Source organism: Phycisphaeraceae bacterium, from assembly GCA_019454185.1.
Classification (GTDB): domain Bacteria; phylum Planctomycetota; class Phycisphaerae; order Phycisphaerales; family UBA1924; genus JAHBWV01.
Genome location: CP075368.1, coordinates 3,684,976 through 3,742,646, shown reverse-complemented (window position 1 = coordinate 3,742,646; position 57,671 = coordinate 3,684,976). Strand labels below are relative to the sequence as shown.

Here is a 57,671-nt window from a genome sequence, read left to right as displayed (position 1 = left end):
GAACGCCGCTCCTCCGCCAGCCGCTGACCCTCCGTCGCACGCACCGCCTGCCACACCGTTCCCGCCACGCCCGCGAGCAACGCCGCCGCCGCCACACACCCGAGCCCGACCAGCGGCTTATTCCTCGCGACAAACTTCCTCGTCAGATACGCACGCGTCGGCCTCCGCGCCAGAATCGGCTCGTGCCGCAGATACCGCTCGATGTCCGCGCCCAACTCCGCCGCAGAGTCGTACCGTCGCTCACGGTCCTTCTCGAGCGCCTTCCCGACGATCGTCTCAATGTCAGCGTCGATCGTGCTCCCCGCCGTCGAGAGCGGCGTGATCCGCGACTCCGTGATCGTCTTCAACGCATCCGCCAGCGACGGCGATGAGAACTCGTGGGGCAAACGCCCGCTCAGCATCTCATACAGAATCACGCCCAGCGCGTACACATCGCTCCGCGTGTCAAGATCGTTCGGATCCCCCCCCACCTGCTCCGGCGACATGTAAGGCAGCGTCCCCACCAGCTGCCCCGCGGCCGTGTGATACGTCATCTCGCTCTGCTCGGCATCCGCCAGGCGCGCCACGCCGAAGTCCAGCACCTTCGGCCGCCCCTCGCGCGTCACGAGGATGTTCGACGGCTTCAGATCGCGATGGATCACGCCCTTCTGGTGCGCGTGCTGCACCGCATCGCACACCCGCACGAACAACCCCAGCTTCTCCCTCTGCGTCGCGCTCCTCGCCCACACATCCAGCCCCGTCCCCTCCACCAGCTCCATCGCATAGAACGGCACGCGCCCGCTCTCCGCCCCCTGCTCGCCGATCGATTCCTGAAACGTCCCCGCCTGATAGATCTGCGCGATCCCGGGATGCTGCAACCGCCCAAGGATCTCCGCCTCGTGCTCGAAACGGCGCAGCATCGCCGCCGACATCCGCCCCGCCTTCACCACCTTGAGCGCCACAATCCGCCGCGGCCGCTCCTGCTCCGCCAGATACACCGTCCCCATCCCGCCCTCGCCCAGCACCCGCTCGATCACAAACCCCGGAATCCGACGACGCCCCGGCGACTCCGCACCTCCCGGAGCCGCGATCGTCCTGTGCATCAGCATCGAGTCCAGCACGCTCGGACGCCCATCCCCCCGATCCTCCGGCGCGATCGTCGCAGACTCCGTCATCGCCAGCGCACGCTGCACCGCGCTCAACAACGCCGCATCACCCCCGCACGATTCGCGCACAAACGCCTCGCGCCGCTCCGGGGACATCCCCGCCGCCTCCTGCGCGATCCGTGCCGCCAGATTCGTCCGATCGCTCTCCATCGCCACTCACCACGCTCTACGCGGAACCGCTTCCGACGGATCGATCAACCTCCAACAGAGGCCGTTGGAAAGCGCTGATCGCTGTGCGACACCACCTTGCGCACGATGAATCGGCCCTTATCGGCCATTCCGGTGCCCGCATCAACGCCAGCCGCTCGGAATGCCCAAATACAACGGTTACAACGCGGCGGACGTGATGCATCCTGCAAGGCACCCGGAACCGGCGTCTGGTAGCATCGAATCCTCTTCCGGAGATTCTCGCATGCGACCGACCGGCCCAATCCGATGCTCCGCGTTCAGAACGCCTCGCCCCTCGGGCGTGCGCTCGATCCACATCGCCGTCGCATTCGCCCCGTGCTGCCTCATTGCGGCTCTCGCGCAAGCCAACGCAGGCACGCCCCTCATGTGGCTCGGCCTCCTCCACCTCACCGCGATCAATCTCATCATCGCCGGCGTCGAAGCCTACATCCTCAAGCTCATCGCCCGAGTCCCGTTCGGCCGCGCCCTCGCCGCCTCCCTCATCGCCAACTACGCCTCCGCGCTTGTTGGGCTCCTCCTCTTGGTTCCGTATGCAAGCCAATCGCTCGAACGAGTTTCGGGCATTCCCATCGATGCCGCGAATGCCCACATGCTCCGCTTCATCCTCCTCGCCTTCCTCGCAACCCTCGTCGTCGAAGGCCCCATCTTCTTCCTGATCGCGCGCAAGCGTGCCCGCCCCCGCCGACTCGTCGCCGCGTTCCTTCTCGCCCAGCTCGCCACTTACGCCGCGCTGCTGTGGATTTACAACGGCGCATCCAACGCATCCGCCACCCGCGTGACACGCGATCACACCATGGCCTTCGTGCCGCGCGACCATGCCGCGGCCGTCTACTACATAAACCACAGCGATGGCGACCTCTGGCGCGTCGGTCTCAACGGAGCCGGCCGCGAACGCATCGGACCGATCCCCCTCTTCTCAACGCCCGTTCCCGACGACTACACCTCGTACGGCAAGTTCGACCCCTATTACCACGAGATCCTCACCGTCGCGGCGAACCCCGACGGAGGCGAAGATCTCGTCGCAGTGCGAGATCTCGGCCGCGAACAACAGTCGCAGACGCTCATCGAAGATCTGCGCGACTCTCTCGGCCCGCGCTCGTTACAGATTCCCCATCGGGACATCTTCGATACACGCCCTCCGGATCGTGCGCTTCCGAAAGTCACCAACGGATTCTGGGCGTTTGATGGACTCAGCATCTACCCACGCGGCACAGAGCAAGACCTGTGGAAAGACTCATGGTCCGTCGCCTACGAAACCCCACTCGCGGCGTGGCGCGTCTCGCGCGTCAGCATTCTGCCCGACAACCTCATCGTATTCGACCTCGGTGATCGACAGATCTGCGTTCTCGACCCGCACACCCGCACGCTCGGTGTACTCGCCGAAGGCCGATCCAACCTCATCACCATGCCGGGCGCACGCTATCGCGAAGAAGTCCCAATCGCGCCCGTAGTACCGGATACATCCCCCGCACCACTCGCCGAACCCGGCACTCCTCCACCCTAAGCACTCTCGGCCTCGCCGGGTGCCACTAGTTCCCGTTGAGCACGCCCAGCGTGCGAAACGGAACCAGTGCCTCTTCGCCTGACTTGATGCCGTGTCCCATGCCTGCTCTTCGTGCAGGCATGCCACCCGGACTCCCCCTCCGCGTCCTCCGCGTTCAAACGCTTCTCTTCTTCGCGCTCTTCGCGACCTTCGCGTTCAACCCTCCCCCGGCTCCCGCGGCAGCACAACCTCCTCAATCGTCGTCCTTCGCAGCACCACCTGCCCCTGCGCCGTCTCTTTCACCTCTTCGGTGGTCTCACGACGCACCTCATGCGCCTGCGAGCCCTTCGTCGGGTCCGCCTTCACCCCGTGCGCAACATGACCCACAAACTCCCCGAGCAACCGCATCAGGGGTTTCTTCTTCTGCCCGCTCATTGGTTCGGCCGCTCCGATCAGTGATGCCCGTGCCCATGCCCGTGCCCGTTGGACTGGGCCCGCGCCTTGGCAAGCAGTTCCGGAATCTGTCCCGGCGTCACACTCTCGTGCAGCACCTCATCAATCAGAATCGCCGGTGCCCCGCCGCACGATCCCAGACACTCCAACTCGATGAGCGTGAACACCCCATCGTCCGTGGTCTCGCCGACATCGATCCCGAGTGCGGCCTTCACCGCCTCCGTGATCTCCGTCTGGCCGCAGAACTCGCACGCGATCGAGCGGCAGACCGACACCAGGTGCTGCCCCTTGGGCTTCAGCCAGTATTCCTCATAGAACGACGCGGTGTCGTACACCTCCGCCGCCGAGATCTCCAGCATCGCCGCGATCTCCTCCATCGCCTGGAACGGCACCCACCCATACTCATGCTGCACCATGTGCAGCGCAGGCAGGAGTGCGCCCATCTTCCGCTCATACCGGGGCAGATACCGCTCGCTCAGGTCGCGACGCATCTCCGCCGTCAGATACGGCTCCGCGCGCCGCTCGATCTTCATGGTCCCCGACGGTTTCGTGATCCAGGCCATGTGGTCCTCTCTGATACTGAAATGGCTGGGAGTTTATGCCTCCCTTCCCGAAATCTCGCAGAGACAGCCCAACAGCTTCATTCGGCGAGTTTTCCACACGAATACCCTCAAACTTGACATCCTAACGAAACCGGTACAATATGACCACGGAGTCCTGAAAATGAAGTCGATTGAGCTATTCGCCGGAGCCGGTGGCCTAGCGATCGCTACTGCAAACGCCGGTTTCCAGCACGAGGCGGTACTCGAATGGAACGCCAATGCGTGTGCGACGATCCGACGAAACAAATCCGCTGGCTTACCACATGTGTGTCACTGGAATGTCATCGAAGGCGATGTCGCAACGTACAACTTCAAGCAACACGCTGGATCTGTCGAGTTTGTGTCTGGAGGCCCACCTTGCCAGCCCTTCAGCATCGGCGGCAAACATCGAGGCATGGACGATACCCGCAACATGTTCCCCCATGCTGTGCGTGCTGTTCGCGAGATACGACCCAAGGCGTTCCTCTTCGAGAATGTGAAGGGATTAACTCGAAAATCTTTCGCCAACTATTTCGCGTACATCATTCACCAGTTGGAGTACCCAGAGATTGTCCGACGGGGCGATGAAGAGTGGACGGACCACCTCTCCCGGTTGGAAAAAGCAGTCACAAGTGGGCAGCCAAAGAGTGCATTACGATACAACGTCGTGAGCCAGCTCCTGAATGCAGCCGATTACGGGGTTCCCCAACGACGCGAGCGTGTACTCATCGTGGGAATCCGAGCCGACTTGGGTGTGCATTTTGCGTTCCCACACGCCACGCACGAAGCTGACGCCCTCGTATTCGATCAATGGGTCACGGGCGAGTACTGGGAGCGGCACAGAGTATCGAAAAAGGATCGGCCACAGATGCCGTCGCGTCTTCGTGCGAAAGTAGAGCAGCTTTCAACGCTCTGGTCGTCCGCGATGCTCTTGCCCTGGCGAACGGTTAGAGACGCGATCGCTGACTTGCCCCGCATTGCACCTGGCCAGACGTGTGAGAAGTTCCCAAATCACTTCCTCAATCCCGGTGCTCGTGCGTACGCAGGGCACAATGGAAGCCCTATGGACGAGCCCGCTAAGACACTCAAAGCCGGGGACCACGGCGTGCCCGGCGGAGAGAATATGGTCCGGCTTGCCAACGGAAGTGTCAGGTACTTCTCCGTGCGCGAGTGTGCTCGGCTTCAGACGTTCCCGGATCAGTGGGTGCTTGAAGGATCTTGGACCGAATCTATGCGTCAACTTGGGAATGCAGTACCTGTAAAAATGGCAGAATCGGTTGCCGCTACGCTCAGAAAGACTATTGAAGTCAACAGCGGCGTAGCCCGCGTTATTCAGATGCGCGCCCGAACTCGTGCTTCCGGTTGCAGCCGGTCAAAGGTTCACAGGTGATTCACCGTTTGGGGTATTGCCTATCCCATTCGCTCACAATGTCGGTACCCGGACGTCCCTTTCCGGGGGTTTTGCTTCCAAAACCCGTTGCGTTCCATTTGGGATTGTGATGAGAAATCAGAGCGAACTCTGCGGCGAACACCCACCACTCGCTCTCGAATACCAAGTACTTGCAAGCGACGTCTTCGATCGCGATGTTCTGTCTGGACTTGATCTTTGCAACGTGCTCGTTCAGCCGGGCACGAAGCGTTCGCTTACTCTTGGTTGTACCTTTTGATGCCTTTCCAATGTAGACAAGTTCGCCCTTGTGATACAGAGCGTACACACCACTCTCTGTTGGCCCGACACCCGAGTGCAGCTGTAGTGAGGGGCTCTCTTCCAGGTGACGGACAACCTGATCTCGAATTCCAAGATCAAGATCGAACTCAAAGCGATGCGGGGTGGAATCGTGATCATCCATGCGGCAGTTTAGCCGCAACGACACCCAGTCGCCCCCCCGGGCCCTCCCCGCCGCGCCCGCAGGCCTGACCCCCACCTCATCCCCGCAATAACCGCCCATCAACGCTTATCGCGCATTCGGACCTTCAACCTTGACGGTTGTGACGGCTGAGCCCGTCCCTCGTCCACACATTCGGCAACCCTACGCTGACCCGCGCCCCCCTTGCACCCGATCCAATCCCCACAGCGAAGGCCGCAACACACAAGGCCGACGAACGCCGCCCGGGGAGAGATCGCATGACCACGCTGCAATACAACGACATCGGACACCCGCCCGCGACCGGACCGGTCGCCCTCTGGTGGGTCGACCACCACGGTAACGTCCACGAAGAGCAGCGCGACACCAAGCCCCTCCCCCAGGCACTCTTCGAAACACATCTCGAACACCACGCTCCCGACCCCGCGCCCGTCGCATTCGGTCGCGTCGAACTCGCCTCCTCACGCGGCACCATCCGCCTCGTCTCTCGCGAGGGCGCAAACATCGTCGGCAGAGTCTTGGACGCCCTCGAAGACCGCTACCCCGGAAGCGTCTGGTACGTCTTCCAGCACGCCGCGTGACTCACCCCGCTCCCGGCTCGACCACCAGCTCAACTTTTTCCCGCTCTCCCCATACCATGGGAACGTGACCACCGTTCCGCGTATCCCCGTCGAACCACCCGACCAGACCAATCTGGTCGAGCGTCTGCGTTCCGGTGATGCCGGCGCGTACGAGCAGATCGTCCGCGACCTCACCCCCCGCATGCTCGCCACCGCCAAACGCTTCCTCGGCAGCGAGGCCGACGCCGAAGACGCCGTCCAAGAGGCCTTCCTCTCCGCCTTCAAGAACCTCGACAAGTTCCAGGAAGGAAGCCAGGTCGGAACCTGGATCCACCGCATCCTCATCAACGCCGCCCTGATGAAACTCAGGTCCCGAAACCGGCGTCACGAGGTCGCGATCGAGGACCTGCTGCCCAAGTTCGACTCCACCGGCCACGCGGAGAATCCCGCCCAGCCCTGGAACCTTCCGGGCCCGGACCCCATCCAAGCCGATGAGACCAGGCGCCTCGTCCGAGAGGCGATCGAGTCTCTTCCTGACGCTTACCGAACCGTCCTCATCCTGCGCGATGTGGAGCAACTCGACACCGAATCAACCGCCGCCGCCCTCGGCATCACGCCCAACGCCGTCAAAACCCGCCTCCATCGCGCACGCCAGGCCCTCCGCACCCTCCTCGACCCGCACTTCCGCCCCGAACAATCCGAATCATCCGACTCCCACCCTTCCTGACCTCGCACAGTTGACCACACACACCCGATGAGTTGCTCCCGCTCCAACAAGCCCAGCGACGATGCCGAGCACAACGGCTCCATCGCCGTCAACACGTGCCAGGAGTGCATCGACTTCCTCATCGACTACCTCGACGGCACACTCCCCGCCGCCAAAAGAACCGAATTCGAGCTCCATCTCGAACTCTGCCCCCCCTGCCATCGCTACCTCCAGCAATACCAGGCGACCATCCGCCTCGGTCAGCGCGCGATGGAAGAACAGGCCGCAAAGAACCCGCCCCCCGAGGCGCTCATCAAGGCCATCATGGCCGCCATGAAAGCCGGCCATCCCGCCAAAGACCCCGGCGAACCCGACGCCCCGGGCGGCTGTGGCTGCGACTGCACTTCATAACATCCGCCTCTCACCCTCCCGTGACCCGATGAGCCCTGTCAATTGCGCTCGACCATCCGAGAGCCGGGCCTTTCGCTGAGCGCACCCTCGCGCCCTGCCGATGCTCCCCTCATACCCCGGTCAGGAATGACCGGACCCGGCTGCGGATCGGAACCGGGAACGCCGCGTTCCGAATCTGTTGTCACCTTCAGGTGAGTGGGTGTTGACGTGGTGCGCCAAGTCGATACGCTCTTCACCATTCTTGATCCGCGCTGGGTTGGTCGCGCCGCGGATCCGTCGGACGCATGGAACTACGGGGCGTCCGACTCACACGTAACGACCTCCACTCTCGAGTGGAACACATGGACATCGTGGACCCGCTCCCGGGTGCTCGCCTCGCGTCCTCTCCCTCAAACCTCACCGCCAAGCACGTCAAGCTCCTCGTCCTTGAAGAGACGATGAGCGATGCCGCCTCCTGCGACAACTCGCGAGAGACCGGCTCAGACGACGACGAGCCCCCAAGTATCCCGCGGCTCACTCCGCCGCCCCCCGTTCCCAATCAGGCCGCTCCACGAATCTTCAGCGAGCAGATGACTGCCCGCGAAGCCGCGGAGGCCTCACGCGCAGACGGCTTTGTGCAATCCGAACGCACGCGCCGTTTCCGCGCCCGCGTCTTCCCCGACGCCACCGACGCCCAGTGGAACGACTGGAAGTGGCAGCTCCGCATGCGCATCCGTGATCTGGACACCCTCCAGCGCGCCTTCACCCTCTCCAAGGATGAACGCGACACCGTCACCCACCTCGGCGGGCAGCTCCCCGTCGGCATCACCCCCTACTACGCCTCACTCATCGATCCCGAGGATGCCGACGACCCCATCCGCCGCACCATGGTCCCCACCGGCGGCGAGCTCATCCACTCCGAGCAGGAAGCCGAAGACCCCCTCAACGAAGACGGCGACATGCCCGTCGAAGGCCTCGTTCACCGCTACCCCGATCGCGTGCTCTTCCTCGTCACCTCGTTCTGCGCCACCTACTGCCGCTACTGCACCCGCTCTCGCCTCGTCGGCAAGACCGGCGAGTACCACTTCAACACCAAGCAGTTCGAGCGGGCCCTCGCCTACATCGAGGCCACCCCCGAGATCCGCGACGTCCTCATCTCCGGCGGCGACCCGCTCACGATGAACGATGACAAGATCGACTGGCTCCTGACGCGCCTCCGCGCCATCCCCCACGTCGAGTTCATCCGCATCGGCAGCAAGATCCCCGCCGTCCTTCCCCAGCGCATCACCCCCAACCTCGTCTCCATCCTCCAGAAGTGCCACCCCTTCTGGATGTCCGTCCACTTCATGCACCCGCGCGAGGTCACGCCCGAAGTCGCCCAGTCCTGCGGCCGCCTCGTCAACGCCGGCATCCCGCTCGGCAGCCAGACCGTCCTCTTGAAGGGCACCAACGACAACCCGGAGACCATGAAGTCGCTGATGCACAACCTTCTGAAGATCCGCGTCCGCCCCTACTACATCTACCAGTGCGACCCCATCCCCGGCTCCTCGCACTTCAGAACACCCGTCGAGGCAGGACTCAAGATCATCGAGGCCCTCCGAGGCCACACCACCGGATACGCCGTGCCGCAATACGTCATCGACGGCCCCGGCGGCGGCGGCAAAATCCCCCTCGCCCCCGAGTACGTCGTCGGACGCGAAGGCGATGAGCTCCTCCTCCGCAACTACGAGGGCAAGATCTTCCGCTATCCAGATCCCATCTCGCTCCAGCATCCGGTACGCGAGAAGATCCGGGTGTAAACATCGTTACCGACACACATCCCATGTGCTGCGTGGCATGCCTGCTCGTAGAGCAGGCATGTCTTCTTGCGTGAGAGAAAGAAAGTTCGGGTGGCATGCTTGCTCGTAGAGCAAGCATGCGCATTTCTACGGTCTATCAGGCCTCGCGGGACGCATGGAAACATCCAGAGTTAACACGCCCTGCGACTTGTCCCTATACCACCCCGCGCTGGACCATCGCCATTCACTGGTTCTCTCGCACAATCCGTCAGAAACCGGATTCCTGTGGATGTAGTCGATCATGGACCAGATCGCCCTCGCCTTGAAGAGATTCCGGTCGTAGCCGCCACCTCGCTCCCAGAACCGATGCACGATCCTTCCGTCCGGGCGAACGTCCGCCATCGCCGCGAGCCGATGCGGTGCGTGCGTCTGCGTCCAGTGCTTCGCTCGTAGCGCGACCGACTTCTTCACCGATTCGAGAAACCAACCCACGCGCGGCGGATCGGCCTGCGGATACACCAGCAAGTGGACGTGTGTGGGCATGAAGCAGTATGCCCACAGATGGCAAACGTGCCTGTCGAGATTCACCCTGATCGCCTCAGCCAGCCACAGACACGCGCGTTCCGATTGGAGAAAAGGGCGTGAGTTGAAGCACGAGAAGTTCAGCGCTCGGGCCTGACCTGTCACCTCCCGACGCTTCAGACGCTTGTATTCAATGGGATCAACCACACCAAGCAGTGTAACGTACCCGGGTGGCATGCTTGCCCGGCCCGAAGGGCAGGCATGCCTTTCAAACCCCAGAACATGCCTGCTCTGCGAGCAGGCATGCCACCCTAACTCTGCCTGACCTACCCCCGGTCCAACCCCTCAAGGGTTGGCCCGACTCAATGCGGGTGACAGGAATCGAACCTGCACGACCTTTCGGCCACGGGAACCTAAATCCCGCGCGTCTGCCAGTTCCGCCACACCCGCTCGGTGTCCACAATCCTACTCGCCCCCAACGCCAACCCACCAACCGCCTCCACATACTCACGCGCCCCCGCAACCGCAGCCCCCCATTCCCGATCAACAGCGAAACCCGATCAGTCCGGGGAACATCGACCGATCATCTATGATCCCCCGCGGCTCGCGCGCCCCCGCGCCCGCCCGCCGCTCGACCACACCGGAGCCCGACATGCGCACCCGCGACACCATCGCCCTCGCACTCGCACCCCTCTCACTCCGACTCATGCTCGCCGCGATCTTCCTCTTCGCAGGGCTCAACAAAGTCATCCACACCATCGACGCCTCGCCCGAACAAGCCGCCCAACTCGCCAACCTCGGCGCAATCTCCCCACCCCCCTCTCCCTCCAGCCCCTCGCCCGACTCGCGCGTCCCCCCACTCCCCGATCCCACCGCCCCCACACCCATCGTGCCGCCAACCGACGCGCCCACGCCACCCCCCACAGGCACCCCCACCGGCACCCCCGAATCCGCGCCGCCCGATTCCACCCGCGCCGACGCCGGCTCTCCCCTTCACATCCCACACCTCACTCGCCTCCAACCCACAGAGCCAGCACCTCAAACACCCGCCCCAACCACCACACCCACAAAGCCCGAGCCCACCTACACCGCCGCCGACTTCCCCGACGGTGCAAAGGTCAAGCCAGGGCTCATGATCGCACTCAGCATCCACGCCGCGGCACACCCCGCGCCCGGCCCCGATGGCTCCACACCCATGCCCCTCGCCCCCGAGCGCCTCGCACAAAGACCCTGGCCCGCCCTCCTCGCATGGGCCGCGATACTCACAGAGATCATCGCCGCAGCACTCCTCGTCATCGGCCTCTTCACACGCCTCTCCGCCCTCGGACTCGCCTCCATCATGGCCGTCGCCATGTGGCTCACCGAGATCGGCCCCGCCATCCAAGGCGGCACCGCCCAGTTCGGCTTCCTACCCAACTACGCCATGATGGACCCCGCATGGCAGCACCTCATGCTCCAGTTCTCCCTCTTCGCATCCGCAGTCTCCCTCTTCTTCCTCGGTGCGGGGCCCGCGAGTCTCGATGCCGCCATCTTCGGCGGCCCCACCTCCGCTCCCAAACCCGCTCCCGCCCCGAAGCCGCGCAAGCCCCTCATGGACGACTGAAACCGAAGGGCTCGCACACCCGGCAATCTACTTCTCCCCGCGGCGTTGAACTGGGCACACGCATCACGGGGGTACTCGCATGCCTCTCTCATTCATCCTGCCGCTCGTCGCGTCGCTCGGGTTGTTCCTTCAACCCGCACCGGCCAAGCCCGCATTCACGCTGCAACCTGAGCACGCGTACGCCACCAACGCGCCAGCCCTCGAAGTCGTCACACTCGACCTCACGCTCCACGATGAGCCCCGAGCCAAAGACCTCGATCTCCGCATCCGTGCGCCCAAACTGCCGGCATCCGCGCCCGGCGCGACCCACGCGCCCCTCCCCCTCATCATCTTCTCCCACGGCGCGGGCGGCGCGAAGGATGCGTTCCCAGAACTCTCCACCCACTGGGCCTCACGCGGCTACATCGTCGTTCACCCCACGCACTCAGACTCCATCGCCCTCCGCCGCCGAAACGGCCAGGATCTCTCCGGGCTGCGCGAGAACCCACAACGACTCCTTCTCGATGTCGATGGCCCCGACCGGCTTGCCGACTGCTCCTTCATCATCGACGCCATCCCCGCGATCACCGATGCGCTGAACAACAACCTCCCCGAAGCGTCGCGCCTCACCATCGACGCCACCCGCATCGGCATGGCCGGCCACTCCGCCGGCGCGTACACCACGCAGATCGCCTTCGGCGCGAAAGTCCGAGGCCCGCGCTGGGGCTCCCTTCGGTTGAAGTCCCACGCGGACCCGCGCATCACCGCCGCGATCCTCATCAGCGGCCAGGGCACCACCAACCGCTCCCTCGCCAAAGACTCCTGGTCCGACATCGCCGGACCCCTGATGGTCATCGCCGGATCCCTCGACACCTCGCCGATCTCAAACGAGACCCCCGAGTCCCGCCGCGAGCCCTTCGAATACGCCAAGCCCGGCGACAAGTATCTCATCTACATCGACGGCGCAACCCACGGCTCATACCAAGGCAAGTCGCTCACCACCATGCTCCGCGAGAACCCGACCACCGACATCGAAGTGATCACAGCCGCCGTCTCCAGCGGCACAACCGCCTTCTTCGATTGCTACCTCAGAGCCGATGACGAGGCCGTCTCCCACGTGGCCAAGACCTACCTCGAATCCGACGCCCTCATCACACTCACCTCCGGCGCGGCGGAGTACAAGCGGAAGTGACGGACCGCACGGGAAGCACGCACGCTCAGTCCAAGTAATCCTTCACGTGCTCCTTGATGGACTTCTCTTCGAACGACGCGAACTGGCTAAAGGTGCCCCCGTCGTGCATCGTCGTGCCGCGCAGCGTGCGCTGGTAGCCGCCAGCCATGCCGACCATCCAGCCCTTCTCCTTTGCCCAGAACTCTTCTGTCACACGGTACTTGTAGAAGTAGTAGTCGACGTGTGGCCCGCGTTTGAAGAGCTTCCCCTCGCGCCGTGTTTCGACGTGAATCAGTTCAATCTCGTCCGGCTCGCGATTCAACTCGGTGCCGAATGTGAGCCAGTCGACCATGTGGCCACGCGCGAGTTGCTTTTGATCAAAGCACGCCGGAGGCAGGAATCGCTCCCACTCCGTTCCTTCCGTGAACATGCGCAGCGTGTAGCACTCGCGTGGCGACTCCGCGATACGCACCAGTTCCGCCGGATCGACCGGAATCCCAAGACTCAGCCGTGAGAACGCATGGAACATCTGAAGGCGTGGATCCGTGAAAGCCGGCACGCGCTTCATCGCTTCGATCACACCAGCCGAGTTCCAATGGCCCGCCAGATCGAGCAGAATGCCCGTCAGATCGCGCACCTCGGCGTACGGCCCGTCATACTTCCAGTTGAAGTGGCCCGGCTTGTTCTCCTCCTGCAGCGAGAGTGCTTTCTGGTTTGACTCATGGAGCGCCGCAACAAACTCGCGCTCGCACGGCGCGATTGACTCCGGACCGATCAACTTGTACTTCAGAAACTCCAGCAGCATCAGATAGATCGGGTTGCGCAGCGGCTCCCACTTCGTCGCCTCGAGGACCGCAGGAAAGAGCGCCGCAGTAACCTCCAGCGTAGCGGCAGGCGGCGCGCCGGGATGCAACTGCTTCGCACCAAAGCCCATGATCGACACATACCCCTCCGACTTGAAGGGATAGCCGCCCGTCAATCGACCGGTGATCGCCTCAACATACGCTTTGGCTGACTCGGCACTCGGTCGCGTGGCAAACAGTTGCAAGATGTTCTCGCGCGTCTCGGGTTTGGCTCGCTTGAAGGTCTCGACAACCGCCGCAATCGGCGGCGCGGCCTCCGATCTTGCGAGAGAGCCATCGCGCACAACCCAAACCAGATTCGACGCCGGGTCCATCCACTCGTACTTCGAGGGTGGCATCGGGCCGTCGATCGCCTGGAGCACCGCCAGCAGCGCCCGGCTGTCGAGCAGGCCCGCGCGTGCCGCATCCATCATCTCTTTGCGTGCGGCATCATGAGTCGGCTCATCCTTGGAACGGAAACGCGATAAGAGATCTTGAATATCCACGCTGGCCTCCCTTCAAGCAACGTGGAATGTACATCTTCCCTCGTCGTGCGCCAAGCCAAGCAAGGTCCTGCCTCCCTCTCGATCTCCCACACTCCTCCCGCGGCGCTGATCTCCACGCCTCCGTCCCATTGTCCCTCTGTCCCCTCTTCTCCGCGTTCCTCCGCGTTCAACTCTTCTTCGCGATCTTCGCGTTCAGACTCTTCTCCCCCTCTGCGAAACTCCGCTCCCTCCGCGGCCTCTGCGTTCTCTTCGCCCTCGCGTTCAAACACTCGGCCTCACTCCTCCCCGCCCCCACTCCGTCTCTTCTTGATCGCCCCCCGCTGCTTCTTGTCTTCCAGGCGCCTCCGCTTGGCCCCCTTGCTCGGCTTGGTCGGCTTCCGCACCTTCGGCCTTGCGACCGCCGCCCGGATCAGCCGCTCCAGCCGCTCCACCGCCTCGTCCTTATTCCGTCCCTGCGAGCGATGCTCATCGCACTCGATGATCAGTTCACCCGCCTCCGTCACAAGCCCCGCCCCCATCGGACCCGACATCGCCCTGAGCCGCTCGGCCGCCGCCGGATCCAGCCCCAGATCCCGCACCCACACCCGCAGCTCCGCCCGCGTCCTGCGCTTGTTGACGTTCTGCCCACCCGGCCCGGAACTGGCCACAAAGCTGAACCGCAGCGCGCTCGGCGCCACATCCACGCCCCCGATCCGCATCGCCCCGGAAACGCGCCCGGCCACCGCTCCATCCTCGCGGTGGCTCGCCTCGCCCGGCCCACGTGCTGCTGAACCTGGGCCATTGCCGGATTGTGCCGCTCGCTCGTTCACACGCGGGCTCCTCAGAGACCTTATCCTTGCGGCTGTCGGCGCGTCGGCCGTCCCGCTCGCCCGATCCGATCTTTCCTTCGGCCCGAAAGTGTCCGCTGCTGGAGCATCGCATGCACGCCCGTCCCCCTCGCTCAGCCCTTCTCGCTCTGATCTCATCCGTCGCCTTCGCCCCGCTCGCGCTGGCGCAAGAGACCTCCGGCGCAGTCCCGCCCATGTCAACCGCCGAGGCCCCGCTGATGAGCGGCTGGACCCTGCAGTTCGAACCGTCGGTCCACTACATCGCCCCCGCCGGCGACCTCAAGCTCCCCAATCGCTCCAACATGAGCTCGAAAGAGGTCAAGGTCGATGACATCAACCTCGACGACACCCGCCTCGCGCCCTACGCGGAGATCCACTTCCAGCGCGACAAGTGGCGTATCTCGCTCTCCGGCTTCGCCTATTCGATCGACGATCGCTCCGCCATCGCCGACACCTCGTTCCAGTTCGGAGACCTCTCGATCGCCTCGGGAGACCGCATCGAATCGTCGCTCGATTTTTGGACGCTCGAAGCAGTGGGCTCGTACCGCGTCTTCCAGGATCAGACCGATCGCAACTCCAAGGGCGTGATCGGCGGCGCGGTCGGCATCGACATCCTCGGCGGCATCCGGCTCTTCGATGTCGATCTCAAGGTCTCCACGCCCACCGACTCGCAGAGCGAAGACAACCTCTGGGCACAGCCCGTGCTCGGCGCACGCGTCGAGTTCGCGATCTGGGAGCGCTTCGGCTTCGACGTCACAACCGCCTTCGGCTACATGCCCGGCGACAACACCTCGTTCTCGTGGGACATCGTCGCGGGATTCCACTGGAGACCCATCGAGAATGTCGGCGTCCAGATCGGATACCAGCAACTCGCCTTCACGCTCGAAGACGGAGACGATGAAGAGAAATTCCGCTGGAAAGGCGGCATGGCCGGACTCTTCGGCGGCGTCCTCATCCGCTTCTGAACCTCCGCCCCCACACGCCTCCGCACCGGCCCGCTCCACCCGCTTGACCTTATTTTCGGACCGGCCATGCACCCCTGTGTCAAGCCCGTCTCGCCGGATATGCACGGTTTTTCTACAGGTCGATCAGTCCCAAGTTTGGCGTTGACCGGCACTTGCAAGTGTGCGATACTTGCTCGGTCCGGCAGCGGAGGACGCGCCGGACCCGCGTGGGTCGTTCTCACCACTCGGTCGGGTTGATGGGCAGGCACGGATCGCCGCCAGCCCCGGTTGGATCCAGAGTTGGGTCCAGCGGAGCAACATCGTCGCCGACCGATCGAATCGTCGGGCTCCTTGCACCCCCTGTCACGGGATCCTCTGGCATGGCCACGATCACGAAAAAAGATCTCATCGACCGGATCTCCGAGAAGTCCGGCGTTCGCCGCTCCACCGTCAAGGACGTCGTGCAGATGTTCCTCGACCAGATCACGGACGAGCTGGCGGCGGGCAATCGCCTCGAGTTCCGTGACTTCGGCGTCTTCGAGGTCAAGTCCCGTGCCGCACGCACGGCCCAGAACCCCAAGACCCTTCAACGCGTCAGCGTTCCCCCGAAGCGGAGCGTCAAGTTCAAGGGCGGGCGGCTCATGCGCGACCGGCTCGAGGGAGAACCCCCGATGGTCGAAGTCACCGCCGCCGGCAAGTCGATGTCGTCCAAAGGCGCCAAGGCCGCTTCGGTCTGATCTGGCCCATTCCGCAGAACGACATCACACCCGCCGAACCGGGAAAGCCGAACCGGGCAACCCGAATTCGCGAAGTCGAACCTGGGAAAGCCGAACCGGCTCAGCCCACGATCTCGACGCGGCTGTACCGATCGAGGTTCACGACCACGATCTCACCGTCGTCCTTCTTCAGTTCAAGCCGGTCGAGCCAGAGCTTCTTGTCCTTGCTGTGCGCAAACCACGAGCCGGTCGTCGCCTGGCCGAAACGCTGCACGACCCCCTCGACCGTGATCGTGTGCGTGCCGAGTTGACGCGGAACCTGCTGCGTCACGCGGACGCGCTGGCCTTGCTGGAACGTGTCGAGTGAGAGTGACATAGGCACCAAGCGTAGATCCGCCGACGCGCCGACGCCATCGAAACCGCTCACGCAGCCATCGTCACCCGCCGGATGCCCAACAGCTCCCCGGCGTCCAGCGTCTCGAACGGCCGCTCCTCCGCGGCAGAGAGCAGCCCCACCTTCCAGAGCCACCGCTTGAGCGGCAGATGGTGCTGATACACAGCCCCGACCCCGCTCGTCGGCGTGGAACGCTCGCGAACCAACCCCGCCGGGGCATCGGCCAGCGCGAGGAACGACCGGGCCAGCCCCCGGGCGTGCGGGGCGTCCCGCTCCACCTCGGCAGCACAGCGGGCGATCTCCTCCGTCGAAGCGACATCACGCCGAAAGATCTCCATCGCGCACTCGGCAGCGCAGTGCGCCAGCAGAAGCGCGTCGTAGCCCAGACGAAGCTCGCGCGCAAGATAGTCAAGCGGCTCATAACGATGGTCGTGGACCACCACCGCGCCGGGCCTGTAGAGAACCGGCGCACGGAACCGGCGACAGATCCGCCAGGCGCACTCAAGGTCCTCGTAGCAGGCCGAGGGAAACGAGGCATCGAACCCGCCCGCATCCGGAAGCGCACCGGCAGGCATCGAGAGGTTCAGCGTCCACGCGTGCCGGAAACCCCAGTCATGGCCGGGATCCGCCGCCGCGGCACCCGTCATCTGGTCGTAGAAAAACACCATCGATGTCTCGCGGAGCATCCGGTCAAACAGGCGATCCGGCTCGTGGATCTTCCACGGAGCAGCCCCGAGCACCATCGCCGTCCGGCCGGATGCAGCGAGTTCGCGCTGCGCCTCAAGGTGAGTGCGAACGCACGCGGGGTCAGGGATCACATCGTCGTTCAGGAGCAGTACGTGCCCACCTCGCGCGTGGCCAAGCAAGGCGTTGCGCGTCGCGGCCGGACCGGCACGAGGGAGTTCAAAGACGCGGCACGCCACCCGCGGTGCCGACCGGCTCGACGCGTTGAGACGGATCGCCTCATCCACGGCCTCGGCCTCTCCCGATGTGGGGCCGTCGACCCCGACCAGAATCTCGAACGTGCCCGGGGGCGCATCCTGAGAGACCAGGCCCCCGATGCACGCCCTGAGTTTCTCAGGACGCCCGCACGTCGGGATGAGGATCGAGAGTTCCGGACGCGTTCGCTCGGACATATATGGCTCCGGGTTCGGGCATGGGTGCCAGAAGCCGGGTGTGCTGGGGGCAAGCCCCACCGACACCCGCAGGTCTGTTATCGGCACTTTCGGGGTTTGACCAAAGTCCGCCCCCATGGACCCCGATAACTCGATCGTCCGACCGTCCGGAGGCGAGACAGAGCAGGCATTCCATGCACCATCAGGGCCACGGCCCGACCAGGAGCACCACGATGACACGCTCGATCACCCAGAATCAGGATCGCCGGCGCTACGTCCGCCACAAGGTCGAGGCCCCCTGCAAGATCATCGAGGCCAAGACCGGCAGGGCCATCCCCGGCATCACCCGTGACGTCTCGCTCGGCGGCCTCCTCGTCGCGCTCCGCACGCCCCAAGAACTGCACGCCGGCGACACGATCCGCATCGGGGTCGCGTGGCGCGGACAGGCCGTCATCGACGAACTGTCGATGAGCGATGCCCGCGTCACACGCGTCTTCCCCCCCTTCAACGGGCAGCAGACCGTCGCGATCCAGCGGATCGCCGAAGTGCCGATGCCCGCCCGTGCCGCCGCGTAACCCGACCCTCGACGGGCATGCCCGTTGCCTCCTCCTACGATTCGGCATCACGGCCGATGCCGGGATCTGGACCGATCCCGAAGGCGGAGAACGCGCGTGCTCTGGCAACCCTCGCTCCCCGAGCGATACATCAAGATGAACCCCGATGAGGCCGCCCGCCTCATCACGGAGCGCCGGGCCGAACTCGGCGAGTCTCTCGTCATCCTCGGTCACCACTACCAGACCGACGACATCATCCGCCACGCCGACTACACCGGCGACTCCCTCAAACTCTCGCAACTCGCCGCCAAGGTCGCCACCGAACGCCCCGTCAAGTGGGTCATCTTCTGCGGCGTCCACTTCATGGCCGAAACCGCCGACATGCTCACTCCCGAGCACGTCGACGTCATCCTCCCCGACATGTCCGCCGGCTGCTCCATGGCCGACATGGCCGCCTACGAAGACGCCGTCGATTGCTGGGAGACCCTCCACAAGACGCTCAACGAGCAGCACCTCGCTTCGGGCGGCAAAGGTGAGTGGCCCGGCCGCATCATCCCCATCACCTACGTCAACTCCACCGCAGCCGTAAAGGCCTTCGTCGGCGCCAACGGCGGCGCGTGCTGCACAAGCAGCAACGCACGCCAGGTCTTCGACTGGGCCATGGCAGGCGGCACGATCCCCGCAGCAGCCGATCACAATGGACAAGCCGAACAGATCAAAGTCCTCTTCCTCCCCGACCAACACCTCGGCCGCAACACCGCCGCCGCCTACGGCCTCGATGTCGCCACCGAGACCTGCCTCTACGACCCGCGCCTCGTCCGCCGCGGAGACCCCCTCGGCGGCTCGACCGCCGACCAGATCGCCCGCGCCAAGGTCATCCTCTGGGCCGGTCACTGCTCCGTCCACAAGCTCTTCCGCCCTGAGCACTGCGACGAGATCAGGAAGGCCAACGACGCCCTCGCCCCCGGCGAAGAGCCGATGAAGATCCTCGTCCACCCCGAGTGCTGCAAAGAGGTCGTCGACAAGGCCGACCTCGCGGGCTCCACCGAGTTCATCATCAAGACCATCCGCGCCGCCAAGCCCGGCTCGCGCTGGGCGATCGGCACCGAGGTCCACCTCGTCGGACGCCTGGCCCGTGAAGCCGCCGCACGAGGTGTGCACGCCAGCATCCTCTCCGACTGCCAGTGCCTCTGCACCACCATGTTCAGGATCGACCAGCCGCACCTGCTCTGGGTGCTCGATCAACTCGCGGGCTACTCAACCAAAGACGGCGCAACGCAAGGCCAACCGAAGGTCGTCAACGCCGTGCGCGTCCACCCCGAGGTACGCTCCGCCGCGCTCGCGGCGGTCGACCGCATGCTCTCCCTCTCCGCGCCCATGGCGAAGGTGGATTGAGGCGATCGCGAATCGCTCGACAATGAAGCCCATCGCCGCAGACCAGCCGTGACCACGGTGGCTGGGGGCATCTTTCTCATGCGCATGTGATAGGCCCTGCTGCCACGCTCCAAGTCCCTGTTGAACAACAACCCCCGCGCCACTGAGGCGAACGGGACATCAACAGAGGAGCATCATCATGCACGGCACGAATCACAACGGACAGTCCACTCGCACCATGAACCGGCACGCAACGCGAACCACCCTCGCCGCGGGACTCGCCATCGGGCTTGTCTGGAGCGGCAGCGCCTCCGCGCAGTCCTTCCAGTTCATCAACTGCCCATCGAAGAACTACAACGAAAGTCGGTCCAACACCTCCAATCGGGCCATGGTCCCCTTCCACGGCACGCGAAGCGACGAAAGCTCCATCCTGGGTCTCTGGGATGTTCAGAACAGCATCATTATTGAGCTCGTCTTTCCCGATAGGGTCTTCGCCGAGTCCTACGCCTTCGCCCAGACCCGCGGCCCGGGCGATCCAATCAAGGGGATCGACGTCGGCCTTGTCAAGAAGCCGCGCCCCGCGGCGTTCGCGTGGAACACCGAGGAAGGCGGCGAGGGCACGATGCACCTGCTCAACGACCTGGGCTTCGGCGCCAGTTGGGCCACGTAGATCGACGCCTCAGGCCGACTCATCGGCGGCGCAGTCTACGGATCGGCCGGAGGCGGGCCGGAGACGCCCCACGCCGTCATCTTCGACATGTTCAGCGGCTTTGACACAGCCCCCACGCTCCTCCCGACGCCTGCGGGCACGCTCGCCTCGGAGGTCACGGGGATCTCGTCAGACGGGGCGATCCGCGTCGGCACGATCTCCAACAACTACAGCCCGCGCCCGCAACCCAAGGCAATCAGAGAAGAGGGCGTGAAGGGGATCATCTGGTCCCCCGGCGGCTTGACAGTCGTCGATCCCTCCGTCGCAGGCCCCGACTCCGTGGGCCTGGCGTTCGACGGTCTCGCCGGCGACAACGACGCCTGCTTCGCCACGATCAGCACCACCCGTTCTATCACAAAGGGCGGCCTCTATCGCATCAGCACAGGCGGCTTTACGCAGCTCGACGGTGGCGATGTCAACGGCGACGGGCAGGTCGATCTCATGGACGACCACGATTCGATGGTCGCCGCGCTCTCGCTCGATTCGTCCCTCGCCGGAGGTTCGATCACCATGGGCGGGATCGAGACCGCCATGGTCTGGCTGAACGGGTCGGGCGGGTACGAGCCCATGGACGCCGCGGCATACCTCACCGGCCTGGGCGTCAGCGGACTCGAAGGGTGGCACCTCTCGCGCGTCAACGGCATCTCGCCCGACGGCCTGGCGATATCCGGCGTGGGCATCGCGCCCGAGGGATACACGACCGTCTGGTACGCCACAATCCCCTCCCCCGCCTCTCTCTCCCTCCTCGGCCTCGGCGGCCTCCTCGCAACCCGTCGCCGCCGCTGATCTCGTGACTTCGTGACTTCGTGACTTCGTGACTTCGTGACTTCGCGACTTCGCGACTTCGCGACTTCGTGACTCTCTCTCACCCTCTGACCGCCCCGGCATCCCTCCACACGTGGGGGGTGTCGGGGCGGTTTCTTTGGTACGCATGCTCGCCGCCTCACAATCTCGCGCGAAATACTCGGAGCAACGTGAGAGGTCCGTGCTCCACACGACAAGTCTCCACAGGCGCGGGTGCGCCAGAACCAAAGAAAAGGAGAACGTCATGATCAGCAAACTGAATGGAACGCGTTGGCTCGCGGCGGCATGCGGCACGGCCCTGGCGATCGGATGCCACGCCGGCACCGCCCTCGGCTTGGAGATCATCACAGTACGGAGCGGGCAGTCGGGAGGCGTACCCGGCATCGCAGGAGCTGCGGACGACACCGTCAGATTCAACCCGTGGGGTAACCCTTCGGGCGTCGGGGTCTCTGCCGCAGCGTTCACAGCAACGGACTTTGCTGCGACCGCTTCGGGTGCCGCAGCGAGGGTCGTCAATCCACAGGGCGCGTGGATGGGCGGGGCGGTTGCGCCGCTGAGCGATCCACTCGCGCGTTGGATCAACTATGCCGAGAGCGGCGGGTACGGACCATCCGGCTCCGTGCTCTACGCGGTGCCGTTCTGGATCAACACCACCTCCATCACAAGTGCCACGCTGACGATGGAGGGCGGCGTTGACGACGTACTCGGCGACTGGTACTCGGGCGGCCCGAACCCCGACGGTCTGTATGTCAACGGCTTCCTGACCGGCTACCAGTACCAGGGCTTCAACTTCGCATACGCGACGACTCACACGCAGAGCATCACCACAATGGTGAGCCCGGGGCTGAACTACCTGTACTTCTATCAGCGTGATATCGGCTATGGTGCCGGTGGCATCATCTTCAGCGCGACGATCGAGGTGGTCCCCTCACCTGGCACAACCGGGCTGCTCGCCCTCGCCGGGCTCGCCGCCGGGCGACGGAGGAGGTGAACGATGCGACAGTTCCTCGTTATCGCGGCTACAGCGACGGCACTCGTGGTGCTGGCTGCGATCGCGATCGCACTCATGATCAGCATCGCGGGTGACCGAACCAGCTGGTGGCTTGTGGCCGCCTTCGCGGCAGACTCCGCCCTCCTGGTCTTGCTTGCTGCACGGGCGATTCTCGCGAGAAACGATGCTCGCGCCGACAACGGGAACCCGATGCCTCGCTGAGAGGGCAACAAGAGAATCAACCCACGCTCGCCGCCTCTTCGCTGATCATTTGCCCGGGCCTTGGCTGGATGCACGCTCAATCGGGGGCGGCGGATCTACAGGGCCCGGGCGATCCAGCGGCTTTCTCACCAGAACCGATCGCCACCAGGACTGCTGGGCAACGACCGGCTCGCCGAGACGCGCAAGATCGACGACGTAGAGCGGCGTGTCCTGTCCCGAGAGGATCACCCGCTCTCCTCCGGGCGAGAAAGCAATGGAGAAAATGTGCCTTGTCGCGACATCGAGCCGTGCGATCTCCATGCCACGTTCCGGATCCAGCACGAAGAGCTCGCCGCCGCGCCCGACAACAAACAGGATGTTCCCGTCGGGGTGCAGCCGGATGGAGAACGGCCCCCATGGCAGACCGGAGATGACGCGCAGCAGCGCGTACGTCCGCCCGTCCCACACTCGGACCTTGTTGTCGTCGCTCGCGGTGTAGATTCGCGAGCCATCGGGAGACCACTCGACCGCGCGCGAGAACGTGTGCTGGATCGGCAGCTCGACGATCGTCTTCCCTGTCTGCGCATCGGCGACGATGACTCCCCCGCCGACGGTCGCCGCGACAATCCTGTCTCCGTCCGGGCTGAATCTCAGTGATGGGATGCGGTTCACCTGCGCCAAGTGGACCACGACCGGATCCTCGATGCCCTCACGCCAGATGCGGAATGTCCCGTCGGAGAATCCCGCGGCGATCGCGTCTCCCCTGGGCGAGTACTGCGCCGACCACGCGCTGGCGCGGACGCGAGAGATCGTGCGGATGAGCGTGCCGTCGGACGCCCATTCTGCGACCACCCCGTCCATGCCTGCCGTGACGAACGCCCGACCATCAGGAGAGAAGCAGATCGAGTTGACGGCGGTCGCGACGCCGACTTCTGAACCGTGCGCCGCGAACGAGAACGCCCGCGCCGGCTCGCCCTCCGGGAGGACGTGGACCATCCCGTCCTCGTCGCCCCACGCGATCGTGCCGCCGGGCGCGACATCGACGCATGCCTTGGTCGCCTCGACCGAGGGGATGCGCTGCATCCAGGGGCGATCCGCGAGACTGTGCAGCGCAAGGCCGCCACTGAGGTTGATGGTGGCGACCAGGTTGTCGCGCTCCGAATAGGCGAAGCGGCGCATGTCCGTGCCCGTGTGGATGGCCCGCTCCACCGAAAGGTCCGGCAGGCGCAGCGAAGCGATCGACCCGTCGATCGATGACACCACCATGCGCTTTCCTGACGGTGCTAACTGGATGTCGTTCACCGTCGCGGCGCGGTGCATCGTCGCGACCAAGGACGCCTCCGGGTCCGAGAGGTCGTGCAGCATGACATTCTCGCCTATCGAGCACGCCAGCAGCGATCCGTCCGGGCTGATGCGGGGATGGCGCACACCCGCGTATCCCGCGCGGAACTCCATCGTGACAGGAACGACACGCGTGACGCTCCAATCCGGGGGCTTACGAAACTCGACGCGCCGATTGTCATCGGCCATCGTGCTCGTTGCAAGGATCAGACCAGTGCCGGAATCCACCCAGATGGCACTCGCATAGCCGTGATCAAGTCTGAACACAGTGTTCAGGTCCGCAGTCTCACGGACCGTCAATCCGTTCGCCCCGCCCCGGTTCAGACTCACGACATACTTCCCGTCCGGACTGATTGTCGACGAGTACTGCACCGACTCGCCCGTCGCGCAGGAACGCACATCCGAAGCACCGGCCTCGAACACAAGAAGGTCTAGATCCCGATCAATCACGATCGTGCGCCCGTCGATGGTGTGACCGGAATCGTTCCATCCCAGCGCCGGAATGCTCGACGCGGTCCGGTCCATCATGCGTCCATCGAGCGTCCATGTCCACCTTGCTCCAGTCTCATCGATAGCCCAGATAGACGTGCCATCGTCGCCGAAGCCCAGCGCGAGGAACCGCACTCCCGGCTCAAGCCGAAGGATGCACGGCGAGGCCGCGTACAGCTCCGCCAGTGCCCAAGCGTCCCGGAGCGTCTCGCCCCTCGCACGCGTCAGCGCGCCGAAGCCGCCGCCAAACGCGTGACCCACAGCCCGCGACCAGATCAATTCCTCCGCTTGGGTCGGGTTGCCCGTGCGGGCGATCATGCGCGCCCGCTGCACGTTGCTATCCGCCAGCGCACGCTCCGCATCGCGACGCGCAAGATCAAGGTCGCTCGCCAGCAGCGCAAGCCCGATCGCGGCAGCAACAACCGTGACCATAACAAGCAACGCAGCGATCGCCGGAACGCGATGGCGCATCGCCAGCTTCCGCAGCACATACGCCGTGCTGTCACGCCGCGCCGAGATCGGCCGCCCCTGCAAGTAGTCATCCAGATCCGACGCCAGGGCCGCGCCGTTCGCGTACCGGCGCTCCGGGTCCTTCGACAGACACTTCAGCACGATCGTCTCAACGTCCGAGGGCAGACGCTTGATGATCCTCGAAGGGGGCGTCGGCTCGGTCCCCATCGCGTGCCGCGCCACCTCCGCGATAGACCCGACCACAGGATACGGATGACGCCCGGTGAGCAGCGCGTACAGGATCAGCCCCAGCGCGTACACATCCGTCCGCGCGTTCACCGAAGCAGGATCGCCGCCCAGTTGCTCCGGCGACGCGTACGCCGGCGTCCCCACGAACTCACGCGTCGTCGAGAGATCCCGCGACGGCTCCGATGCCCGCGCAAGCCCGAAATCCAGCACCCGCGGCTTCCCCTCGCGGTCAACCAGAATATTCGACGGCTTCAGATCCCGATGCATCACGCCCGCCGTGTGCGCGTGCCCCACACCCGCCGCGATCATCGCCATCAGCGCGACAACCCCGTTGATCCGCTCGCGATCCGACCGCTTCAACGCGCCGAATCGCTGCTCGACAAACGCGTCCAGCGGCACACCCTCGACAAACTCCATCGCGACATAGGGCGTCCCGTCCGTGGTCTGCCCCGACTCGAACACCGACACAATGTTCGGATGCCGCAGCCGCGCCGCGATCTCCACCTCGCGCTCGAACCGGTGACGCTGCCGCTCCGACGCGAACGCCCCGCCCAAGAGCACCTTGATCGCAGCGGAACGCTTCGTCGATGTCTGCACCGCGCGATACACCACGCCCTGCCCGCCGCGGCTGATCTCCTCTCCCAACTCGAACCCGCGCACCGCATCCGCGGGAAGCGTGACCCGGGGCAACGCATGGCCGACCGCACCCATGAGGGCGGTGCGGGCCGCACCGAGAAACCGCTCGTTCTCACGGATCTCCGCGATCGCCTCGGCACACTCGGAGCACGCCTCGATGTGGTCACGTGCCGCCCCCGCGGCGTGCTCGCCCTTGGCGTAACGCTCAAGGTCGTGTCGTGAGAGACAGCGTGCGCCCACTCAATCACCCCGGACGCCCGGCGGCGCGAAAAAAGAAATCGCGTTCGACTCTCGTGCGGACGCACCCATCCAGCGGCCCCCTGTCCGAGACCAATCGAGAGCATAACAGAAAGTTCGCGCAGCGCGGCAGGAATGACCTCTGGAATTCCCATGATCGGGTTCGGGCCGCGTGAGTGCAAGCGTCGTGCGCGATATGCTTGGGGCCTTATGGCATCAGAACCCAACCGCGTCGAACTCGACCCCACACTCACCACCACGCCCCCGGGCGAGGGCCTCCTCCCTGAGCAGCCCGCCCACAAGCGGGCCGACTCCCCGGAGATCGCCTCAAAACTCGACGATCTGATCGCCGCCGTCGGGGGCAACCCCGCGACCATGAACGGCCGCCTCGTCAAGGACCTCCTCACCACCGGCTTGAAGCTCATCCCAGACAAGCGCGACACGGGCGAACTCAAGCTCATGACCGCCGCGCTCAAGGAACTCCGCTACGCCTATCGCATCTTCGCGCAGTACGCCGCACCGCACAAGGTCACCATCTTCGGCTCCGCCCGAACGCCCCCGGACCACCCGGATTACGCCGCCGCACGCGACTTCGGCAAACTCATGGCCGAGGCGGGATGGATGGCGATCACCGGCGCGGGCGACGGCATCATGAAAGCCGGCCACGAGGGCCCCGGGCGCGAGGCCTCCTTCGGCGTCGCCATCCGCCTCCCCTTCGAGACCACAGCCAACACCGTCATCGCCGGCGATGAGAAACTCATCCACTTCCGCTACTTCTTCACACGCAAGCTCATGTTCCTCTCGCAGGCCGAGGCCGTCGCCTGCTTCCCCGGCGGGTTCGGCACGATGGACGAGGCCTACGAGACCCTCACCCTCGTCCAGACCGGCAAGGCCTCCATGATCCCCATCGTCCTCGTCGAGGGCGCGGGCAACGACTACTGGCCCTCCTTCCTCCGCTTCGTCCGCGAGACCCTCATCCCGAAGAAGCTCATCAGCCCCGAGGACGAGAACCTCTACTACCTCGCCAAGGACCCGCAGGAAGCCGTCGACCACATCCTCCGCTTCTACCGCAACTACCACTCCTCCCGCTACGTCAGGGACACCCTCGTCATCCGCCTCCACCGGCGTCTCAAGGACGCCGACGTCGCACGCCTCAGCACCGAGTTCGCCAAGCTCATCAAGTCCGGCACCATCGAGCAGCGCGCCGCCCTCGACCAGGAGGAGGACCACCGCGACCTCCCGCGCCTCTGCTTCGTCCACACCCGCCACAACTTCGGCCTCGTCCGAAAGCTCATCGACCGCATCAACGAGTGCGACCCCGCCTGACAGCCCCAATCCGGCACCCCGCCCCCACACACCTCCCGCCCATACCTCCATTCCAGTATCCTGTAATCCACTCCGGAGGCCTCGATCATGAACCGCACCCGCGCCGCACTCGTCCTGGTTCCCGTGCTCGCCCTCGCGTCCTGCGCGTCCCGCTCGCACCAGGTCGTCAAGCCCGCCACCGACGCCCAGCGCGCCGCCCTCCTCGACACCGTCAAGTCCCTCGAAGGGACCTGGACCATGGTCGACGACAAGGGCCAGACCATCACCGCCTCCGTCTTCACCGTCTCCTCCAGCGGCTCCGTCGTCCGCGAGGTCATGTTCCCCGGACAGCCCCACGAGATGACCAACGTCTACCACATGGACGGCCCGACCCTCGTCGTCACCCACTACTGCGCCGTCGGCAACCAACCCAGGATGCGCGCCAAGGCCGGCAGCGATCCGGCCGTGATCACCTTCGAACCGGACAGCGTGACGAACCTGACCTCCGCCGAGCAGTACTACATGGGCGGGCTCACGCTCACGCGCCGCGACCCCGAGACTCTCATCGCCAGGTGGACCTCATACGTCGGGTCCGAAGAGAAGGGCTCGATCGAGTTCGTCATGACCAGGAAGCAGTGATCCGCGATCATCCGTCGCGCAGCCGAGCCACAACGGGAGGTCAGCATGAAGCCGGCAACACTCCGCCAGTTCTGCACGGACAAGTTCATCAAGGACCACGTCTACGTCCACGAGTCGTCGGGCGCCGGCGCATCCAAACGCGCCAACGTGAAGGCCCATCAACGCGACGTCGGCGTCAGCACGATGGTCTACATCGACGGCGAGTACATGAAACTCCTCTGGGGCGAGGTCTTCGGACGCAACCGCGACGGCACATACGCCAATAACGCCGCCGGCATCTTCGACACCTCCGACCACTACATGTACATGGAGAGTTCGGACCGATCCAAGGCCAAGAAACGCGGCCCCGCGAGGTTCCGCTACGGCGTGCAGCACGACCCGACCGACAACCGCTACAAAGTCCACCACTTCGACGGCATCGTCTGATCCGCCGGCGCCGCGCACGCGGAGGGCGATTGCACTATCCTTGTCCCAGCGCGGCCCTTCCCGGCGAGGGATGGACCGCGCTGGTGCACCCCTCCCTCCGTCCTCATGGCCGACCACTCGCAGAATTCGTTCCTCCCCCCGCTCCGCCTCGAGCCGCTCGCCGGCCCCCAGGCACCGACTATCGTCGCGCCCATCGATCGCGCCACCGTCCTCGGCCGCTCGTCGCAGTCCGACGTGCAACTGACAGACCAGACCATCTCGCGACGCCACTGCCTCCTCAGCGTCCGCGCCGGCACCTGGCTCATCACCGATCTCTCCAGCCGCCACGGCACCTACCTGAACGGCATCGCCCTCGTCGCCGAGCAACCAACCAGCGTGCAGGAGGGCGACCTCCTCCGCCTCGGCCCCTGGACCTTCCGCGTCCGCATGGGCGAGCCCCTCAGCACCGGCATCCACACCACCAACGACATCGCCTCCACCTCCATGCGCGTGCAGGCGGTCCCACAGCAGGAACTCCGCTCCCTCGCGCAGCAACGCCTCGAACTCTTGATCGAGTGTGCCGCCTCCATCAACACCGCGCAGGACGAAAAATCCCTCGCCCGCACCGTCATCGACGTCGTCACGCGGGGCACCGGCTTCGGCCGCGCCGCCATGATCCGGCAGATGCCCTCAGACGAAGTCGAAGTCATCGCCCACATCTCAGGCGGCGACACCGCCGGCGCCATGATGTTCAGCCAGTCCCTCATCCGCGCCGCCGCCGCCGGACAGATCGTCCGTCTCTCCGGCGAGTCCGTCGCCAACTACGGCCAGAGCATCATGGACCTGGGCATCCACTCGGCCCTCTGCGCCCCCGTCCTCGTCGGCCCCACCGTCGCCGCATACCTCTACCTCGACGCCCGCCGCCAGGAACAGGGCGTCTCCTCCGATGCCGCCGCCTTCGCCCAAGCCGTCGCGCGTCTCACGGGGCTCGCCCTCTCCAATCTCAAGCGCCTCGACCTCGAAAAGCGCCAACAGACGCTGGAGTCCGACCTCAACGCCGCACGCAAGGCCCAGCAACTCCTGATGCCGCCCTCCTCCGGCACCATCGGCGATGTCTCCTACGCCGTCGTCATGCGTCCCGGCCGCTACGTCGCAGGCGATCTCTACGACGTCGTGCCGCTCAAGGATGGACGCGTCGGTGTCTTCCTCGGCGATGTCTCCGGCAAAGGCGTCGGCGCTGCGATCCTCATGACCTCTGCGCAGACCCACCTCCGCCTCGCGCTCCAGCAGACCGGCGACCCCGCCATGGCCGTGCGCCTCACCAATCCGCACATCGCCGCACGCTCCGGCGAGGGCCGCTTCATCTCCCTCTGGGTCGGCGTCATCGATGCCAAAGCCGGCACCGTCACCTTCGTCGATGCCGGACACGGCCATTGGCTCGTCCGCCCCTCCGACGGCCCCCCCTGCTCCGTCGAGGCCAAGGGCGGCATGCTCCTGGGCATCGACGAAGAAGCCGTCTACGAGAACGAAGTCCTCGAACTCCCCCCCGGCTCGCGCCTCATCCTCTACAGCGACGGCGTCTTCGAACAGACCGACCCGCAGGGCGAACAGTTCGGCCTCGACCGCATCGTCGCCGCACTCGCCGAGACCGATGGCCCCTCGCGTGATGTCGAGTCCCTCTTCTCCTCCGTCGTCTCCTTCGCCGCCGGCGCATCCCTCGCCGACGACGTCACCGTCGCGTCGGTCCGGATGGGGTGAGTCACTCAAAAGCTCCCGCTACCGCACCTTCCACTGACCTTGACCGTCTCGGCCAAGGTCAGTGCCCTTCGATCATCTCGAGTTTCCGACGCCGATTCCTTCAGGCCGCAGGCCTAGCGGTTGAGAGCCGTGGGTGAGCGAGGCGAAGCCGAGCGTAACCCACGGAAAGCACGCCCGAAGGGCGCTTCCTTGGTGGAGCGGGCCGAAGGCCCCGACTCTCTCTACCCCGCCCGGCGATTCACTCGACGGGCGAACTCCAATCTCCTACACCTCGCGATCACCCTCAAGGTGATCGCGAACTCTCAGCGGGCCGAAGGCCCCGGCTCTCACTTCCCTCCAAAGCCAGCAGATACATCCGGCCTGTTCACGCTGCGGCTCCCTCTCCGATATCAATCCAACGGAGTGCCTCACTCACGCGCAAAGTGCTCCACAAACCACCCCACCGCCCTTGCCACCACCGGCGCTAGTGCGGCATCAACCATTGACATCCCCTACTCGCCCTTCATCTTCAGGTACCTCTCCGGCACCGACGCCACCCGCGTATACGGCAACTCCATCATCGGCTTCGCCCCCTCCGTCCGCCGATCGATCCCCATGTACATCCGCGACACAAACGCATCATCCGACTTCTTCTCAAACTCAACATACATCTTCTGAGGCGAAGCCGGTGCCGACGCGACACCCTCCCCCGCCTCTACCTCCCGAGCCCCGCCCGCCGTGTGCACCACCATCTCAAACCCCAGCGTGTTCGGCGCGACGATCGAAATATGCCCCGTTCCGATGTGCCCCTTCTCAAAGTAGTTCGCGTACTCCACCATCCCCGTCGCCGGATTCACACCCGCCACCCAGTGCGCGTGAGGCGACATCCCCTCCTCACCACCCAGCCACCCATCCGCGCCCACCCAGCTCCCATCCACCAGCCCATAGAACCTCGTGTGCCCCAGAAACACCTTCCCATCCGGCCCCGTCGTCTCAAAGACCCAATCACCCTCGAATGTGCGTAACAGATTCATCGCTGCCGCCGCGCCATCCTCATCCCCCGGCCCCAGCTTCCGCTTCATCTGATCCAGCGTCCACTGGTTCCCCTTGTCAAAGAACGTGTACGCCTGGTCCCACATCTCCCCCTCGCCATACCCAACGCCCGTGATCGTCAGCCGCGTCGCCCGCGGCGAGACCGGCTCGAACGTGATCACGCTGAACGCCTCGCGGCACACCAACTGCAACCACTCCGGCGCACCCGCCGGAGCCGTCGCCTTGATCGTCACCATCCGACCCGGTTCAAATGCCAGAATCGTGTTCACGATCGACGTCGGCGCATCCAGATCCGCGTCCGCGGCATACGCCGTGCGAATCTGCCCGCCCACGCGAAAGTCCACCCTCGCCTTCGCCACGCTCCACGCCTTCACAATCCCCTCCGCCGTCGTGAAGTGCGCGAACAACTCATCCGCCGGCATGTGGATGATCGCTGAGTGTGTCAGTGTCCGCCCACCGATCGATGCCGCCGCAACCACTCCTCCCTCCTGTGCCCCATCCTGCGCGCGCGCCGACATCATGCCAGGCCACGCGCCGAACGACATCAGAGAAAGAACCGCCGCCGCGCACACAGAACGATTCATGGCTCACTCCTTGGAACCCGCCGCAACCATCGCCGCACGCCCCTCAACCACCGCCGAAACCGCGAACAGCACCATCGCCGCCGGCCCGTACTCCTGAAACTCCCACCCGAACCGCTGACCGCAGAACTCCTTCGCCTCCGTGATGTCCTTCACACCGATCTCACAGTGAACCACGGGTGCCGGCATCTGTGCGTCTCCGATTCATGTTTCATCCGACTCGCTTTCTGCCTTCACCACAGTCATCACTCCGCGGCCCTCCGCGTTGAAACTCTTCTCCAACCCATCTTCTCTTCTCTGTGTCCTCTGTGGCTCTGCGATGAGTCTTCTTGCTTTCTGCCTTTGGTGGCACCGCTCTCCAGAGCGGTGTTCCTGTCACCCGTGCCACTGGCCTCGCTCAAGGTGAGCGCTCTTCTCCGTGACTTTGTGACTCCGCAACCGCCCCTCTCTTCATCTGCCATCTGACCATTCCCCCGCTGCCGCGTTGAGACTCTTCTACAACCCATCTTCTCTTCTCTGTGTCCTCTGTGCCTCTGTGGTGAGTCCTTCTTCTCTTCTGCCTTCACCGCCACGACGCCAGAATCGCCCCCGTCAGCGGCATGTAAATCCCCTGATACGCCAGATCGATCAGCAGTGCCTTCATCGGCTTGTCGCTCGCGATCTGACCCGTCACCTGCACCGCCGCCGCCACGCCGAAGACAAACAGCCCGAACGCCGCACCCGTCAGATAGTGTGTGATCCCGAACGCACCCACCATCATCGCCATCAACAACGACACCACCACATAGCACGCGATCATCGTCCCGAAGAACACGGGCGGCGGTCGATGCCTGCGCATCTCAACCAATTTCTCATCCGAGTACCCGTTCAGCCGCTGCCACACCTTCCCAAAGAGCGCCGTGTACCAGACGCCCCCGAGCATGAACGTCGCGAACGCCGCCACCCCCACCGCCAGCCAATTGATCGAACCCAAGTCGATGTTCATGAGACCTCCCAAGAGATTGACCCAAATACCCGTGCCACTGACCTGGCTTCGAGGTCAGCGCCTTTCTCACTTTCTGCCTTCACCACCGCAAGCCCTCCGCGGCCCTCCGCGTCCAACCTCTCCTCCACCCTTCTGTCTCTTTTCTGTGTCCACTGTGCCTCTGTGGTGAATCCTCTTGCATTCTGCCTTTGGTGGCACCGCTCTCCAGAGCGGTGTCCCTGTCACCCGTGCCACAACCCTCGCTCAAGATCACGGCTCTTCTCTCTTTCCGCCTTCACCACCGCAAGCCCTCCGCGTCCAACCTCTCCTCCACCCTTCTGTCTCTTCTCTGTGTCCTCTGTGCCTCTGTGGTGAGTCCTCTTGCATTCTGCCTTTGGTGGCACCGCTTTCCGTGGTGAGTCCTCTTCTCTTCATGTGCCATCTGGCAATGTGCCATGTGCCATTTCCACCGGCACCCTGTTCGTCCCCACCGGCCGCCCGTGCTCCAGGTCCGCCAGCGTCAGCAGCGAGTCGAAGTAGTTCCTGAACTGCGCCACCGAGTCGTCATACGGCGCGAGGGTCCCCGACGCCCGCGCCTGCATGATGCCCCCCTCCATCACCGTCAGCACGAAGTTCGCGAGCTGCTCGCGATCAAGCGTCGACGGCAGCCGATCCCCCGCCTCATCAAGCCACCCCTTGATGTGCCGCGTCCAGTTCACGAAGTTCTGATGGATCAACCGCCTCGCCTCAGGGTGGTCATCCGCCACCTCGAGCGCAAGGTTTCCCATCGGGCATCCCATCCGACACCCGAGAAACACCATCATCGCGCGATACTGCTCCAACAGCGCAAAGATCCGCTCAATCGGATCGCTCGTCCGCGCCCGCACCCGCGCCATCACCTGCGGATCCAACTCTTCCAGCGCAAACTCCAAGACCCCCACCAGCAAATCCTCCTTGCTCGCGAAGTAGTGGTAAAGCGACCCGCTATTCACATTCGCCTCGCGCAGGATCGTCGCGATCCCCGTCGCGTGATACCCCTGCTCGTGAAAGAGCCGGAACGCCACCTCCAGAATCCTGCGGCGTGTTTCTGCCGGTGCCATGCGAAACCTTCCTCTCAACGCCCTCCCACGAACCCACTGACCAGTTGATTGAACGTTCAATATTTGACTGATTGTTCAATCAACTGTCAAGCCCTACCTCTCTCCAGTGCATAAAAATGAAGGAGGGAGGCCCAAACAAATGGGGCCCCCCTCGATGAAGAGAGTTTGTTCATGTTCTGTCAGCTAGTGCGCCGCAGACCCATCTATCCCGGCCTCGCCTCCATCGGCCAGACACGAAGAGCCGAGCCCACCAGCGGCAAACACGCGGCGGGTGCGAGCCGCTCGTGCTCCAATCTCCAAGCATGTCGCAGCAACGAAACCCCATTGCACCAAAGCCCGGGCGAGCCGGTATGCCGCGATGGAGCACGGCGTGCAATCGAAGGGACATGGCATAGGGTTCAGCCGCGGCAGGTGAAAGGTCGGGTCGGTAAATCGGACAAAGGTCCACACGTGACAGTGCGCAGATGACAACGCGGGTCTGAACCCCGTGGATTCAAGGGCCGGAGGTCCAAGTGCTGAAGTGGTTGATCGGGCTCGGCGTGGCGTTCGTGCTCCTCGTCGCCGGCTTGTCTATCGGGGGATACTTCTTCCTCAACTCCGCCAAGGGCAAGGAGATGATGCTCTCCTTCCGCCCGGGGTCGAAGCCCAAAGAAGTCCGACTCGTCGATGTGGAGCGCGGCCTGCTGATCAAGACCGTCAGCGCGCCCGGCGTCATTGAGCCCGAAACCAACGTCAAGATCAGCGCGCAAGTCTCCGCACGCATCATCGCGCTCCCCTTCCGCGCCGGCGACCAGGTGCGCGCCGGTGACGTGGTCTGCCGCCTCGACGCCGTAGACCTCAAGGCCCGCGTCGATGCCGCGCAAGCGCGTCTGATGGCGACAAGAGCGAGGGTCGGTGGCGTCAAGGCCGAGCTGATGCGGGCGCAATCCGAGTTCGGACGCGCGCGCGAGCTCTTCGACGCGGGCGACACCCCAAAGAGCGACCTCGAACGCGCCGAGGCCATCTACCTCCAGGCCCTCTCATCGCGCGACGCCCTCGAGGCCGAGATCCTCAGCGCAGAGGCCGACGTCGTCGCGACCCAGAAAGATCTCGACAACACCGTCATCTCCTCTCCCATAGACGGCGTCCTCACAACCCTCAACGCCGAGGTCGGAGAGCTCGTCGTCGTCGGCACGCTCAACACGCCCGGCTCGGTCATCATGGAGATCGCCGACCTCTCACGCATGCTGCTCAAGGCCCAGGTCGATGAGACCAACATCAAACCCGTGAAGCCCGGCCAGCGCGCCCGCATCTACACCCCATACGACCCGGAAGGCGAGCTCACCGGCACCGTCGGACGCATCAACCTCAAACGCGAGGTTAACCAGGCCGACGGCACCGGTTACTTCGAGGTCGAGATCCGCGTCGACGTTCCCGAAGGAACACGCCTGCTCTCCGGCCTCACCGCCAACACCGAGATCGAGGTCGAGATCTTCGACGGCGTCCTCAAAATCCCCAGCCAGGCCGTGCTCGACCGACGCGTCGACGAACTCCCCAAAGACATCGCCGACGCCAGCGCGATCATCGACAGAACCAAAACCTACGCACGCATCGTCTTCGTCGAGCGAGGCGGCAAGGCCCTCGCAAAGCCCGTCTCCATCGGACCCAGCGACCTCACCCACACCGTCATCCTCGCCGGGCTGGACCAGACCGATCGCGTCGTCGCAGGCCCCTTCAGAGAACTCACCTCCCTCAAGAACGATGTCCTCATCATCGACGAGGCCGAAGCCGCCGCCAAACGCGAGGCCGAACGCCTCGCCAAGCAGGGCGCAAAGAAGCCCGCAACACCCGCCCCCGCCGAAGCCGCATCAGACACGCCGGCCACCGCCTCCACCACCTCCGGCTCGCAAGGCGGCTGAGCCCTCCCACCCGACCACCCGCATGACCATCCAGATCAAACAACTCCAGAAGATCTACAAGATCGGCGTCGAGCGCGTCCACGCGCTCCGCGGCGTAGATCTCACCATCAACAAAAACGAGTTCGTCGCCATCATGGGCACCTCCGGCTCCGGCAAGAGCACCCTCATGAACATCCTCGGATGCCTCGACCGTCCCACCAAGGGCGCGTACATCCTCAACGGCAAGCCCACACACAAAATGAACGCCGGCCAGCTCGCCTCCGTCCGCAACCGCGAGATCGGCTTCGTCTTCCAGTCCTTCGAGCTCCTCCCGCGCCAGACAGCCCTCAAAAACGTCATGCTCCCCCTCGTCTACTCCTCCCGCAACTGGCTCTCCGCGCGCCGCCTCGCCAAACGCGCCCTCGAACGCGTCGGGCTCGCCGAACGCATGAAGCACAAGCCAAACCAGCTCTCCGGCGGCCAGCGCCAGCGCGTCGCCATCGCCCGCGCACTCGTCAACGAGCCCTCCATCCTCCTCGCCGACGAGCCCACCGGAAACCTCGACTCCGCAACCACCGCCGAGATCATCGCCCTCTTCAAGCAACTCCACGACGAGGGACAAACCATCGTCATCGTCACCCACGAGGAAGACGTCGCCGGCCACGCCCACCGCATCGTCCGGCTCCGCGACGGACGCATCATGTCCGACCACCCGACCGATCAAGACCCCATCCATCGCGAATGGATGAAGACCGCCGCCGCCGCCATGGGCGAGCTCACCGCAGACGCCCCGCCCGCCGAGTCCGTCGCCGAGGAGGCCGCGCGATGATCTTCTTCCGCGTTCTCTTCCAGACCGTCGTCCTCGCGCTCGGACAGATCTGGGCCAACAAGATGCGCGCCATCCTCACCACGCTCGGCATCATCATCGGCGTCGCCGCCGTGATCGCCGTCGTCGGCGCCATGTCCGGCCTCAGGGGCTTCGTCCTCAAAGAGTTCGAGACCTTCGGCGCAAAGAAAATGTACATCTGGGGCTGGGTCCCGCGCGAACTCCGCACCACCATGTCATGGAGCGATGTCCGCATCTCGCTCGACGAAGTCGAGATGCTCCAGAACCACGCCTACGCCATCGACCTCATCACGCCCACAGCCAACGCACGCTACGACGTCACCGCCGGACGCGTCACCCAGCGCGGCGCACTCGTCACAGGCATCTGGCCCGAGTGGCACGAGATCGAGAACCGCTCCGTCACCAGAGGACGCCCCTTCTTCCGCATCGACATGGACGAACGCCGACAGGTCTGCCTCGTCAACGACAAAGCCATCGAAGAACTCGAACTCCCAAGAGACCCCGTCGGACGCTTCATCGACATCAAGGGACGACGCTTCCTCATCATCGGCATCGTCGAGACCAAAGAAACCTCCCCGATGTTCGGCGGCGGCGACTCCCAGTCAGAGGTCTACATCCCCTTCGAAACCTCATACCAGATGAACCCCTATAACTGGATCGACTGCATCGCCCAGCTCCGCGATCCCAAACTCGCCGAAGAAGGACGCGAAGAAGTCCGATTCGTCCTCAGAAAGGCCCGCGGCCTCGGACCCGAAGAACAAGACACCTTCCGCATCGAAGTCCTCCAGAGCATCATCGATCAGTTCAACAAAATGGCCGCCGGAATCACCGCCATCGCAGGAGGCGTCGTCTCCATCGCCCTTCTCGTCGGCGGCATCGGCATCATGAACATCATGCTCGTCTCCGTCTCCGAACGCACCCGCGAGATCGGCCTCAGGAAAGCCGTCGGCGCACGCCCCGCCATCATCCTCAACCAGTTCCTCGTCGAGGCAGTCGTCCTCTGCCTCGTCGGAGGTCTCGTCGGCGTCCTCCTCGGACAAGCCGCAACCCTCGGCCTCCGCCTCTCAAACCCCGAAGCCATGGAACGCGCCACCGTGCCGCCCTGGGCCGTCATCGTCGCCGTCGCCTTCTCCGGCGCAACCGGCGTCATCTTCGGCATGTTCCCCGCCATCAAGGCCGCTCGACTCGACCCCATCGACGCCCTCCGACACGAGTGACTCCGCTCTTTGGTGGCACCTCTTTGGTGGCACCTCTTTGGTGGCACCGCTCTCCAGAGCGGTGTGCCTTGTCGCTGCATTCTGAGGGAAGCCCCATGCGCACGCGCGGCCACATCCTCCGTGCCATTGACCCGCCTCGGGTCAATGCTCCTCTCCTCTCCCCGCGGCCCAACGGGCCGCACATATGTTGCCACCAGATGCCTTCAACCCCCTTCCACACAGCAAAAGCAACGCACTCAAAAGGGAGCCCCGGGCGCGAGCCCGGGGTGTTGCATCTCCGCACCCCAACGCGCATCCACCTCGGCACTCACCTTCTCTCACGCGCCTCTGAGCAGGGCGAAGCCCTGCACATACCTGGCCACGAAGTGAAGCAAGGCGTGTGGGGGCCCCGCAGCGACACCCTCGGTGAAGTTCGCCGCACAACACATCCTTAAAACGCCTTTCAGTCGCCAAAGGCGACAACCTCTTCGCCGCTTCGGCGCACGGATCGTTGCCACGGGTTTCAACCCGTGGAGAGCGACCCACACTCCACACGCCCATTGCCTTTCTGTTCCTCGCCCCTTGGGCGAACCTCGCCCGCTTCGGGCGCACGATCGTTGCCGGTGGCGCAGCGAACGCCGCAGGCGTGAGCCAGCCACCGGAACACTCACCCGCGCAGCGCATCCTTGGTGGAGCGGGGCGGACGCCCCCGACTCTCTCTTTCCTCCCAAGGCCGCCGGTTTACCCGGCGGACGCTCTCCTGTTCCTCCCCATCGCGATCACCCTCATGGTGATCGCGAATCTCAGCGGGGCGGACGCCCCCGACTCTCTCCTCTCACTCCTCGCCACACCCTCCCGACCCCATTCACCAGTCTGCCTAACCCTTTGCGATGTGCTATTTCCCCCCTTGACTCCCACCCACTGACAGACTGTTGTCAGTGACAACCCCCTCCCCGCCAACATCACGCTTGATTCCCACGCGGCATCCTGTACCGTCGTCGCATGGTCGCTCCCTCCGCGACAACTTCTCCCTCCGCCCCCGCTCCCCAGAGCGGTGAGGGCCTCTCTTGCGGCCCCTCCCTTGCCTCCACCTCTTGCCCTCCCACTCCGTCACTCAGTCACTCCGTCACTGTGTCACTTCTTTCCGACCTCACCTCCCCACACCACTCACTCGCCTCCGTCGCCGAAAAACACAACCTCACACTCGACGACCTCCTCCTCTGGCTCGCCCTTCCCGAAACCCGCGAAGCCATCTCCCTCCGCGAATCCGCGGCGTACTCCCACCTCCGCCTCGTCGCCTCCGTCAACCTCTCACACGCCGTCCACACCACCGTCAAAACCCTCGAAACCTTCAACGCAACGCCCCCTCCCGCCGATCCCCTCGACCCCACATACCTCCGCGCCGCGATCCACGCCCGCAAGGCCGCGTGGCTCCTCTACCGCTTCTCACGTCTCACCCCGCTCACCGATGACAACCTCGCCGCTGCCCGCCGCACACTCAGGGCGCCGCTGATTCCCAACGCTCACGCGAGGCGTCACGAATCCGAACCAATGCGCTCGACCAACGCTCAAGCAACACGCGTGCACGAACAGCCGGCACCAACGACCAGCACGCGCCAGGCCGTCCCCGCACCCGACGCCACACAGCACCACGACCTCGCCGCTGCCCGCCCCACGTCCGGGGTGCCACTGGTTCCCGATTCGGACGCGCGGCGTCACGAATCGGAACCAGTGCTCTGGACCAATACTCGGTCCACACCCACGCAAGTCGCACAACAGGCTCAAGACCCGCCCCCCGACATGGGCGCGCTGCTGACACATCTCACCGCTCTCGCGGCCACCCTCGGCATCGACCTCTCCGACCTCGAAGATCCCAACTTTGATCCCCGCTTCGATCCCACACTCGAACTCGACGCGCCAGCCGAACACCGCTCCCCTCCCATCCCCGCCCTTGCCGGAGTCGCCCCGCCCGACTCCACCTAGCTCCCGCACGGCGCACCCTGCCAACACAAGAAACCGACGAAGAGACCCTCACTCGACGCTACAGACAAGTGCCACCTCGGGACACGTTCTCGTCGCGCATTCGCGACAGATGTGGTACGCTGCGACGGTGTCGAGTGGATGATCTCGATGGCAAGAGACCCAACAACAGTTCAACCCTCTCGCGGTTGGCGAAAGTGGCTGCTCTGGGCGGCAACCGCCGCAGTCACCGTCGCGATCGTGGTCCCGGGCTTGCTGATGACAGTGCCCAGATACCTCCCCGTCCATGTCGAATGCCTGCCGGATGGCACGGCCAGGGTCGTGACAAAGCGGGATGGCGTGCTGTCGCAGGGATTCCCCGCGCTCTTCGAGCATCGCGTTCCCGTCTACACGCGCCTCGAATCGGGCGAACTGCTGAATCGCTACCGGCTCAAAGCGCCCCCCGGCGCGGACCAGATCCATGGTGCCCTCCTGCCCACGGAGATCAGGCAGACCTGGTGGCTCGGGTACAGGGTTGCGTTCTCAGACATAGATTTTTCCCACCCACCACGCGTAGATCCCATGCTGGGGTTTCTCGATCGGAAGCGCGACGCAGCTGTTCGCTACTGGTGGTAAGCGACTGGAGGAACACCGCGCTCGGCGACCGAGTCACAAGTAGTTCAGCCCACCCTACCATCATGCCCCGATGCCCCTCCTCGACGTCCAGAATCTCCGCAAGTCCTACGCCGGCCGCGAGGTTGTCGCCGGTGTCTCTTTCCACGTCGGCAAGGCCGAGATCGTCGGCCTCCTCGGGCGCAACGGCGCGGGCAAGACCACCTCCTTCCGCATGACCATCGGCATGATCGATGCCGACGATGGCCAGGTCTGGTTCGACGGCAAGGAGATCACCTACCTCCCCATGTACAAGCGCGCGCGGCTCGGCATGGGCTACCTCTCACAGGAACCCTCCGTCTTCCAGCGGCTCACCTGCGAGCAGAATCTGCTCGCCATCCTCGAAACCCTTCCCATGGGCCGCGCTGCCCGCAAGCAGCGGGCCGCCGAACTCCTCGCCCAGTTCGGCCTGTCACACAAGGCCAAGCACGCCGCTCGCACCTGCTCCGGCGGCGAGCGACGCAAGCTCGAGATCGCCCGCGCCCTCGTCACCAAACCACGCCTCATCCTGCTCGACGAGCCCTTCAGCGGCGTGGACCCCATCGCCGTCGAAGACCTCCAGGCCGAGATCCGCCGCCTCGCCTCCACCGGCATCGCCTTCCTCATCACCGACCACAACGTCCAGCAGACACTCCGCGTCTGCGATCGGGCCTACATCATCGACAGCGGCAAGAAATTCGCCGAGGGCTCCCCACGCGACCTCATCAACAACGAGCTGGTCAAACGCGTCTACCTCGGATCCCTCTTCCGAGGCGATGAGTTCGATGACCCCGTCGATCAGAACACGTCCCCCGTCGCGGTCGAATGAAGGGGCAATGGGCAATGGGATCATCTAACTGAGCAACACATGACACGCACTTCTCAATCCACTTCTTCCCGTTCTTTCCTTTCTTCTCTGTGCTCTCTGTGTCTCTGTGGTGAGTCCCACTGTGGTAAGTCCCTTCTTCGCTTCGTGCCTTTGTGCCTTTGTGCCTTCGTGCCTCTCTTAACCGGCTGCGTCGAGCGCCGCATCTCCATCACCTCCGAGCCCGCCGGCGCACTCGTCTGGGTCAACGACGTCGAGGTCGGCCGCACCCCGACCGAACTCAACTACAAGCACTACGGCAAGTACGATGTCCGGCTCGAACTCGACGGCTACGACACGCTCCAGACCATCGGCGAAGCGAGCACACCCTGGTGGGACTACCCCGGCCCCGACCTCATCGCCGAGGCCATCCCCAACGCGAAGAAGACCATCCGCTGGCACTACACGCTGACGCCGACACTCGCCGCCGCGATGCCGCGTGAGCAGTTCGAGAGCGACCTGATCGAACGGGCCCGCGCGCTCCGTGAGCAGCTCGGCCCCGCCCCGACGCCCGAGACATCGCCCGCAACCGAGAAACCCGCAACCGAGAATCCAGATTCAGTCGATCCCGCTGGCGCGGCTGGGACACCCGATGACAGTCTGAAGCCCGCTGACACGCCGAATGACGACCGCGCCCGCCCCGACCGTTGATCCGCTCCCGACCTCAAGGTTCGGAAGGACCCTCGACCCGATCCCGAGCAGCGCATCCTCGCCGATCGTCACGCGCCCGCCCATCGCCGCCCCCGGCGCGATGTGCGCATTCTCACCGATCACGCACTCGTGCTCGACGATCGCCCCCGAGTTGATGATCGCGTGCGCCCCGATCCGCGCCCGCGAATGAACCACCGCCCCCGGCCCGATGAAGACCCCCTGCTCGATGATCGCGCTCGGCGAGACGATCGCGCGCGGATGGATGATCGTGGCGATCTTCACGCCCCGCGCGATCCCGGACGCTCCCAACGTCTCGATCATCCGCCGCCGGGCCTTCAGGTCGCCGATCGCCAGGATGATCTCGCATCGCCCGAGTTCGTCGAGCGAGACGACCGCCGCGAGCCCGCCGAGCCGCTTGATCTGCACGGGCGGCGCACCGGACGCCGAGAGCACCCCGTCGAGAGACCCGAGCGGCGCGCCCGGGTCATCATCGAGAAACCCGCGGATCGGCCGCCCCGACATCGCCGCGGCCTCCGCCACCACCAGCGCATGCCCGCCCCCGCCGATCAGAACCAGCCCGTCATCGCCTGTGTATCCCATGCACAAGGGTATCTGGCTCCATGACTTCGTGACTCCCCGACTTCCGCTATGCTGCCCGCATGATCAACCGCCGCGAGTTCATCGGGACATCCATCGCCGCCGCTGCCACAGGTTCGGTCGCGTCGAGCGCCGTCGGAGCCACGCACGTGTCACACGCACAAGAGCCGTCGAATGGGGCCAGGTTCCGGTTGGCGTACGCGCCGCACTTCGGCATGTTCGCGAACCACGCGCCCGACGACCTCGACCAGCTCCGCTTCGCCGCCGACCAGGGCTTCTGGGCGTGGGAAGACAACGGCATGAAAGGCCGCGGCCCGGAGTTCCAGGAGAAGGCCGCGGAAGTCATGTCCGAACGCGGCATCAAGATGGGCATCTTCGTCGGCGCGGACATCGACTGGCGAAACCCCACGCTGACCACAGGACGGAAGGACCACCGCGACAAGTTCGTGGAACAGGTGAAGGAGTCGGTCGAGGTCGCCAAGCGCATCAACACCAAGTTCTGCACCATCGTCCCCGGCACCGTCGCAGAGAACATTCCTGAAGGGATCCAGATGGCCAACGTCGTCGAGGCGCTGAAGCGCGCCTGCGATGTCTGCGCCGACTATGGCCTCGTCATGGTCAACGAGCCACTCAACTGGCGCGACCACCCGCGCCTCTTCCTGCGCTACAGCGATCAGGCCTACGCGATCATGAAGGCCGTGAACCACCCCTGCTGCAAGATCCTCTTCGATATGTACCACCAGCAGGTCACCGAGGGCAACCTCATCGACAACATCAACAGGACGTGGGACGAGATCGGGTTCTTCCAGATCGGCGACAACCCCGGCCGCTGCGAGCCCGGCACAGGCGAGGTCAACTACCGCAACGTCTTCGGGCACATCGCACGCAAGGCCACGGAGTCCAAGCGCGAGTTCATCCTCGGCATGGAGCACGGCAACTCCAAGGGCGGCAAAGAGGGCGAACTCGCCGTCATCCAGGCGTATCGGGATGCGGATTCGTTCTGATGTAAGTGTTTGCCTGACACGAGTGTGCATCACATAGTGATCGCTGGTACCATCTTTCTCTGCTGAGGAGGATCAATGCCCGCACAGACCACCGACAACGGTCCACCACCGCCGGGAAACGCCCGATCAGTAGCCGGAGCACTCGAGGCCGTGATGCTCGCACACGCGGATCGTTTGTGGGCCGCAGAGCGTGAGAACGCCGAGCGATTCGCGGCACGCGTTCGGATGGTCGTGCCCCTTTGCACCGCAGTTCTGGCCTTGCTGCTCGCTGCAACGCTGAAGACCGAGGTGCTCAACGTCTTTGACGGCCAGTACGCCTCAACCGGGAAGGCCGCCAAGATCGCATTTCTCGGCGCGGTCGTTCTCGGTGTGATGTACCTCTCGCGGTCGGTGCTCCGGCTGCTCTTCGCGGTCAGAGGAGCGATGGGGAGCCAGCGATCCATCCTCGTTGTCATGAATCTTGCCACGCTCCCACTTCTCGCGACCGACACGGCGTTCATGCTCATCGAATTGGCGTGCGGGGGATGGCGCCGCGAGATGCTCTCTCGATTCGCGAGCCAAGAGCTCGACATCCGTAAGCAGCATCTCGATCGGCTCGCGCGAGTGCTCGGGAACCCCCAGAAGGGACTCTTCTTCGGGATCTACAAAGCAGCGATGCGCTTGCGGGAACAGAACCTCAACGAGCGCCAGCGGATCCGTACAGCGGAACGGGACCTCGCCCGCGGTATTATCGGGGTCGTGGTCGCGATCCTTGTCTATGTCCAAGCGATCCTTTTGCCGATGATCTTCGTATAATCTCCCGGGGAATCACATGGGACAGTTCGCACAGAATCCGACCGATCCGAACCACGCGGTGTCGCTGTGGGATGGCGATTCCATGGATCCCGAACTCGCGACCATACTGAAGCGGATGCCGGAAACCGAGAAGCAGACGTCGCGCATCCTAGATGGGTGGGACGATATGCGAGCTCTGATCGGCGGTATTGCACGGTCGCTGCGGTCATCTAAGAAAACGAGCGACGCCACCGACCTCCCACCGAAGGCAGCGGACGGCGACGATGGAAACGACTGAGCGACTCGCCTTCCCCACTCGGTGACTGGTACACAGCAAATAACTCCGGTCAGATTCGGAGAGTCGCGATGAACGAGGACAATCATCGAGGCGGCGCGCACGACACACGCCGCCTGCCCGTGAAGCGGCACACAACTCCCGAGGAACGACGCGCCGCGATTGAAGAGATGCGCCGCCTCGCCGCTGGGAACTGTCTCAATGGACTCCGCATCAAGGCACTCATCGCCAAGGGTCGTCGGTGAGTTCGTGCCGCATCACCATGCGTGGCTCGATTCCTCGCCGATTCTGCTACCCATTGCCGCTTTCGTCGACAAACTTCCAACCCCGCTGGCATCCGCCGTCTCAACCCGATATATTGCTTCTGCACGGACCGGGGGGTCCAGGTCGCCGAGCCAGCGGCTCAGGCACGCCGGATTGCGGGTCGCGGCACCGAACGTCGCACCCGCCGATATGCAGACGATGAGCGGTCGCCGACAGGACACACGATCGCCACTGCATGACAACAGGGCACCACCGCCCGCACTCACGATCGTCGCGCCACAGGAGGCCTCTGATGCCGCGCTCCCGCACGCCCGACCGCGCACCGCCCGCAACCGCCCTCGCACCCGCCGCACTCGAGTCCCTCGAATCCCGCATGGTGCTTGCGGCGACAGAGATCGCCGCCGTGGGGCTGTCGTACGACTTCTCGCAGTACGAACCCGAAATCCAACCGACGTACCGCAGCTACACCCTGCTCGGAAGCGTTTCGGACGAGAACGTGCTGCGGTATCAGATGCGCTGGGACGGCGCAGCCGGTGCCGGCCCCGCCTCGCCCGTCCGCAACGCCCAGTTGTCACTCACCGACAACGGAGCGTTCAGGTACCAGACGCCCTACTGGACGAGCGGGAGCAACACGGGTGCCCAGTTCCTCCCCGAGGACGGCTACACCGTCGGCTGGTGGCGCGGCCACAAGATGAAGGACGACATCGTCGGCGACACGCCGTATGTCGCGCACTCCGAGGAGCAGTTCATTGTCGCGGTTGGGGCTCCCACCACGCCCTTCGCCGCCGCACTCGGAAACTACCGCTTCTCCATGATCGAGCGCGACACGCACACGGGGATCGAGACCATCCGAACCGGTCGCATCTCTATCCAACGCGGAGGTGATGAGCGGAACGTCACGTTCTACGAGGCCGCCACCGATCGTCTGCTCTTTCAGACGAGCGTCACCAGCTCCACAGGGGGCTCCCGCTTCACGACGTCCGCCGGCCAGCAGTTCTTCCTCTCTGCGGACGGCTCGACGCTCATCTTCGCCGACGTCGCGAGCGGCGACCGCTCCATCCACGCCGGCGTGGCGGTGCGTGTCGACAGCGCGGCCGCTGCCGAGGAAGTCGCGGGAACCTATCACTTCCTGCAGCGTCTGAGGTACAGCCAGGAATCCATCTCGTGGTCGCTCACGCTGAACGGGGACGGAACGTTTGAGTCGGACGGCGAGTACGTCTCGAGCGATCATGGCACGTGGTTTGTCTATAATAACTCGGAGATCGTTCTCCGCTCCGACAGCGGAAGCCCCGAGTCTCGCTACGTCGTCTCCACTTCGGGCGCCGGGCTTCTCCATATCGGCGCATCCGTGAGCCCGCCGCGCCTCGCATTCGGCACGCGTGCCACGATCGCCCCATCTCGCAGCGACCCGGTTCTCGGCGTCCCCTCCATCGGCGCGAGCGGCGAGGGGCTCGTCTTCATCGATCGCACGAACGCGCCGTGGAAAGTGACGAACGTCGCAGACGCCTCGGGAGGGCCGGAGGCGATCGGCTCCCTGCTGACATGGTTCGATCCGCAGTCCGGCCTCGCGCGTGCTGCGGGAGCGACGGATCGCGGGCTTGCGATCTACAGCGAGCTGGCGAACGGCGCGTGGACATATGAGGTTCTCGGCGAGACACTCGGCACAGGGACGGTGCTGCGTCCCGAGGTTGCGATGACCGTCGGGCCAGGGGGAAGCCGCAACATCGTCGGTCTCAACGACGACGGGGACCTGGTCCGCTATGTGCTCCCGCCCGGTCGTTCCGCTGCGTGGCGTGAGTGGAACATCAGCGAGAACCAACTGCAGTGGCGCGGCCTGGCCACCCCGCAGTACATCGGGCGCATCGTCGCGACCGCCACGTCATGGGGTGGCCTCAACATCGCCGGGATCAACCCCGACGGAGACCTTGTCACCGTCTGGACCTCGCTCACCGCCGGACGCTGGTACATCAGCAATCTCAGCGAGTACGCCGGAGTCGAGAGTCCCCTGACAGGCCTCGACGTCGCCGCCGCGGGCGCACGCGGCATCCACTTCAGCGCCATCAACGCCTCAGGCAAGATCACCATGGTCTCATGGAAGCCGGGCGACGCGTACTGGAACGCGATGACGCTCGACGCATCTCCCGCCATGAAGCATGACGAGATGTCGATCGTCTTCGATCCCCGCACCGGTTCGCTCTACATCGCGACCGCCCGCCTCGACACCGGCGCTCTCATCCTTCACACTGTCTCGCTGCTCCTGCCGCCTCCCACGACACCGTGGGTCACGGTGTCGGGCTTCGGCGTCCCGATCGAGCGCAGAGTGGTAAGCGTGCTGGACGTGCAGATCGACGCGACGGGCCTCATCAGCGTCTTCGCCATCAACCCCGGCAATGAGACGACCCGGTTCACGTCGCTCTTCAGTCTCAACACCCACTGGGGCTTCGAGAACATCACCGATCTGGCGAAATAAGCGATGCGATGCGCACTCAACCCTTCCACCTCACAAAGCCCTCGATCGCCTCGTACTCGGCGAGCCCGAGCATGTCGTAGAGCTTGGCGGTGGCGCGATTGCGGTCCTCGGCGCGTTGCCAGAACTCGCGCGGGTCGCTCGGGCCGGGGAAGAGGGCGCGGTCCTTCTGGCTCTCGTGCTTGAAGATCGCCATGCGCTTCCTCACCACCTCGTCGGGGCTCAGCGGCACGGCCATCTCGATCTCTTCGGGCTCCCACTCCTGCCACGCGCCCCGGTAAAGCCAGACGACGCAGTCGCGTGCCCATGCAGATTCCGTCGGATCGGCGCGGAGTCGCACGATCGACTTCAGGATCGCATCCAAGCAGACGCGGTGCGTGCCGTGCGGATCGGAGAGGTCGCCGGCGGCGTACACCTGCTGCGGCTTCACGCGCTTCAGCAGATCCATCGTGATCCGCAGGTCATCCTCACCGATCGGCATCTTCTTCACGCGGCCTGTCTCGTAGAACGGAAGGTCGAGGAAGTGGATGTTCTCCTCGCGGACGCCGGAGTATCGTGCGCCGGCGCGGGCCTCGGTGCGGCGGATGAGTCCCTTGATCCTCTGGAGCTCGGGCGTGTCAATCGCGCCGGGCTGCTTGGAGCGGATGAAGGTCTCAACGGATTGCTCGATCCGTTCAGCGACATCCGTGCCAAGTTGTGGGAAGGCGCGGGCGAACTCAGAGACGAAGTCGGCGTGGCGGAGGGCGGACTCGTCCCAGACGGCGATGTTGCCGCTGGTCTGGTAGGCGACGTGGACCTCGTGTCCCTGCTCGCACAAGCGAATGAACGTGCCGCCCATGCTGATGACATCGTCGTCGGGGTGTGGGCTGAAGACGATGACGCGCTTGGGAAAGTCGCCGGGGCCTTCGCCGGCGCGCTGGTTGGGCTTTCCTCCCGGCCAGCCGGTGATGGTTTTCTGAAGTGAGCGGAAGACATCGAGGTTGATGGCATATGCCCCGCCGCTCATTCCCGCGCTCGCCCCCCCACTGGTGGCGCGTTGCGAGGCGGCGGGAGTTGGTGATGCGCCGGGCATGGACCCGACGCGATTGGCCAGCAGCTCCTGGAGCCCGTGCTCGTTGTAGTCCTCGTTGGTGAGTTTCAAGATCGGTTTCTTGAGTTCGCGTGCGAGCCAGATCGTCGCCTTGCGGGTCATCCGCTCGTCCCACGTCAGTCCGTACCGCTCGATCGGCCCAAGCAACCAGGGCGCACGGAAGCGGGTGAGGTCGGCGGCGGCGGCGGGGTCGAGGACGAACTGCGCGCTCGGATGCTGCTGCAGGAACGACGCGGAGACACTCTGGGATATGTCGCCCTCAACGGCTCGCTTCACGATCTTGGCTTTGTGCTCGCCGAACGCGAGCAGGAGGACGCGGCGTGCGTCGAGGATGGTCCCGACACCCATGGTGACGGCGCGACGCGGGACGTTCCATTCACCGAAGAAGTCGCTGGAGGCGTCCATGCGGGTGACGTGGTCGAGCCAGATGAGGCGGGTGCGGCTGTCGCGCGCGGAACCGGGTTCGTTGAAGCCGATGTGGCCGGTGCGTCCGATGCCGAGGAGCTGGATATCGATGCCGCCGGCGTCGGCGATTTTCTTCTCGTAGTCCTGGCAGAATCGCTCGACATCAGCGAGGGGTTTCTCGCCGTCGGGCAGGTTCCAGTTGCCGGACGGGATGTCGATGTGGTCGAAGAGGTGTTCGCGCATGAAGCGGTGGTAGCTCTGGAGCTCATCGCGCTTCATCGGCCAGTACTCGTCCAGATTGAACGTGATGACGTTCTTGAACGAGAGGCCTTCTTCCTTGTGGAGGCGGACGAGTTCGTCGTAGACGCCGACTGGGGTTGAGCCGGTGGCAAGCCCGAGCACCGCCGGTCGGCCCGATCCGGCGCGGCTGCGGATCAGCGAGGCGATCTCTCCGGCGACGGCGCGATTCACGCCCGCGCTGGTCTGGAAGACGGCGACGGGGAGTCGCTCTGGGTGCTGGGGCGTCGCGTGAGACGGGATGCTCTCGACGTACAGACTCTGCATCGCGGGGCTCCGAGGGTCGGCGTGTGGCGGCATCGTACTCGCGGCGTTGGACGGGGCTCGGTGGAGGGGTTATGGTCCACGCGACGTGATCGATCTTTCTGCGTACAGCCCGACGCTGATTCTCGCGACCTCGGAGCCAACGGCCTCCGCGATCGTCATGGTTGCGTTCGGAGCGATCCTGGTCTTCAGCGTTGTGTTCGGGCGGCCGCTCGATCGGCTCGGCATTCCCGTCGTGCTGCTCTTCCTGCTGCTCGGGATCCTGGCCGGATCGGAGGGGCTGGGCGGGATCCCCTTCGATGATTACGGGCTTGCCTACCGGCTGGGCACGCTCGCGCTGGCGTTGATCCTCTTTGACGGCGGCCTGAACACCTCGCTCTCGGTGGTTCGCCGGGCGTCGCTGCCGGCGGGCATACTCGCGACGGTCGGCGTGGCGTTGACGGCGGGCCTCGTCGCGATGTGCGCCAGGATGATCGGGCTCCCGTGGCCGGAGTCGCTCCTCCTCGGCGCGGTCGTTTCCTCAACGGACGCGGCAACGGTCTTTGCCGTCCTCAGAGGCGGGCGGCTGCGATTGAAGGACCGTGTGGGCTCGACGCTCGAACTGGAGTCGGGCGTGAACGATCCGATGGCCGTGCTGCTCACTGCCATGCTCGTTCAGGCGATCCTTGCGTCGGGCGGTTCCGGCCCGGTCTCGTGGTGGCGGCTGGCCATCGATGTGCCGGTGCAGTTGCTGATCGGGCTCGCGTTCGGCGTGATGTTCGGGCTTGCGGGGCGTTGGTTTCTGGCAAGGGTGCGACTCGGAACGGTCGGCCTGTATCCCGTGGTGACGCTGGCGCTGGCATTGCTCGCGTTCGGCGGGGCGACGCTCTGCTATGGATCGGGTTTCCTGGCGGTGTATGCCGCGGGCGTGGTGCTGGGGAACGGTCCGTTGCCTTACAAGTCCGGGTTGGCGCGGGTTCACGATGCGATCGCCTGGCTGAGCCAGATCGGTATGTTCGGGATGCTGGGCCTGCTGGTGTATCCCTCGTCACTTGCCTCGGTGTGGGGCGAGGGCTTGGCGCTGGGGCTGTTTCTGGCGTTTGTGGCGCGTCCGATCGCGGTGGCGGTCTGTCTCGGGCCGCTGCGGATGCCGGCGAAGGAGATCGGGTACATCGGATGGGTCGGTCTGCGCGGAGCGGTGCCGATCGTGCTGGCGACGTACCCGATGCTGGAGGGTGTGCCGGGCGCGGGGCGCGTCTTCAACATCGTGTTCTTCATTGTGGTGGTCAACGCGATCATCCCGGGCTCGACGGTGCGTCTCGTGACGCGGAAGCTGGGCCTTGATGTGCCGGACAAGCCGGTGCCGGAGGCGGTGCTGGAGATCAATGCCCGCAAGTCGCTGGACAGCGAATTGCTGGCGTTCCACATCGATCGCTCGCTCGCGGTCTGTGATGCCGCGTTGTCGCAGATCGCGTTCCCGCGGCACGCGGCGGTGGTGCTGGTGGTGCGGGGTGAGCAGATGATCGCGCCGCGCGGGGATACCCGGCTGCACGATGGCGACCATGTGTATGTCTTGTGCAAATCGGCGGACCGCCCATTCATCGAGTTGCTCTTCGGGCGTCCGATCGACGATCAGGGCCCTTCGGCGGGTCCTAGAACGCCCGATCCGGGTTGATTCTGCGAATGGCTGGGGAACCGTTGGCTCGGACGACCGGCCCGTGTAAACTCTTGCCCGTCGGCGCGTGCCGGCGCGGCAGCCGCTGATGCCCCAGACGATCGATCACCTTCACCCACCGATACTTATGGCCCCCACCAACGAAGACGTGACATCCGCTCCTTCCAAGCCGACCGGTCGCGAGGCGGCTGATCTCTCTCCGGAGATCCAGGCGGAACTCGACGCGGCGATGGCCGATCTGGGCGTCGAGTCCGATCGACCCGGCGCGCCGAAGCCGACTCCTCGTCCGGTGGGCGGCGCGAGCCCCGCGCCGATCCGAGGGCCGCGCGTGGTCTCGGCCGGGCGCGAGCATCGCTCGGGGAAGGTCGTCTCCGTCGGTCCGACGGACATCTTCATCGAGTTCGGTCCGAAGCTGATCGGCCTCGTCGAGCGCACGCAGTATGTCGAGGCGGAGCTGCCGAAGGTCGGCGATGAGATCGAGGTGATCGTCACCCGTCGCGACCCGAAGGATGGGATCCTGATCTGCTCGAAGCCCGGCGCGGTGCAGAAAGCCGCGTGGGAAGAGATGGAGATCGGCCAGACCGTCGAGGCCCGCGTCACTGGTGTCAACAAGGGCGGGCTTGAGCTTGAGCTCACGGGCGGGCACGAGGCCTTCATGCCCGCGTCGCAGGTCTCGCTCGATCGCGTCGAGGATCTCTCGGTCTACATCGGCCAGAAGTTCACGTGCCAGGTGCAGCGCATCGACCGGCGCGGCAAGGGCAATGTTGTCCTCTCGCGCCGCGACCTGCTCGCTGTCGAACGCAAGGAAAAAGCCGCCAAGCTCAAGCAGACCATCACCGAGGGACAGGTCGTGGACGGGGTCGTCCGCAAGATCATGCCCTACGGCGCATTCGTCGATCTGGGCGGGCTCGACGGGTTGCTGCACGCCAGCGACATCACGCACGAGCGCGGCATGCTCATGGGCGAGAAGGCGATCGCCAAGCACATCACCGAGGGTCAGCCGATCCGCGTGCAGATCCTCAAGGTCGATCTTGAGAACGATCGCATCTCGCTCGGCCTGAAGCAACTGTCGGAAGATCCCTTCCAGGCCGCCCTCAACGAGATCGTCGAGGGCGCGGAACTGAGCGGGCGTGTCGTCCGCTTCGCGGAGTTCGGCGCGTTCGTCGAAGTCGCCAAGGGTGTCGAGGGGCTGGTCCACATCTCCGAGATCGAGCATCGCCGCATCGGGCACGCCAGCGATGTGCTGAAGCAGGATGAGATCGTCAAGGTCAAGGTGCTGAAGATCGATCCGGGGACGCGGAAGATCTCGCTCTCGATCAAGGCGCTCAAGGCCGCGCCGGAAGCGCCGGCGGGCTCTGGTGGGGGTGGCGGGCCTGGCGGACGCGGAGGCAAGGGCGGGCGCGACAAGACGCCGGGACGCACCGCGGAAGAGATCCTGAAAGAGACTCCGGAACTCCGGCGCTTGCGCGAGAAGTTCGGCAAGAAGGGCTTCAAGGGCGGCCTGGGTTAAGACGTTCGGGCTGTTGACCCTGGGACGACCTGAACACGCTCTTCATCCATGTGAATACACGATGGCCCCGGTCCGGTTGGATCGGGGCCACGTTGTTTGTAGACTACCCGTATGACGCGGGAGGAACGCGACTATTTTGACGAGCAGCGGTATCGGCAGTTCCGCCATTCTTTAATAATCGGCGGGGCGTGCATGTTGGCATGTCTATGCGCCTTGCTCGTCTTCATGATGCGGGGCGACACCGAGCGTGTGGTGTTGATCTGCCTTGGAGCGGCGTCGCTGTACGCGTTCGTTGTGGCCCTCTCTTTATGGCGAGTGAGGCAACCCGGGAATCCGTGGCCGAATCGCTTGGGGATGGCCTTTGGCGTTGTACCCGGCGTCGTCATGGTGTCGTCGAGTAAGCCGACGTTGATCGGGTTTCTGACGGGCACCTTGCCGCTGCTGGTAGCGGTGGCGGGTGGGATCGTCGTGATCGGTTCTGTGTTGCGGCGGCGAGGTGCGAAGGAGTTCTGTGCCGCGTGCGTGTATGAGAAGGGTGAGGGCGCGGGCGAGCGATGCCCGGAGTGCGGCACGCGATGGCACAAGCCGGGCGCGACGATACGGGGCGAGCGGGTTGCCAGCATTCCCGGGATTGCGGCGGGTGTGCTGGTGCTGGCGGCCGGGGTGGCGCTGCTGTGGGCATCGTCGCGTTTCCGGGCGGAGATTCTTGATGTCATGCCGCGCGGCGCGCTGCTCTCGCATCTGATCCACACGAACAGTCTTGACAGTGACCTGGTCGTGGCGCGGCTGGCGACGATGGAGATTCCGGCAGATGAGGCGCAACGTGCTTCGGAACGGATCCTGCGAGTTCGAGCGAGAAGCATGAATGGCGTTGCATCCCAAGCGGCAATGGACTGGGTGGTCTCGCAGTGGCTCGCCGGCGCGATCGACGATGCGATGATTGAGCGGTACGCGCGAGAGAGCGCGGAGTTGTCGCTCCGGCTGTCGGGCGGCGCAGGGGGCGGCGCAGGGGGGGGGCGCGGTGGGGGGGCGAGGGCGCGGACGGGGATGCCGGTCACAATCGAAGTCGCCTGCGTCTCGCGTTTCAGTGGTCAGCGACACAAAGTCGTTGTCGCCATCGAGTCGCTCACGCTCGAAGAGGAGCATGACGGGGAGTTCGGCGCGGGCCAGACGCTGCTCGGTCCGGCTGCGTCGACGCAGTATCCGAACCTGATCGACAGTCCCATGTTTCCTCAGTATGCGATTGTGACGACATTCACACCTGCGACCCCCGGTCGGAAACGAGCCACGCTCGCGTACTGGCTCTTCGTGACTGATGGCCAGCCGGGCGATCTGACATGGTCCGTGTCGGATGGTGTTGCCGCGCCGATCATGGGACCTGCACCCGGCAGGGCCAGTTCCTCGGGTATCTGGTCCAAACGCTTCACGACGACGCTCGATCTTCATGTCCACCCGTGAGGCGATGGCTGCGCACCTTGAAGGGCGGATCTTCGGTCTTGGTGTATTCGGCGCGGCTTGGAGCACCGTCGCCGAGCCCGCGAGAGCACCCCCGCTCCTGCATGATCCGCGTTAGGCATGGAAACCGGCGTGAGACTGTTGGCGATGTGCGGTGCTGCTTGTATGCGGAAGTGCTGGAGAGGTCCTGCACGATCCATACACGATGCGGGCTGTGCAAGGTCGTTACCATGGGTGCATGACGCGAGACGGACAGGACGACATGCCGACGCGGAGCGTGCCCGAGGGTGGTGCGAGTGGAAGCGATCGCGTCGGCGGCGTCAATCCCGGCACCCCGACGGAGCGGATCGACGCGTCGGGGGAGAGCGGTCTCTCGTCGTCATTTGAGGATCGTTTCCCGCCGGGGACTATGCTCGCTGGGCGGTACCGGATCGTGGCGCGCCTGGGCGCGGGCGGGATGGGCGCGGTCTATCGGGCGGAGGATCTGTCGCTCGGGCAGGTGGTGGCGCTGAAGTTTCTTCCTCGCGAGGTCACGGGCGATCCGGTGAGGGTGGCTCGGCTCCGGCAGGAGGTGCGTGTCGGGCGCGAGGTGTCGCACCCGGCGGTCTGCCGCGTGTACGACATCGGCGAGCACCACGGCGAGCGTGGCGTCGAGACATTCCTGACGATGGAGTACATCGATGGTGAGGACCTCTCCTCGCTGCTGCGTCGGATCGGGGCGTTGCCCCGCGAGAAGGCGATGCAGATCGTGCGTCAGGTGTGCGCCGGGCTCGCGGCGGCGCACGAGCGGGGCGTGCTCCATCGCGATCTGAAGCCGGCAAACATCATGCTGGACGGGCGAGGGAGCGCTCGCATCAGCGATTTCGGGCTGGCGGCGCTCGGCACGCGTGTGTCGGGCGGTGCGGCGGCGGCGGGCACGCCGCTCTACATGGCTCCGGAGCAGTTGCGTGGCGAGGAGGCGACCCCGCGTTCTGATATCTACGCGCTGGGTCTGATCATCTTTGAGTTGCTGACCGGCGCGAGGCCCCACGCGGGGGCTTCGCACGATGAGTTCAGGGCGATCCGGTCTGATGCTGCAACCTCGACGGAGCGCGTGCTGGAGCATCCCGACCTCGATCCGATCGTGGCGCGAGTCGTGGCACGCTGTCTTGATCCTGACCCTGCGCGACGGCCCGCGACCGCGCTGGCGGTTGCGTCCGCCTTGCCGGGTGGCGATCCGCTGGCGGCGGCGCTCGCTGCGGGAGAGACTCCGTCTCCTGACATGGTCGCGGGCGCGGGCGGGATAGGTCGGATGCGCCCGGCTCTCGCCATGCTGATGCTCGTGGTGGTGCTCGCGCTGCCGCTGGCTGTTGCGATGTTCTCTGCGAGATACTCGGTGGCATCGCGTCAGGATCTCTCGACGCCGCCGGTGGTGATGAGATATAAGGCGACGGAGGTGATCCGCGCGTTCGGGCTCGAGCGGACGTGGTCGCAGGTTGCGAGCGGGTACGACACGAATGCGCAACTGAGGTGGGCTCTGGAACGGGGTGATGAGACGATCTCCGAGCGCGTGCTTCGCGAGTCGACGCCCCCTTTCGTGTTCTTCTGGTATCGCGCGACGCCTTCGCCGTGGCCCGAGCCCGCATCGAGCGGGTTCTATCGCGGGTTGGTGACCTCGAACCAACCGGCGCGGGGCATACCCGGCGAGGTGTACGTCTCGCTGGATCTGCAGGGGCGCGTGAGGCGGCTGTTCACGGTGCCGCCCGAGATCGCGATCGGGCCTCCTCGTTCGCAGGCGTGGAAGGACGAGGACCTGTTGAGAGCGTGCGGGCTGGAGCCGGCGTCGATGAGGGAGACTGGACCGATCATGCGATCCGGGTTGCGTGCCGACAGGCACCTGGCGTGGGAAGGGGTCTGGCCGGATCGCCCCGAGATCGCGGTGCGGGTCGAGGCGGGCGTCGCGGACGGGCGGCTTGTGTACCTGATGTCGCTCTCGCCGTGGGAGTTGGAGTGGTTCGTCACGAACGAGGAGACCCGGCTTGCAAGAGAAGAGGCGGGCGATGCCGTTGCGACCGCCTCGGCGCGGGGCGTGCGGGTATTAGGGGCGATTCTCGGCCAGTCCTTGTTCACGATCGTGCTCGCGCTGATCGCGACCGGGGCTTACATCGCGCGCCGGAACCTGCGTTCGGGGCGTGCGGACACGCGCGGCGCGCTCCGCTTCGCGTGGTTCGGAGGGGTGTCGATGCTGCTGGCCCGATGGTTTATGGCCGAGGAGCTGGTGCCGCGGACGCGGTTTGATGTGCTCGACGTGTTCGCCTGGTCGGTGCTGGTCGCGGTCGGTTCGTGGTCTGCGTATCTCGCGATCGAGCCGGTCGTGCGTCGGCGTTGGCCGACGGCACTGATCGCATGGACGCGGCTTCTCAGCGGACGAATCATGGACCCGCTGGTGGGTCGGAGCGTGCTCATGGGTGTGACGCTCGGCGTGGTGGGCGCTGCGCTCTACCGGCTCGGCTATCTGCTGCCTCTCGGGAGCGATGCCGCGGCGAAGGGCACGCTCGGATTCTCGGCGATGCGCCCCTGGGTCTACGTGGGCGGAGTCGCGGTTGCGGTCTCGGTGCAGGCGATGATGGGGCTTCTCTTCGTGCTCGTCTTAGTGGGGATCCGGCGGATCACGAGGCGAGAGTGGATCGTGGTGCTCCTGATGACGATGGTGCTGGTGCTGTTCGACGAGAGCCGCGTGTACGGCACGGGATCGAACGCGGGCATGAGCAGCGCGGGACGGATGGTGGTGGCGATGGGCGCGAGCTTTGTCGCGTGTCTCACGCTCACGCTGCTCTACATCCGAGTCGGCGTGCTGGCGGCGATCGCGTTCATCGTCACAGAGAATGTCGCGAGGCAGACACCGGTTCTGACCGACTTCGGCGCGTGGCATGCGTGGCAGCCGCTCGTGCCGATCGGTGCCATCGCGATCTTCGGGGCGTGGGGGTTCGTGGCGGCTGTGTTCGGACGGGCGTCCGGCGACGGCTCGCATCACGCGCAGTGAACCATCCGCGCAGAAAGTCTCATCCGACAAAGGGGAGCAGCGGGCGCAAGAGCATTTTGCGCCATGTGTTCCAAGTGTTTCCATTGTGGAGACTTGCGCGATCTGATGGCTCATGCCATGCTCGGTCCCACTGGTGGAGCTGCCAGACAGGAGACCGAGCATGGACAACGCGAGTTGGAGGGTGTTGGCGGCGAGCGTGCGGAAGCTGGATCGGAGCCCGCGTGGCGGTCGCTTCACCTTCACCGATGCGGACATCGTGCTGACCTTTCTCTGGGCCGTCTTGCACCGACGACCCACCTCCTGGGCGTGCCGACGCGATGCATGGCCGTTGTGGCGGCGTGGTCGATTGCCCTCGCCAAGCAGGATGAGCCGGCGGCTGAGAACCACCAGCGTCCAGGCGTTACTTGCCGCGGCGGAGGCGGAGAATCTGGTCTCTGCATCGGGAGCGTTGGTGCTGGCTCTTGACGGCAAGGCCCTGCGCGTCGCCTCGCACTCCGGAGACCGGACCGCGACCTTCGGCGCATGGGGACTGCGCGGCTACAAGCTCCATGCGATCTGCGATCTCGCGGGCTCGATCGTCTCCTGGCGTCTCACGCCCATGCACTGCCATGAAGCAGTGATGGCCAAGCGGATGATGCGAGACATGGAGTTGAACGGGTATGTGCTGGCCGACTCGAACTACGACAGCGTGAAGCTCTATGAACTCTGCGCGTGCAAGGGCGGACAACTGGTGGTTCCGCGGAAGGACTGCCGCGTGGGTCGCGGCGTGCGGCGGTCCGGAACGCATCCGGACCGCCGTCGAGCCATCGACATGCTGGAGCAGAGCATGACGGGCTTCGGCAGGGGCCTGCTGTCACTCCGGCGCGTGATCGAGCGTGTGTTTGCACGCCTGGAAATGACCCACCATGTGGGGCTTATCCCGCCGCACGTGCGCGGCAT

At 64.9% G+C, this 57,671-nt stretch carries 53 protein-coding genes and 1 tRNA gene (2 of these 54 only partly in view); 37 read left to right on the top strand and 17 right to left on the bottom strand.

The window, feature by feature from the left end:
- A protein-coding gene (locus tag KF838_15655; protein QYK48213.1) for a serine/threonine protein kinase crosses the window boundary here: on the bottom strand, window positions 1-1,295 show its beginning. The gene continues 1,402 nt to the left of window position 1, outside the view; the window shows 1,295 of its 2,697 coding nt (coding positions 1-1,295); its start codon is at window positions 1,293-1,295; the stop codon falls past the left edge of the window.
- A 262-nt stretch (window positions 1,296-1,557) separates the two neighbouring features.
- Here KF838_15655 and KF838_15650 point away from each other — a divergent pair, with 262 nt between their 5' ends.
- Window positions 1,558-2,838, top strand: coding sequence for a hypothetical protein (locus KF838_15650; protein QYK48212.1), 1,281 nt, complete (start codon window positions 1,558-1,560; stop codon window positions 2,836-2,838).
- Between the two features lie 195 nt (window positions 2,839-3,033).
- On the opposite strand, the gene KF838_15645 is transcribed toward KF838_15650, so the two are convergent.
- Together KF838_15645 and nuoE are read right to left on the bottom strand one after the other, a co-directional pair.
- Window positions 3,034-3,252 (bottom strand): hypothetical protein, encoded by a 219-nt coding sequence (locus KF838_15645; protein QYK48211.1) that lies wholly within the window; start codon window positions 3,250-3,252, stop codon window positions 3,034-3,036.
- A gap of 17 nt (window positions 3,253-3,269) precedes the next feature.
- The gene (gene nuoE / locus KF838_15640) at window positions 3,270-3,833 is read right to left on the bottom strand and encodes an NADH-quinone oxidoreductase subunit NuoE (GenBank protein QYK48210.1); all 564 of its coding nucleotides are present in this window, start codon (window positions 3,831-3,833) and stop codon (window positions 3,270-3,272) included.
- 160 nt (window positions 3,834-3,993) lie between these two features.
- Here nuoE and KF838_15635 point away from each other — a divergent pair, with 160 nt between their 5' ends.
- On the top strand, window positions 3,994-5,241 hold the full coding sequence (locus tag KF838_15635) for a DNA cytosine methyltransferase (GenBank protein QYK48209.1): 1,248 nt from the start codon (window positions 3,994-3,996) through the stop codon (window positions 5,239-5,241).
- Between the two features lies 1 nt (window position 5,242).
- On the opposite strand, the gene KF838_15630 is transcribed toward KF838_15635, so the two are convergent.
- Window positions 5,243-5,701 (bottom strand): Eco29kI family restriction endonuclease, encoded by a 459-nt coding sequence (locus KF838_15630; GenBank protein QYK48208.1) that lies wholly within the window; start codon window positions 5,699-5,701, stop codon window positions 5,243-5,245.
- Window positions 5,702-5,976: 275 nt separating this feature from the next.
- Here KF838_15630 and KF838_15625 point away from each other — a divergent pair, with 275 nt between their 5' ends.
- The 4 genes from KF838_15625 (at window position 5,977) to KF838_15610 (ending at window position 9,171) form a co-directional block, all read left to right on the top strand.
- Complete coding sequence (locus tag KF838_15625) at window positions 5,977-6,297, top strand: hypothetical protein (GenBank protein QYK48207.1); 321 nt, start codon at window positions 5,977-5,979, stop codon at window positions 6,295-6,297.
- A gap of 64 nt (window positions 6,298-6,361) precedes the next feature.
- Window positions 6,362-7,003 carry a sigma-70 family RNA polymerase sigma factor gene (locus KF838_15620; protein QYK48206.1) on the top strand — a complete coding sequence of 214 codons (642 nt, stop codon included), beginning with the start codon at window positions 6,362-6,364 and terminating at the stop codon, window positions 7,001-7,003.
- A 27-nt stretch (window positions 7,004-7,030) separates the two neighbouring features.
- Complete coding sequence (locus KF838_15615) at window positions 7,031-7,393, top strand: zf-HC2 domain-containing protein (protein ID QYK48205.1); 363 nt, start codon at window positions 7,031-7,033, stop codon at window positions 7,391-7,393.
- A gap of 341 nt (window positions 7,394-7,734) precedes the next feature.
- Window positions 7,735-9,171, top strand: coding sequence for a KamA family radical SAM protein (locus KF838_15610; GenBank protein QYK48204.1), 1,437 nt, complete (start codon window positions 7,735-7,737; stop codon window positions 9,169-9,171).
- A gap of 126 nt (window positions 9,172-9,297) precedes the next feature.
- Here KF838_15610 and KF838_15605 read toward each other — a convergent pair whose 3' ends face one another.
- Together KF838_15605 and KF838_15600 are read right to left on the bottom strand one after the other, a co-directional pair.
- Window positions 9,298-9,693 carry a hypothetical protein gene (locus KF838_15605; GenBank protein ID QYK48203.1) on the bottom strand — a complete coding sequence of 132 codons (396 nt, stop codon included), beginning with the start codon at window positions 9,691-9,693 and terminating at the stop codon, window positions 9,298-9,300.
- Between the two features lie 345 nt (window positions 9,694-10,038).
- Window positions 10,039-10,122, bottom strand: a tRNA-Leu gene (locus KF838_15600).
- A gap of 202 nt (window positions 10,123-10,324) precedes the next feature.
- On the opposite strand from KF838_15600, the gene KF838_15595 reads away from it, so the two are divergent.
- Together KF838_15595 and KF838_15590 are read left to right on the top strand one after the other, a co-directional pair.
- Entirely contained in the window at window positions 10,325-11,275 is a 951-nt protein-coding gene (locus tag KF838_15595; GenBank protein QYK48202.1) for a DoxX family protein, read from the top strand.
- Window positions 11,276-11,354: 79 nt separating this feature from the next.
- Window positions 11,355-12,446, top strand: coding sequence for a hypothetical protein (locus KF838_15590; protein ID QYK48201.1), 1,092 nt, complete (start codon window positions 11,355-11,357; stop codon window positions 12,444-12,446).
- Between the two features lie 25 nt (window positions 12,447-12,471).
- Here the strand turns inward: KF838_15590 and KF838_15585 are convergent, their stop codons facing one another.
- Together KF838_15585 and arfB are read right to left on the bottom strand one after the other, a co-directional pair.
- On the bottom strand, window positions 12,472-13,773 hold the full coding sequence (locus KF838_15585; protein ID QYK48200.1) for a hypothetical protein: 1,302 nt from the start codon (window positions 13,771-13,773) through the stop codon (window positions 12,472-12,474).
- Window positions 13,774-14,048: 275 nt separating this feature from the next.
- On the bottom strand, window positions 14,049-14,582 hold the full coding sequence (gene arfB, locus KF838_15580) for an aminoacyl-tRNA hydrolase (GenBank protein ID QYK48199.1): 534 nt from the start codon (window positions 14,580-14,582) through the stop codon (window positions 14,049-14,051).
- Window positions 14,583-14,692: 110 nt separating this feature from the next.
- Here arfB and KF838_15575 point away from each other — a divergent pair, with 110 nt between their 5' ends.
- Both KF838_15575 and KF838_15570 read left to right on the top strand, forming a co-directional pair.
- Window positions 14,693-15,565, top strand: a complete 873-nt coding sequence (locus KF838_15575; protein QYK48198.1) for a hypothetical protein — start codon at window positions 14,693-14,695, stop codon at window positions 15,563-15,565.
- Between the two features lie 359 nt (window positions 15,566-15,924).
- A complete protein-coding gene (locus tag KF838_15570; protein QYK48197.1) occupies window positions 15,925-16,281 on the top strand; it encodes an integration host factor subunit beta in 357 nt (118 codons plus the stop codon).
- Between the two features lie 100 nt (window positions 16,282-16,381).
- Here the strand turns inward: KF838_15570 and KF838_15565 are convergent, their stop codons facing one another.
- Both KF838_15565 and KF838_15560 read right to left on the bottom strand, forming a co-directional pair.
- Window positions 16,382-16,636: a hypothetical protein gene (locus KF838_15565; protein QYK48196.1), complete on the bottom strand. Its 255-nt coding sequence runs from the start codon at window positions 16,634-16,636 to the stop codon at window positions 16,382-16,384.
- 47 nt (window positions 16,637-16,683) lie between these two features.
- Window positions 16,684-17,790 (bottom strand): glycosyltransferase family 2 protein, encoded by a 1,107-nt coding sequence (locus KF838_15560; GenBank protein QYK48195.1) that lies wholly within the window; start codon window positions 17,788-17,790, stop codon window positions 16,684-16,686.
- Window positions 17,791-18,002: 212 nt separating this feature from the next.
- Between KF838_15560 and KF838_15555 the strand changes: the two genes are divergently transcribed.
- The 6 genes from KF838_15555 (at window position 18,003) to KF838_15530 (ending at window position 22,423) form a co-directional block, all read left to right on the top strand.
- Window positions 18,003-18,344, top strand: coding sequence for a PilZ domain-containing protein (locus KF838_15555; protein QYK48194.1), 342 nt, complete (start codon window positions 18,003-18,005; stop codon window positions 18,342-18,344).
- A 96-nt stretch (window positions 18,345-18,440) separates the two neighbouring features.
- Window positions 18,441-19,718: a quinolinate synthase NadA gene (gene nadA / locus KF838_15550; protein QYK48193.1), complete on the top strand. Its 1,278-nt coding sequence runs from the start codon at window positions 18,441-18,443 to the stop codon at window positions 19,716-19,718.
- A gap of 178 nt (window positions 19,719-19,896) precedes the next feature.
- Complete coding sequence (locus KF838_15545; protein QYK48192.1) at window positions 19,897-20,367, top strand: hypothetical protein; 471 nt, start codon at window positions 19,897-19,899, stop codon at window positions 20,365-20,367.
- An 87-nt stretch (window positions 20,368-20,454) separates the two neighbouring features.
- A complete protein-coding gene (locus KF838_15540) occupies window positions 20,455-21,192 on the top strand; it encodes a hypothetical protein (GenBank protein QYK48191.1) in 738 nt (245 codons plus the stop codon).
- 262 nt (window positions 21,193-21,454) lie between these two features.
- Window positions 21,455-22,201, top strand: a complete 747-nt coding sequence (locus KF838_15535) for a hypothetical protein (protein ID QYK48190.1) — start codon at window positions 21,455-21,457, stop codon at window positions 22,199-22,201.
- Window positions 22,202-22,204: 3 nt separating this feature from the next.
- Window positions 22,205-22,423 (top strand): hypothetical protein, encoded by a 219-nt coding sequence (locus KF838_15530; GenBank protein ID QYK48189.1) that lies wholly within the window; start codon window positions 22,205-22,207, stop codon window positions 22,421-22,423.
- Window positions 22,424-22,468: 45 nt separating this feature from the next.
- Here the strand turns inward: KF838_15530 and KF838_15525 are convergent, their stop codons facing one another.
- On the bottom strand, window positions 22,469-25,807 hold the full coding sequence (locus tag KF838_15525; GenBank protein ID QYK48188.1) for a protein kinase: 3,339 nt from the start codon (window positions 25,805-25,807) through the stop codon (window positions 22,469-22,471).
- A gap of 207 nt (window positions 25,808-26,014) precedes the next feature.
- Between KF838_15525 and KF838_15520 the strand changes: the two genes are divergently transcribed.
- From KF838_15520 to KF838_15505, 4 genes are all read left to right on the top strand, one after another.
- Window positions 26,015-27,130, top strand: a complete 1,116-nt coding sequence (locus KF838_15520) for an LOG family protein (protein QYK48187.1) — start codon at window positions 26,015-26,017, stop codon at window positions 27,128-27,130.
- Between the two features lie 87 nt (window positions 27,131-27,217).
- Entirely contained in the window at window positions 27,218-27,748 is a 531-nt protein-coding gene (locus KF838_15515) for a hypothetical protein (GenBank protein ID QYK48186.1), read from the top strand.
- A gap of 45 nt (window positions 27,749-27,793) precedes the next feature.
- On the top strand, window positions 27,794-28,174 hold the full coding sequence (locus KF838_15510) for a hypothetical protein (GenBank protein QYK48185.1): 381 nt from the start codon (window positions 27,794-27,796) through the stop codon (window positions 28,172-28,174).
- A 105-nt stretch (window positions 28,175-28,279) separates the two neighbouring features.
- Window positions 28,280-29,911: a SpoIIE family protein phosphatase gene (locus KF838_15505; GenBank protein ID QYK48184.1), complete on the top strand. Its 1,632-nt coding sequence runs from the start codon at window positions 28,280-28,282 to the stop codon at window positions 29,909-29,911.
- 491 nt (window positions 29,912-30,402) lie between these two features.
- Here KF838_15505 and KF838_15500 read toward each other — a convergent pair whose 3' ends face one another.
- The 4 genes from KF838_15500 to KF838_15485 form a co-directional block, all read right to left on the bottom strand.
- A complete protein-coding gene (locus KF838_15500) occupies window positions 30,403-31,527 on the bottom strand; it encodes an SRPBCC domain-containing protein (protein ID QYK48183.1) in 1,125 nt (374 codons plus the stop codon).
- A gap of 3 nt (window positions 31,528-31,530) precedes the next feature.
- Window positions 31,531-31,713: a hypothetical protein gene (locus KF838_15495; protein ID QYK48182.1), complete on the bottom strand. Its 183-nt coding sequence runs from the start codon at window positions 31,711-31,713 to the stop codon at window positions 31,531-31,533.
- A gap of 373 nt (window positions 31,714-32,086) precedes the next feature.
- Window positions 32,087-32,509 (bottom strand): DUF1761 domain-containing protein, encoded by a 423-nt coding sequence (locus tag KF838_15490; GenBank protein ID QYK48181.1) that lies wholly within the window; start codon window positions 32,507-32,509, stop codon window positions 32,087-32,089.
- 410 nt (window positions 32,510-32,919) lie between these two features.
- On the bottom strand, window positions 32,920-33,588 hold the full coding sequence (locus KF838_15485) for a TetR/AcrR family transcriptional regulator (protein QYK48180.1): 669 nt from the start codon (window positions 33,586-33,588) through the stop codon (window positions 32,920-32,922).
- Between the two features lie 512 nt (window positions 33,589-34,100).
- Here KF838_15485 and KF838_15480 point away from each other — a divergent pair.
- From KF838_15480 to KF838_15450, 7 genes are all read left to right on the top strand, one after another.
- Window positions 34,101-35,486: an efflux RND transporter periplasmic adaptor subunit gene (locus KF838_15480; GenBank protein ID QYK48179.1), complete on the top strand. Its 1,386-nt coding sequence runs from the start codon at window positions 34,101-34,103 to the stop codon at window positions 35,484-35,486.
- A 22-nt stretch (window positions 35,487-35,508) separates the two neighbouring features.
- On the top strand, window positions 35,509-36,294 hold the full coding sequence (locus KF838_15475) for an ABC transporter ATP-binding protein (protein QYK48178.1): 786 nt from the start codon (window positions 35,509-35,511) through the stop codon (window positions 36,292-36,294).
- Window positions 36,291-37,529, top strand: a complete 1,239-nt coding sequence (locus KF838_15470) for an ABC transporter permease (protein ID QYK48177.1) — start codon at window positions 36,291-36,293, stop codon at window positions 37,527-37,529. The genes KF838_15475 and KF838_15470 overlap by 4 nt, the downstream gene beginning before the upstream one ends.
- 1,110 nt (window positions 37,530-38,639) lie before the next feature.
- Window positions 38,640-39,491 (top strand): hypothetical protein, encoded by an 852-nt coding sequence (locus tag KF838_15465; protein ID QYK48176.1) that lies wholly within the window; start codon window positions 38,640-38,642, stop codon window positions 39,489-39,491.
- Window positions 39,492-39,638: 147 nt separating this feature from the next.
- Window positions 39,639-40,103, top strand: coding sequence for a hypothetical protein (locus KF838_15460; protein QYK48175.1), 465 nt, complete (start codon window positions 39,639-39,641; stop codon window positions 40,101-40,103).
- 70 nt (window positions 40,104-40,173) lie between these two features.
- Window positions 40,174-40,947 carry an LPS export ABC transporter ATP-binding protein gene (gene lptB, locus KF838_15455; GenBank protein ID QYK48174.1) on the top strand — a complete coding sequence of 258 codons (774 nt, stop codon included), beginning with the start codon at window positions 40,174-40,176 and terminating at the stop codon, window positions 40,945-40,947.
- Window positions 40,948-41,115: 168 nt separating this feature from the next.
- On the top strand, window positions 41,116-41,634 hold the full coding sequence (locus KF838_15450; GenBank protein ID QYK48173.1) for a PEGA domain-containing protein: 519 nt from the start codon (window positions 41,116-41,118) through the stop codon (window positions 41,632-41,634).
- Here KF838_15450 and KF838_15445 read toward each other — a convergent pair.
- The gene (locus KF838_15445) at window positions 41,542-42,234 is read right to left on the bottom strand and encodes an acetyltransferase (GenBank protein QYK48172.1); all 693 of its coding nucleotides are present in this window, start codon (window positions 42,232-42,234) and stop codon (window positions 41,542-41,544) included. The genes KF838_15450 and KF838_15445 overlap by 93 nt on opposite strands.
- 59 nt (window positions 42,235-42,293) lie before the next feature.
- On the opposite strand from KF838_15445, the gene KF838_15440 reads away from it, so the two are divergent.
- The 5 genes from KF838_15440 to KF838_15420 all read left to right on the top strand — a co-directional run bounded on the left by KF838_15440 (window position 42,294) and on the right by KF838_15420 (window position 47,038).
- Window positions 42,294-43,235 carry a TIM barrel protein gene (locus tag KF838_15440; GenBank protein ID QYK48171.1) on the top strand — a complete coding sequence of 314 codons (942 nt, stop codon included), beginning with the start codon at window positions 42,294-42,296 and terminating at the stop codon, window positions 43,233-43,235.
- Window positions 43,236-43,310: 75 nt separating this feature from the next.
- Window positions 43,311-44,030, top strand: coding sequence for a hypothetical protein (locus KF838_15435; GenBank protein ID QYK48170.1), 720 nt, complete (start codon window positions 43,311-43,313; stop codon window positions 44,028-44,030).
- A 16-nt stretch (window positions 44,031-44,046) separates the two neighbouring features.
- Window positions 44,047-44,307: a hypothetical protein gene (locus tag KF838_15430; GenBank protein ID QYK48169.1), complete on the top strand. Its 261-nt coding sequence runs from the start codon at window positions 44,047-44,049 to the stop codon at window positions 44,305-44,307.
- 68 nt (window positions 44,308-44,375) lie between these two features.
- The gene (locus KF838_15425; GenBank protein QYK48168.1) at window positions 44,376-44,549 is read left to right on the top strand and encodes a hypothetical protein; all 174 of its coding nucleotides are present in this window, start codon (window positions 44,376-44,378) and stop codon (window positions 44,547-44,549) included.
- Between the two features lie 311 nt (window positions 44,550-44,860).
- Complete coding sequence (locus KF838_15420) at window positions 44,861-47,038, top strand: hypothetical protein (protein ID QYK48167.1); 2,178 nt, start codon at window positions 44,861-44,863, stop codon at window positions 47,036-47,038.
- Between the two features lie 16 nt (window positions 47,039-47,054).
- On the opposite strand, the gene nagB is transcribed toward KF838_15420, so the two are convergent.
- The gene (gene nagB, locus KF838_15415; GenBank protein QYK48166.1) at window positions 47,055-49,094 is read right to left on the bottom strand and encodes a glucosamine-6-phosphate deaminase; all 2,040 of its coding nucleotides are present in this window, start codon (window positions 49,092-49,094) and stop codon (window positions 47,055-47,057) included.
- Between nagB and KF838_15410 the strand changes: the two genes are divergently transcribed.
- The 5 genes from KF838_15410 to KF838_15390 form a co-directional block, all read left to right on the top strand.
- On the top strand, window positions 49,069-50,745 hold the full coding sequence (locus tag KF838_15410) for a potassium/proton antiporter (protein QYK48165.1): 1,677 nt from the start codon (window positions 49,069-49,071) through the stop codon (window positions 50,743-50,745). The genes nagB and KF838_15410 overlap by 26 nt on opposite strands.
- Window positions 50,746-50,872: 127 nt before the next feature.
- Window positions 50,873-52,255, top strand: coding sequence for a S1 RNA-binding domain-containing protein (locus KF838_15405; protein ID QYK48164.1), 1,383 nt, complete (start codon window positions 50,873-50,875; stop codon window positions 52,253-52,255).
- 111 nt (window positions 52,256-52,366) lie between these two features.
- Window positions 52,367-53,713 (top strand): hypothetical protein, encoded by a 1,347-nt coding sequence (locus KF838_15400; protein ID QYK48163.1) that lies wholly within the window; start codon window positions 52,367-52,369, stop codon window positions 53,711-53,713.
- 235 nt (window positions 53,714-53,948) lie between these two features.
- Window positions 53,949-56,732, top strand: coding sequence for a serine/threonine protein kinase (locus KF838_15395; protein ID QYK48162.1), 2,784 nt, complete (start codon window positions 53,949-53,951; stop codon window positions 56,730-56,732).
- A gap of 160 nt (window positions 56,733-56,892) precedes the next feature.
- Window positions 56,893-57,671, top strand: the 5' portion of a protein-coding gene (locus KF838_15390) for a transposase (protein ID QYK48161.1). 70 nt of this gene lie beyond the right edge of the window; the window shows 779 of its 849 coding nt (coding positions 1-779); the start codon lies at window positions 56,893-56,895; the stop codon falls past the right edge of the window.

Excerpts from the sequence above, each read along its gene's own strand:
- KF838_15470 (QYK48177.1), top strand. The coding sequence starts at position 36,291 with ATGATCTTCTTCCGCGTTCTCTTCCAGACCGTCGTCCTCGCGCTCGGA.
- KF838_15510 (QYK48185.1), top strand. The coding sequence starts at position 27,794 with ATGAAGCCGGCAACACTCCGCCAGTTCTGCACGGACAAGTTCATCAAG.
- KF838_15500 (QYK48183.1), bottom strand. The coding sequence starts at position 31,527 with ATGAATCGTTCTGTGTGCGCGGCGGCGGTTCTTTCTCTGATGTCGTTC.
- KF838_15530 (QYK48189.1), top strand. The coding sequence starts at position 22,205 with ATGCGACAGTTCCTCGTTATCGCGGCTACAGCGACGGCACTCGTGGTG.
- KF838_15555 (QYK48194.1), top strand. The coding sequence starts at position 18,003 with ATGACACGCTCGATCACCCAGAATCAGGATCGCCGGCGCTACGTCCGC.
- KF838_15520 (QYK48187.1), top strand. The coding sequence starts at position 26,015 with ATGGCATCAGAACCCAACCGCGTCGAACTCGACCCCACACTCACCACC.
- KF838_15650 (QYK48212.1), top strand. The coding sequence starts at position 1,558 with ATGCGACCGACCGGCCCAATCCGATGCTCCGCGTTCAGAACGCCTCGC.
- KF838_15490 (QYK48181.1), bottom strand. The coding sequence starts at position 32,509 with ATGAACATCGACTTGGGTTCGATCAATTGGCTGGCGGTGGGGGTGGCG.
- KF838_15575 (QYK48198.1), top strand. The coding sequence starts at position 14,693 with ATGCACGCCCGTCCCCCTCGCTCAGCCCTTCTCGCTCTGATCTCATCC.
- KF838_15535 (QYK48190.1), top strand. The coding sequence starts at position 21,455 with ATGATCAGCAAACTGAATGGAACGCGTTGGCTCGCGGCGGCATGCGGC.
- KF838_15645 (QYK48211.1), bottom strand. The coding sequence starts at position 3,252 with ATGAGCGGGCAGAAGAAGAAACCCCTGATGCGGTTGCTCGGGGAGTTT.
- KF838_15540 (QYK48191.1), top strand. The coding sequence starts at position 20,455 with ATGTTCAGCGGCTTTGACACAGCCCCCACGCTCCTCCCGACGCCTGCG.
- KF838_15545 (QYK48192.1), top strand. The coding sequence starts at position 19,897 with ATGCACGGCACGAATCACAACGGACAGTCCACTCGCACCATGAACCGG.
- KF838_15430 (QYK48169.1), top strand. The coding sequence starts at position 44,047 with ATGGGACAGTTCGCACAGAATCCGACCGATCCGAACCACGCGGTGTCG.
- KF838_15475 (QYK48178.1), top strand. The coding sequence starts at position 35,509 with ATGACCATCCAGATCAAACAACTCCAGAAGATCTACAAGATCGGCGTC.
- KF838_15590 (QYK48201.1), top strand. The coding sequence starts at position 11,355 with ATGCCTCTCTCATTCATCCTGCCGCTCGTCGCGTCGCTCGGGTTGTTC.
- KF838_15445 (QYK48172.1), bottom strand. The coding sequence starts at position 42,234 with ATGGGATACACAGGCGATGACGGGCTGGTTCTGATCGGCGGGGGCGGG.
- KF838_15420 (QYK48167.1), top strand. The coding sequence starts at position 44,861 with ATGCCGCGCTCCCGCACGCCCGACCGCGCACCGCCCGCAACCGCCCTC.
- KF838_15605 (QYK48203.1), bottom strand. The coding sequence starts at position 9,693 with ATGCCCACACACGTCCACTTGCTGGTGTATCCGCAGGCCGATCCGCCG.
- KF838_15400 (QYK48163.1), top strand. The coding sequence starts at position 52,367 with ATGACGCGGGAGGAACGCGACTATTTTGACGAGCAGCGGTATCGGCAG.
- KF838_15405 (QYK48164.1), top strand. The coding sequence starts at position 50,873 with ATGGCCCCCACCAACGAAGACGTGACATCCGCTCCTTCCAAGCCGACC.
- nuoE (QYK48210.1), bottom strand. The coding sequence starts at position 3,833 with ATGGCCTGGATCACGAAACCGTCGGGGACCATGAAGATCGAGCGGCGC.
- KF838_15560 (QYK48195.1), bottom strand. The coding sequence starts at position 17,790 with ATGTCCGAGCGAACGCGTCCGGAACTCTCGATCCTCATCCCGACGTGC.
- KF838_15615 (QYK48205.1), top strand. The coding sequence starts at position 7,031 with ATGAGTTGCTCCCGCTCCAACAAGCCCAGCGACGATGCCGAGCACAAC.
- KF838_15635 (QYK48209.1), top strand. The coding sequence starts at position 3,994 with ATGAAGTCGATTGAGCTATTCGCCGGAGCCGGTGGCCTAGCGATCGCT.
- KF838_15495 (QYK48182.1), bottom strand. The coding sequence starts at position 31,713 with ATGCCGGCACCCGTGGTTCACTGTGAGATCGGTGTGAAGGACATCACG.
- KF838_15570 (QYK48197.1), top strand. The coding sequence starts at position 15,925 with ATGGCCACGATCACGAAAAAAGATCTCATCGACCGGATCTCCGAGAAG.
- KF838_15435 (QYK48170.1), top strand. The coding sequence starts at position 43,311 with ATGCCCGCACAGACCACCGACAACGGTCCACCACCGCCGGGAAACGCC.
- KF838_15565 (QYK48196.1), bottom strand. The coding sequence starts at position 16,636 with ATGTCACTCTCACTCGACACGTTCCAGCAAGGCCAGCGCGTCCGCGTG.
- KF838_15395 (QYK48162.1), top strand. The coding sequence starts at position 53,949 with ATGACGCGAGACGGACAGGACGACATGCCGACGCGGAGCGTGCCCGAG.
- nagB (QYK48166.1), bottom strand. The coding sequence starts at position 49,094 with ATGCAGAGTCTGTACGTCGAGAGCATCCCGTCTCACGCGACGCCCCAG.
- KF838_15440 (QYK48171.1), top strand. The coding sequence starts at position 42,294 with ATGATCAACCGCCGCGAGTTCATCGGGACATCCATCGCCGCCGCTGCC.
- KF838_15410 (QYK48165.1), top strand. The coding sequence starts at position 49,069 with ATGCTCTCGACGTACAGACTCTGCATCGCGGGGCTCCGAGGGTCGGCG.
- KF838_15485 (QYK48180.1), bottom strand. The coding sequence starts at position 33,588 with ATGGCACCGGCAGAAACACGCCGCAGGATTCTGGAGGTGGCGTTCCGG.
- KF838_15515 (QYK48186.1), top strand. The coding sequence starts at position 27,218 with ATGAACCGCACCCGCGCCGCACTCGTCCTGGTTCCCGTGCTCGCCCTC.
- KF838_15630 (QYK48208.1), bottom strand. The coding sequence starts at position 5,701 with ATGGATGATCACGATTCCACCCCGCATCGCTTTGAGTTCGATCTTGAT.
- lptB (QYK48174.1), top strand. The coding sequence starts at position 40,174 with ATGCCCCTCCTCGACGTCCAGAATCTCCGCAAGTCCTACGCCGGCCGC.
- KF838_15425 (QYK48168.1), top strand. The coding sequence starts at position 44,376 with ATGAACGAGGACAATCATCGAGGCGGCGCGCACGACACACGCCGCCTG.
- KF838_15625 (QYK48207.1), top strand. The coding sequence starts at position 5,977 with ATGACCACGCTGCAATACAACGACATCGGACACCCGCCCGCGACCGGA.
- KF838_15610 (QYK48204.1), top strand. The coding sequence starts at position 7,735 with ATGGACATCGTGGACCCGCTCCCGGGTGCTCGCCTCGCGTCCTCTCCC.
- KF838_15460 (QYK48175.1), top strand. The coding sequence starts at position 39,639 with ATGGCAAGAGACCCAACAACAGTTCAACCCTCTCGCGGTTGGCGAAAG.
- KF838_15595 (QYK48202.1), top strand. The coding sequence starts at position 10,325 with ATGCGCACCCGCGACACCATCGCCCTCGCACTCGCACCCCTCTCACTC.
- KF838_15505 (QYK48184.1), top strand. The coding sequence starts at position 28,280 with ATGGCCGACCACTCGCAGAATTCGTTCCTCCCCCCGCTCCGCCTCGAG.